General features: G+C 72.1%; 49 protein-coding genes. 30 read left to right on the top strand and 19 right to left on the bottom strand.

The features are described from left to right. Positions 1–2: 2 nt before the first annotated feature. The 4 genes from Msi02_RS29010 (at position 3) to Msi02_RS28995 (ending at position 2,692) form a co-directional block, all read left to right on the top strand. Complete coding sequence (locus Msi02_RS29010; RefSeq protein WP_204051185.1) at positions 3–860, top strand: universal stress protein; 858 nt, start codon at positions 3–5, stop codon at positions 858–860. A gap of 131 nt (positions 861–991) precedes the next feature. After that, a complete protein-coding gene (locus Msi02_RS29005; RefSeq protein WP_204051184.1) occupies positions 992–1,477 on the top strand; it encodes a DUF6194 family protein in 486 nt (161 codons plus the stop codon). Between the two features lie 73 nt (positions 1,478–1,550). Continuing rightward, positions 1,551–1,859: a thiamine-binding protein gene (locus Msi02_RS29000; protein WP_204051183.1), complete on the top strand. Its 309-nt coding sequence runs from the start codon at positions 1,551–1,553 to the stop codon at positions 1,857–1,859. 149 nt (positions 1,860–2,008) lie between these two features. Further along, positions 2,009–2,692, top strand: coding sequence for an endonuclease V (locus Msi02_RS28995; protein WP_204051182.1), 684 nt, complete (start codon positions 2,009–2,011; stop codon positions 2,690–2,692). A gap of 45 nt (positions 2,693–2,737) precedes the next feature. On the opposite strand, the gene Msi02_RS28990 is transcribed toward Msi02_RS28995, so the two are convergent. Beyond that, positions 2,738–3,460: an SDR family NAD(P)-dependent oxidoreductase gene (locus Msi02_RS28990; RefSeq protein WP_204051181.1), complete on the bottom strand. Its 723-nt coding sequence runs from the start codon at positions 3,458–3,460 to the stop codon at positions 2,738–2,740. 516 nt (positions 3,461–3,976) lie between these two features. Between Msi02_RS28990 and Msi02_RS28985 the strand changes: the two genes are divergently transcribed. The 11 genes from Msi02_RS28985 to Msi02_RS28935 all read left to right on the top strand — a co-directional run bounded on the left by Msi02_RS28985 (position 3,977) and on the right by Msi02_RS28935 (position 17,754). Beyond that, positions 3,977–5,353: an amidohydrolase family protein gene (locus Msi02_RS28985; RefSeq protein WP_204051180.1), complete on the top strand. Its 1,377-nt coding sequence runs from the start codon at positions 3,977–3,979 to the stop codon at positions 5,351–5,353. Between the two features lie 64 nt (positions 5,354–5,417). Next, positions 5,418–6,326: an allantoinase PuuE gene (puuE, locus tag Msi02_RS28980; RefSeq protein WP_204051179.1), complete on the top strand. Its 909-nt coding sequence runs from the start codon at positions 5,418–5,420 to the stop codon at positions 6,324–6,326. A 12-nt stretch (positions 6,327–6,338) separates the two neighbouring features. After that, positions 6,339–7,358, top strand: coding sequence for an NAD-dependent epimerase/dehydratase family protein (locus tag Msi02_RS28975; RefSeq protein WP_204051178.1), 1,020 nt, complete (start codon positions 6,339–6,341; stop codon positions 7,356–7,358). Between the two features lie 222 nt (positions 7,359–7,580). Beyond that, positions 7,581–9,191, top strand: coding sequence for a thiamine pyrophosphate-binding protein (locus Msi02_RS28970; protein WP_204051177.1), 1,611 nt, complete (start codon positions 7,581–7,583; stop codon positions 9,189–9,191). Between the two features lie 14 nt (positions 9,192–9,205). Beyond that, on the top strand, positions 9,206–10,615 hold the full coding sequence (locus tag Msi02_RS28965) for an aminobutyraldehyde dehydrogenase (RefSeq protein ID WP_079319566.1): 1,410 nt from the start codon (positions 9,206–9,208) through the stop codon (positions 10,613–10,615). Positions 10,616–10,736: 121 nt separating this feature from the next. After that, positions 10,737–11,807: an extracellular solute-binding protein gene (locus Msi02_RS28960; protein ID WP_204051176.1), complete on the top strand. Its 1,071-nt coding sequence runs from the start codon at positions 10,737–10,739 to the stop codon at positions 11,805–11,807. A 78-nt stretch (positions 11,808–11,885) separates the two neighbouring features. Then, on the top strand, positions 11,886–12,857 hold the full coding sequence (locus Msi02_RS28955; protein WP_204051175.1) for an ABC transporter permease: 972 nt from the start codon (positions 11,886–11,888) through the stop codon (positions 12,855–12,857). After that, positions 12,854–13,645 carry an ABC transporter permease gene (locus Msi02_RS28950; RefSeq protein WP_079321052.1) on the top strand — a complete coding sequence of 264 codons (792 nt, stop codon included), beginning with the start codon at positions 12,854–12,856 and terminating at the stop codon, positions 13,643–13,645. The genes Msi02_RS28955 and Msi02_RS28950 overlap by 4 nt, the downstream gene beginning before the upstream one ends. Beyond that, positions 13,642–14,769 carry an ABC transporter ATP-binding protein gene (locus Msi02_RS28945; RefSeq protein WP_079321051.1) on the top strand — a complete coding sequence of 376 codons (1,128 nt, stop codon included), beginning with the start codon at positions 13,642–13,644 and terminating at the stop codon, positions 14,767–14,769. The genes Msi02_RS28950 and Msi02_RS28945 overlap by 4 nt, the downstream gene beginning before the upstream one ends. Before the next feature lie 126 nt (positions 14,770–14,895). Further along, positions 14,896–16,491: a zinc-binding metallopeptidase family protein gene (locus Msi02_RS28940; protein WP_204051174.1), complete on the top strand. Its 1,596-nt coding sequence runs from the start codon at positions 14,896–14,898 to the stop codon at positions 16,489–16,491. Positions 16,492–16,497: 6 nt separating this feature from the next. Next, positions 16,498–17,754, top strand: coding sequence for a hypothetical protein (locus tag Msi02_RS28935; RefSeq protein WP_204051173.1), 1,257 nt, complete (start codon positions 16,498–16,500; stop codon positions 17,752–17,754). A 35-nt stretch (positions 17,755–17,789) separates the two neighbouring features. Here Msi02_RS28935 and Msi02_RS28930 read toward each other — a convergent pair whose 3' ends face one another. After that, the gene (locus Msi02_RS28930; protein ID WP_204051172.1) at positions 17,790–18,728 is read right to left on the bottom strand and encodes an Lrp/AsnC family transcriptional regulator; all 939 of its coding nucleotides are present in this window, start codon (positions 18,726–18,728) and stop codon (positions 17,790–17,792) included. Positions 18,729–18,872: 144 nt separating this feature from the next. Here Msi02_RS28930 and Msi02_RS28925 point away from each other — a divergent pair, with 144 nt between their 5' ends. Then, positions 18,873–20,081, top strand: coding sequence for an MFS transporter (locus Msi02_RS28925; RefSeq protein ID WP_204051171.1), 1,209 nt, complete (start codon positions 18,873–18,875; stop codon positions 20,079–20,081). Between the two features lie 50 nt (positions 20,082–20,131). On the opposite strand, the gene Msi02_RS28920 is transcribed toward Msi02_RS28925, so the two are convergent. Then, positions 20,132–22,327: an MFS transporter gene (locus Msi02_RS28920; protein ID WP_204051170.1), complete on the bottom strand. Its 2,196-nt coding sequence runs from the start codon at positions 22,325–22,327 to the stop codon at positions 20,132–20,134. Between the two features lie 294 nt (positions 22,328–22,621). On the opposite strand from Msi02_RS28920, the gene Msi02_RS28915 reads away from it, so the two are divergent. The 5 genes from Msi02_RS28915 to Msi02_RS28895 are packed head-to-tail and all read left to right on the top strand — an operon-like array spanning position 22,622 to position 26,917. Beyond that, on the top strand, positions 22,622–23,404 hold the full coding sequence (locus Msi02_RS28915; protein ID WP_079317335.1) for an FCD domain-containing protein: 783 nt from the start codon (positions 22,622–22,624) through the stop codon (positions 23,402–23,404). Positions 23,405–23,455: 51 nt separating this feature from the next. Beyond that, on the top strand, positions 23,456–24,385 hold the full coding sequence (locus Msi02_RS28910; protein WP_204051169.1) for an amino acid ABC transporter permease: 930 nt from the start codon (positions 23,456–23,458) through the stop codon (positions 24,383–24,385). Beyond that, positions 24,382–25,146, top strand: coding sequence for an amino acid ABC transporter ATP-binding protein (locus Msi02_RS28905; RefSeq protein ID WP_079317331.1), 765 nt, complete (start codon positions 24,382–24,384; stop codon positions 25,144–25,146). The genes Msi02_RS28910 and Msi02_RS28905 overlap by 4 nt, the downstream gene beginning before the upstream one ends. A 43-nt stretch (positions 25,147–25,189) precedes the next feature. Continuing rightward, a complete protein-coding gene (locus Msi02_RS28900; protein WP_204051168.1) occupies positions 25,190–26,101 on the top strand; it encodes a transporter substrate-binding domain-containing protein in 912 nt (303 codons plus the stop codon). Between the two features lie 9 nt (positions 26,102–26,110). Beyond that, complete coding sequence (locus tag Msi02_RS28895) at positions 26,111–26,917, top strand: SDR family NAD(P)-dependent oxidoreductase (RefSeq protein WP_079317327.1); 807 nt, start codon at positions 26,111–26,113, stop codon at positions 26,915–26,917. Positions 26,918–26,934: 17 nt separating this feature from the next. Here the strand turns inward: Msi02_RS28895 and Msi02_RS28890 are convergent, their stop codons facing one another. Then, a complete protein-coding gene (locus Msi02_RS28890) occupies positions 26,935–27,840 on the bottom strand; it encodes a D-isomer specific 2-hydroxyacid dehydrogenase family protein (protein ID WP_204051167.1) in 906 nt (301 codons plus the stop codon). A 127-nt stretch (positions 27,841–27,967) separates the two neighbouring features. On the opposite strand from Msi02_RS28890, the gene Msi02_RS28885 reads away from it, so the two are divergent. From Msi02_RS28885 to Msi02_RS28875, 3 genes are read left to right on the top strand one after another with little or no spacing between them, the layout of a single operon-like run. Further along, entirely contained in the window at positions 27,968–28,846 is an 879-nt protein-coding gene (locus Msi02_RS28885; RefSeq protein ID WP_079317325.1) for a polysaccharide deacetylase family protein, read from the top strand. A gap of 12 nt (positions 28,847–28,858) precedes the next feature. Next, positions 28,859–30,289, top strand: coding sequence for an amidohydrolase family protein (locus Msi02_RS28880; RefSeq protein ID WP_204051166.1), 1,431 nt, complete (start codon positions 28,859–28,861; stop codon positions 30,287–30,289). Between the two features lie 30 nt (positions 30,290–30,319). Then, a complete protein-coding gene (locus Msi02_RS28875; RefSeq protein ID WP_204051165.1) occupies positions 30,320–30,787 on the top strand; it encodes a RidA family protein in 468 nt (155 codons plus the stop codon). A gap of 44 nt (positions 30,788–30,831) precedes the next feature. Here the strand turns inward: Msi02_RS28875 and Msi02_RS28870 are convergent, their stop codons facing one another. From Msi02_RS28870 to hydA, 4 genes are all read right to left on the bottom strand, one after another. Continuing rightward, on the bottom strand, positions 30,832–31,983 hold the full coding sequence (locus tag Msi02_RS28870) for a glutathione-independent formaldehyde dehydrogenase (RefSeq protein ID WP_204051164.1): 1,152 nt from the start codon (positions 31,981–31,983) through the stop codon (positions 30,832–30,834). A 187-nt stretch (positions 31,984–32,170) separates the two neighbouring features. Beyond that, on the bottom strand, positions 32,171–32,908 hold the full coding sequence (locus tag Msi02_RS28865) for an SDR family NAD(P)-dependent oxidoreductase (RefSeq protein ID WP_204051163.1): 738 nt from the start codon (positions 32,906–32,908) through the stop codon (positions 32,171–32,173). A gap of 9 nt (positions 32,909–32,917) precedes the next feature. Next, entirely contained in the window at positions 32,918–34,369 is a 1,452-nt protein-coding gene (locus Msi02_RS28860) for an aldehyde dehydrogenase family protein (protein ID WP_204051162.1), read from the bottom strand. Then, on the bottom strand, positions 34,366–35,796 hold the full coding sequence (hydA, locus tag Msi02_RS28855; protein ID WP_204051161.1) for a dihydropyrimidinase: 1,431 nt from the start codon (positions 35,794–35,796) through the stop codon (positions 34,366–34,368). The genes Msi02_RS28860 and hydA overlap by 4 nt, the downstream gene beginning before the upstream one ends. 146 nt (positions 35,797–35,942) lie before the next feature. On the opposite strand from hydA, the gene Msi02_RS28850 reads away from it, so the two are divergent. Next, on the top strand, positions 35,943–36,635 hold the full coding sequence (locus tag Msi02_RS28850; protein WP_204051160.1) for an isochorismatase family protein: 693 nt from the start codon (positions 35,943–35,945) through the stop codon (positions 36,633–36,635). Here the strand turns inward: Msi02_RS28850 and Msi02_RS28845 are convergent. Further along, positions 36,619–37,395 carry an FCD domain-containing protein gene (locus tag Msi02_RS28845; RefSeq protein WP_179155338.1) on the bottom strand — a complete coding sequence of 259 codons (777 nt, stop codon included), beginning with the start codon at positions 37,393–37,395 and terminating at the stop codon, positions 36,619–36,621. The two genes, Msi02_RS28850 and Msi02_RS28845, sit on opposite strands and share 17 nt — an antisense overlap. 148 nt (positions 37,396–37,543) lie before the next feature. Here Msi02_RS28845 and Msi02_RS28840 point away from each other — a divergent pair, with 148 nt between their 5' ends. Beyond that, the gene (locus Msi02_RS28840) at positions 37,544–38,521 is read left to right on the top strand and encodes a sugar kinase (RefSeq protein WP_239108788.1); all 978 of its coding nucleotides are present in this window, start codon (positions 37,544–37,546) and stop codon (positions 38,519–38,521) included. A 107-nt stretch (positions 38,522–38,628) separates the two neighbouring features. On the opposite strand, the gene Msi02_RS28835 is transcribed toward Msi02_RS28840, so the two are convergent. Then, a complete protein-coding gene (locus Msi02_RS28835) occupies positions 38,629–39,765 on the bottom strand; it encodes a sensor histidine kinase (RefSeq protein WP_204051158.1) in 1,137 nt (378 codons plus the stop codon). 108 nt (positions 39,766–39,873) lie between these two features. Between Msi02_RS28835 and Msi02_RS28830 the strand changes: the two genes are divergently transcribed. Genes Msi02_RS28830 through Msi02_RS28820 form a run of 3 tightly spaced genes read left to right on the top strand, consistent with a single transcriptional unit; the run spans position 39,874 to position 41,958 of the window. Further along, on the top strand, positions 39,874–40,491 hold the full coding sequence (locus Msi02_RS28830; protein ID WP_204051157.1) for a TetR family transcriptional regulator: 618 nt from the start codon (positions 39,874–39,876) through the stop codon (positions 40,489–40,491). Further along, complete coding sequence (locus Msi02_RS28825; protein ID WP_079317301.1) at positions 40,488–40,688, top strand: ferredoxin; 201 nt, start codon at positions 40,488–40,490, stop codon at positions 40,686–40,688. The genes Msi02_RS28830 and Msi02_RS28825 overlap by 4 nt, the downstream gene beginning before the upstream one ends. Position 40,689: 1 nt before the next feature. Further along, on the top strand, positions 40,690–41,958 hold the full coding sequence (locus Msi02_RS28820) for a cytochrome P450 (protein WP_079317299.1): 1,269 nt from the start codon (positions 40,690–40,692) through the stop codon (positions 41,956–41,958). Between the two features lie 49 nt (positions 41,959–42,007). Here Msi02_RS28820 and Msi02_RS28815 read toward each other — a convergent pair whose 3' ends face one another. The 8 genes from Msi02_RS28815 to Msi02_RS28780 form a co-directional block, all read right to left on the bottom strand. After that, positions 42,008–43,342 carry a glycosyltransferase family 4 protein gene (locus Msi02_RS28815; RefSeq protein WP_204051156.1) on the bottom strand — a complete coding sequence of 445 codons (1,335 nt, stop codon included), beginning with the start codon at positions 43,340–43,342 and terminating at the stop codon, positions 42,008–42,010. 152 nt (positions 43,343–43,494) lie between these two features. Beyond that, positions 43,495–45,720 (bottom strand): P-loop NTPase fold protein, encoded by a 2,226-nt coding sequence (locus Msi02_RS28810; RefSeq protein ID WP_204051155.1) that lies wholly within the window; start codon positions 45,718–45,720, stop codon positions 43,495–43,497. Between the two features lie 127 nt (positions 45,721–45,847). After that, the gene (locus Msi02_RS28805) at positions 45,848–48,427 is read right to left on the bottom strand and encodes a CBM35 domain-containing protein (protein WP_204051154.1); all 2,580 of its coding nucleotides are present in this window, start codon (positions 48,425–48,427) and stop codon (positions 45,848–45,850) included. A 139-nt stretch (positions 48,428–48,566) separates the two neighbouring features. Beyond that, positions 48,567–49,448 (bottom strand): carbohydrate ABC transporter permease, encoded by an 882-nt coding sequence (locus Msi02_RS28800; protein ID WP_204051153.1) that lies wholly within the window; start codon positions 49,446–49,448, stop codon positions 48,567–48,569. Then, the gene (locus Msi02_RS28795; protein ID WP_179155337.1) at positions 49,445–50,398 is read right to left on the bottom strand and encodes a carbohydrate ABC transporter permease; all 954 of its coding nucleotides are present in this window, start codon (positions 50,396–50,398) and stop codon (positions 49,445–49,447) included. Before Msi02_RS28795 ends, Msi02_RS28800 begins: the two co-directional genes overlap by 4 nt. Before the next feature lie 94 nt (positions 50,399–50,492). Beyond that, positions 50,493–51,827 (bottom strand): ABC transporter substrate-binding protein, encoded by a 1,335-nt coding sequence (locus Msi02_RS28790; protein WP_204051152.1) that lies wholly within the window; start codon positions 51,825–51,827, stop codon positions 50,493–50,495. Between the two features lie 63 nt (positions 51,828–51,890). Continuing rightward, a complete protein-coding gene (locus Msi02_RS28785; RefSeq protein WP_204051151.1) occupies positions 51,891–54,005 on the bottom strand; it encodes a glycoside hydrolase family 36 protein in 2,115 nt (704 codons plus the stop codon). A gap of 312 nt (positions 54,006–54,317) precedes the next feature. Next, positions 54,318–55,364 (bottom strand): LacI family DNA-binding transcriptional regulator, encoded by a 1,047-nt coding sequence (locus Msi02_RS28780; RefSeq protein WP_204051150.1) that lies wholly within the window; start codon positions 55,362–55,364, stop codon positions 54,318–54,320. A 167-nt stretch (positions 55,365–55,531) separates the two neighbouring features. Here Msi02_RS28780 and Msi02_RS28775 point away from each other — a divergent pair, with 167 nt between their 5' ends. Further along, complete coding sequence (locus tag Msi02_RS28775) at positions 55,532–56,416, top strand: AraC family transcriptional regulator (protein WP_239108787.1); 885 nt, start codon at positions 55,532–55,534, stop codon at positions 56,414–56,416. An 89-nt stretch (positions 56,417–56,505) separates the two neighbouring features. On the opposite strand, the gene Msi02_RS28770 is transcribed toward Msi02_RS28775, so the two are convergent. Continuing rightward, a complete protein-coding gene (locus tag Msi02_RS28770; protein ID WP_079317292.1) occupies positions 56,506–57,393 on the bottom strand; it encodes an NAD(P)-dependent oxidoreductase in 888 nt (295 codons plus the stop codon). Positions 57,394–57,671: the final 278 nt, after the last annotated feature.

Genomic DNA, 57,671 nt, shown 5'->3' with positions numbered 1-57,671 from the left:
CCATGACCGAACCCGTCATCGTGGGCACCGACGGCTCGCGCGCGGCGGCCGCCGCCGTGGAGTGGGCCGCGGGCGACGCGGCGCGCAAGGGCCTGCCGCTGCGGATCGTCCACGCGGTGGACCGCCTGCCGTACGAGATCGCGCGCTATCCCATCCCCATCGACGACCAACTCGACCGGGCCGGACGGCGGATCCTGGAGGAGGCCGAGCAGGCCGTGCGGGAGACCCACCCGGCCGTCCGCGTCGCCACCGCCATGATCGAGGGCGACCCGTCCCGGGTGCTGCGTCAGGAGTCCGGGAACGCGGCGGAGATCGTGATCGGCAGCAGGGGACACGGCGGGTTCACGGGCATGCTGCTCGGGTCGGTCGGCATGCACGTCGCCGGTCAGGTGGACGTCCCCGTCGTCGTGGTGCGTGCCGGGGTGTCGGCGCCCCACGGGCTGGTCGTCGTCGGCGTCGACGGCTCCGCCGAGGCCGCCGCCGCACTGACCTACGCGTTCGAGGAGGCGCGGCTGCGCGACTGCCGGCTGCTCGCCCTGTACGCCTGGCAGCTCCCGGTGCACCCCTTCGCACCCGAGATCACCTACGACGTCGACGAGGTGCGCAAGGCCCAGGAGGACTACGTGGCGGGCGCGCTGCGTACCTACCGGGACCGGTATCCCGACGTCGCCGCCGAGATGCGGGCCGTCTGCGCGCACCCGGTCGCCGCGCTGGTCGAGGCCGGGGAGAAGGCCGACCTGCTCGTCGTGGGGTCGCACGGGCGCGGCGCCGTCGGCGCGGCGGTGCTCGGCTCGGTGAGCCGGGCGGTCCTGCACCACGCGCACTGCCCCGTCGCGGTGGTGCGGCCTCCCCGGAGCTGAGACCGGACGCGCGGGTCTCACGCGCGACTTGAGGGTTGGCGAGTGGCTGTCAGCGGATTCCCGGAAAAAGTCCTATATAGGACTTCAATGAGAAACTTGAAGGAGGAAATCCGAAGAGAAAAGGACCTCGTGTGACCGAGAACGACGTCATCGAATTCGTGACCGGCCTGCCGGGTGTCGTCGCCTTCACCGCCGCGGAGGACAACGGCGCCCCGCAAGCGGCATGGGGAGACACCTTCTTCTACTACGACCCCGACGACGAGCCGGCCAACCGGAAGATGCCCTTCGCCACGATCGTCGTGAAGGATTACGAGGGGTTCGACACCGCCTCCGACCTGAACCGCCCCGGCGTCTTCCGGGTCAACATCGGAGTCGGCCGCACCGTGTTCGAGGAAGTGCTCGGCTATCCGCCGGCGGCGCACGCCGACCACCACGAGGCGCTGGACTACCGGGTGCCGGACCGCGTCCTGCCGCACCCCCTGTACGCAGCGCAGTCCTGGATCTGCGTGCTCAACCCCGGCGACGCCACCACCGCGCGGGTGCGCGATCTCCTGACCGGCGCGCACGCCCGTGCGGCCGCCCGCCACAGGACGGGCGAGCGGACCACCCGCGCGTGACCCACCCGCACCCGCTGCCGCCCGGCGGCGGGTGTTAGCGTGGCCCGGGGGATGCGATCTTCGAGGAGGTCTCATGTCGGTTCTCGTCGCCTTCAGCGTCACGCCCATCGGCGCCGGTGAGGATGTCGGCGAGGCGGTGGCGGAGGCGGTGCACGTGGTCCGCGCGTCCGGGCTGCCCAACCGCACCGACGCCATGTTCACCACGGTAGAGGGGGAGACGTGGGACGAGGTGCTCGGTGTCGTCAAGGACGCCGTCGCCGCCGTCGAGGCCCGCTGCTCCCGCGTCAGCCTGGTGCTCAAGGCCGACGCCCGCGCCGGGCAGGGCAGGCTCGACGCCAAGGTCGCCTCCGTGGAACGCCACCTCGCCGAAGGCGCCTCCTGACCACGGCCGGGCTGCCGATCCGGACGGGGACGGACTCCCCACCGGGCCGGGCGGAGCGTCGCGCCGAAGGCGGAGTCGCCCGCCTGCGCACCCCGGGTAACCCGAACCCTGACACCCGTCCGGTCGCCCGTGGCGTCTATCGTCGCCGCATGAAGGTCTGTTCCATCGCCGCGCCGGCCACGGCCGAGGAGGCGGAGGCGATCCAGGACGCCCTGCGACCCCGGCTGGACCTGACCGGCCCCGGTCCCCGTGACCCCGCCCTGGTCGCGGGGGTGGACGTGGCCTATGCCGACGACCTGCTGGCCGCCGCGGTCGTGGTGCTCGACGGGACGACCCTGGACGTGGTCGAGCAGGTGACGGCGCCGGGACGGCCCGCCTTCGGCTACGTGCCCGGCCTGCTCGCCTTTCGCGAACTGCCCAGCCTCGTCGAGGCGCTGGAGCGGCTCACCGTCACGCCCGACCTGATCGTCTGCGACGGGTACGGCCTGGCGCATCCGCGGCGGTTCGGACTCGCCTGCCACCTCGGGGTGCTCACCGGCCTGCCTACGATCGGGGTCGGCAAGACGGCCTTCGTGGGCTCCTTCGAGCCGCCCGGCCGGGACCGCGGCTCGTGGAGCGACCTGCTCCTGGACGGCCAGGTGGTCGGCCGCGTGCTGCGCACCCGGGACGACGTCAAACCGGTCTTCGTCTCCGTCGGCCACCGCGTCGACCTGGAGACGGCCTGCCACGACGTGCTGGCCCTGACCCCGCGTCACCGGCTCCCCGAGACGACGCGCGCCGCCGACCGCCTGTCCCGCTCGGCGCTGAAGGCCGCCCTGGCCGCCTCCGCCTGACGAGCGCCCGGCGAACGCGGCACACACCCCCGGTTCCTCACCCCGTCATCGCGCCGTGTAGCCGCCGTCGGCCACCAGCACGCTGCCCGTCATGAACGAGGAGTCGCGCGACAGCACGAACTCGACGACCGACGCGATCTCGGCGGGCTCCGCCAGCCGGCCGAGCGGGATGTTCGCCGCCGAGTCCGCGAGCGTCCTGCCGAGGCGCGCCTGCTCCCGCTCCAGCATCGGTGTCCTGGTGCCGCCGGGCGCCACGGCGTTGAAGCGGATGCCCCGCGCGGCGTTCTCCAGCGCGAGGACGCGCATGAGGTTGATGACGGCCGCCTTCGACGAGCTGTACGCGCTCAGCCCCGGTGCGCCGACCGTGCCGAGCTCGGACGCGATCGCCGCGAAGGAGGGGGCGGAAGATCGGGCGAGAAGCGGCAGGGCCGCCCGCGCCAGCACGAAAACGGCGCGCAGGTTTACGTTGAGCACCTCGTCGAACGTCCGCGACGGCGTCTCGGGGGCCGGCGCGGTGTGACTGATCCCCGCGCAGGCCGCGACCCCGTCAAGGCATCCCTCGGCCTGTCCGACGTCGTGGAGCAGCGATTCGACGGCGGCCTCGTCGGTCACGTCCACCGCCCGGCTGACGATCTCTGGACTCAGCCTTCCCAGGCCGCGTTCGTCGAGGTCGGCTGCCCACACCCGCCAGCCGTGCTCGTGCAGTCGTCGCGCGGTCGCGGCGCCGATTCCCGAAGCGGCTCCGGTCACCAGGACGGTTCCAGGCATTGTGCTTCCTCTCTCCCCGGGTTCCCGGTACGGCATCTCCGAACATCCGTCAACCGGTGGAAATGTTCGTCAAATTTGAGTGAGCTGTGGGGCCGACAATATGCCTCCGCCTCTGTGGGATGTCCAGGCCTCGATGCGTCAAGGTTCGATAACGCCAGCCGTATACGTGGGCTGGCGTGCGCGGTTGCCCTGCGCAGACCTTGAGGAGGCAGAGAGGGCTCCCGTCGAGGGCCCCCGGAGATGGGGTGGAGGCCTGTGTGAAATCGATGTAACGCCATTCGCCCCTCTAGACAAGCCTGGAAGAGCTCTGTCACATTTGAGGAACTTGATCGACCCCTTGGCGACGGGCGCCGGGGCTCCGGGGAGAGTCCCGTCATCCTGGGCCGCCCGGTCCGGCAGCGGTCATCCGACGGCCGCTCCCGCCCGTGCCTCGCCATCGGCAGGCCGCGGCGAGCGGCCGTGCCCCCCCGGCCTGGGTGGCGCGGCCCCCGAGGCCGCCCGGCAGAAAGGAATCCAGTGAACCTCAGCTCGGACCAGCGCTTTCTCCGGGCGGCGCGGGTGTATCCCGCCCTCGGCGACGACGTCCTGCACGACGCGGTGATCGAGGTGCGGGGAGACCGTGTCGTGCGGGTGTGCGCGGCCGCGGACGCCGCCGAGGACCTCGCCCGGCCCGGCGTGCGCGTGATCGACTACGGGGACGCCACCGTCGTCCCCGGTCTCGTCGACGCGCACTGCCACATCACGCTGACCGGGGACGGCACCCCGTACGAACAGCAGGTTCTCGACTCGGACGAGATGATGGCACTGATCGCCGTCAGCAACCTGCAGCGGCACCTCGCCTCCGGCGTCACCACGATCCGGGACAACGGCGGGCGCAACCGCATCGTGTTCGAGGTGCGGGAGGCGGTCGAGCGGGGCTATGTCAGAGGCCCCCGGATGCTGCTTGCAGGCCGCCCCATCACCCATTCGTACGGGCACTTCTACTGGTGTAACGGGGTCGCGGACGGGGCCGACCAGATCCGCGCGGCCGTACGCCGCCTTGTGGCCGAGGGGGCCGACCACATCAAGATCATGGCCTCCGGCGGGGCGACCGCGGGCAACATCCCCTACTACTCCTCCTACACCGCCGCCGAGATGCGCGTCGCCGTCGAGACGGCGCACGGCCTGGGCCGGTTGACCACCGCTCACTGCCGGGCCACGTCCTCGATGGTCAACGCGGTCGAGGCCGGCCTCGACTGCATCGAGCACGGCGAATTCCTCGTGCCGGGCGAGATGATGGAGTTCGGCGGTGGCGTCGCCTCCAGCGGCCGCATGGTCTACGACCCGGCGGTCGCCCAGACGGTGCACGACGCGGGCACCTTCATCAGCTTCACGGCCCAGACCGGCGGCTGGGAGACGCTTGTGGAGCTGCGCCGGCGGGCCGAGCACGGCCCGCTCGGCGACGTGGAGAAGGGCCGGGTCTCCGCCATCGAGGCGTACTTCGACATGAAGCTCGGCATCCTGTCGTCGATGCTGGCCGACGGCCTGGGGCCGCGCATCGCGATCAGCAGCGACGCCGGTCCGTACGACGTCGCCTTCGGCGGACTGCAGCACGGCATCGAGCTGGCCGTGGCGGCCGGCATGTCGCCGCTCGCGGCCATCCGCGCGGCGACCGCGGTCGCCGCCGAGGCGTGCGGCATCGCCGACCAGGTGGGCACCCTCGCGCCCGGCCGCCTCGCCGACCTGCTCGTGGTCGGCGGCGACGCCACCCGCGACGTCTCCCGGCTGTGGGACGTGCGGGCCGTCTACCAGAGCGGCCGGCTTGTCGCCCCGCTCGTCGCCGACTCGGGCGCGGACACCGGCGTGGTCCCGCTCCTGCCGGCCCGCCGCGCCGCCTCCGTTCCCGACTGCTGAGACGTGACCGTACGTCGCCCTGACGCCCCCCGAACCACCCACGTCGAGAGGTGAGCAGAACCCCATGTACCCACGAGACCTCAAGGGATACGGCCGGCGCCCGCCGCACGCCGGCTGGCCGGGCGGCGCGAAGGTCGCCCTGCAGTTCGTCGTCAACTACGAGGAGGGCGGCGAGCGTTCTGTCCTGCACGGGGACCGGTGCTCGGAGGCGTTCCTGACCGAGGAGCCGACGCGGGAGTTCCCCAACATCCGCAACCTCAACGTCGAGTCGCAGTACGAGTACGGCAGCCGCGCCGGGTTCTGGCGGCTGCACCGGCTGTTCACCGAGCGTGGGCTGCCGGTCACGGTCTTCGGCATCGCCGAGGCCCTGCAGCGCAACCCCGAGGCGGTAGCCGCCATGCGGGAGGCGGAGTGGGAGATAGCCTGCCACGGCCTGCGCTGGATCGACTACGCGGAGATGCCGGCCGAGCTTGAGCGGGAGCACATCCGCCGGGCGATCGACCTGCACACCAGGGTCACCGGCGACAGGCCCGAGGGCTGGTACACCGGCAGGATGAGCCCGCACACCCGGCATCTGGTGGTGGAGGAGGGAGGGTTCCTGTACGACTCGGACTCCTTCGCCGACGACCTGCCCTATTGGGAGCACGTCGGCGACCGGGCGCACCTGGTCGTCCCGTACACCCTGGACAACAACGACGGCCGCTACCTGAACACCTACGGCTTCCAGTCGGAGAGCTTCTCCGCCTATCTGCGCCGGGCCCTCGACCTGCTCCGCGAAGAGGGGGGCGACCGGCCGAAGATGATGAGCGTCGGACTGCACACGCGCATCGCCGGCCGCCCCGGCCGCGCCGCCGACCTGGTGCGTTTCCTCGACTACGCCGCCGAGGCGGACGACGTGTGGGTGACCCGCCGCGTCGACATCGCCCGGCACTGGCACGCGACGCATCCCGCCGGCCCGGCGCGCGCGTCCTGAGGGGGACGGGTGATGCGTGTCCTGGTGACCGGAGCCTGCGGCTTCGTGATGAGCGTGTTCATCCGGTGCTTCCTGCGTGACCACGAGGAGGCGCGGGTGCTGGCCCTCGATGTGGGCGAACCGGACGAGGCTTGGTCGAGCCACCTGGCGGACGTGGCCGGCCGGGTGGACTTCGAGCGCTGCGACGTGCGCGACCGCGCCCGCGTCGCGACACTGTTCGCCCGCCACCGGCCCGAGACGGTGGTGCACGGCGCCACCGTGACCCTGGTGCCCGAGTGGGAGCTGGAGGACCCCGGGCGGTTCCTGGACGTCAACGTCATGGGCACCGCCACCGTCCTGGACGCAGCCCGCCGCGCCGGTTCGGTCGGCCGGGTCGTCCACGTCAGCAGCGCGGCCGTGTACGGCGCGGGCGACCCCGGGCGGACGGAGCCGCAGGACGAGGACACACCCCTGGAGCCCGACGAGATGTATGGCGTCAGCAAGGTGGCCGCCGAGATGGTGGCCAGGAGGTTCGCCGCCCTCTACGGCATCAGCGTGCCGATCGTGCGCTGCACCAAGGTGTTCGGCCCGATGGAGCGGCCCACCTCCTCGCGGACCTTGATGTCCCTGCCGTACCACCTGGCGCGGTCCCTCGTCGCCGGGACGCCGCTGGCGGTGACACCCAGGACGCTCCTGGCGGCCGGTGACTGGATCAGCGCGGTCGACGTCGCCGCCGCGCTCGACCTGCTGTGCAGCGGGCCGGACGTGGGCAGCGTGGCGTTCAACCTGGCCGGCGGGGTCAGCGTCCCGGTGCCGCGGCTGGCCGAGCTGTTCGGCGTCGAACTGGCCGCCGACCGGGAGCGGGCGGTCGCCGACGCCGACCCCGCACTGCGTTCGGGCAAAGACGGGACCTACAGCGTACGGAGGGCGGCGCGGCAGCTGGGATGGCGACCGCGTGACCTGCAGCGGCAGGTGGACGAGTACCGGGAGTGGGCCCTCGCGAACTGGAGTCCCGAGAACCGTGCTCCGGAGTGCCCCGGCACGCCCGATTAGGCGCACTTTCACATTCACGCGCCATATGTGGCCTAGATCGTCAAAAACACGTAGTCAAGATCCCTAAATCGTTAAATTTATCGTTTGGAAACCCGAGATGATGCTCAACCGAAATCCGCGCGGCGTGTCCTGGTCGTGTCGCCCGCCGCACACCACCGGGAGAGACCGATGGCGCCAGACCACGCCCGCCCCGGCCCGCCGCAGCTTCGCGGAGCCGGACGCATGAGCACGCGACGCACGACCGGAACCGCCATTGCAGAGGCGCTCGCCGCCAACGGGGCCGCCCTCGCCTTCGGCATCCCCGGCACGCACAACCTGGAGTTGTACCGTGGCATGGCGGCGAGCGGGATCCGCCACGTCGTGACCCGGCACGAGCAGGGCGCGGGGTACGCCGCGGACGGGTACGCCCGTGTCACCGGCCGCCCGGGGCTCGTCGTCACCACCAGCGGGCCCGGCCTGATGAACGCCATGGCCGCGATGGGCACGGCCTACGCCGACTCCGTCCCGCTCCTGGTGCTGTCGCCCGGTGTGCCGACCGGCAGGGAACGCGCCGACTACGGGTGGCTGCACGAGATGAAGGACCAACGGGCCGCCGCTGACGCCGCGGTGGCGCGCAGCGTCCGGCCCGGCACCCCGGCGCAGGCCGTCGACGCCGTCCACGAGACCTTCGCGCGCTGGGCGGCCGAGCGCCCGCGTCCTGTGCACATCGAGGTGCCGCTGGACGTGCTGGAGGCGCCCTGGGACGGCGACGTGCCGGGTCCGTGGCGCGCGCCGCACCCGCCGGCGCCGTCCCCGGCCGCGGTGGCGGAGGCCCTCGGCCTGCTCACGCGGGCCGGATCCCCCGTGATCGTCGCCGGGGGAGGCTCGCTCGGCGGCGCCGCGCCCCTGCGGGTGGTCGCCGAGGCGCTCGGCGCGCCCGTGGTCACCACCACCGCGGGCAAGGGGGTGCTCGACGAGGACCATCCGCTGGCCGTCGGCCCCTTCCTCGGCTTCGCCGCCGCCCGGAAGCTGATGGAGGACGCCGACGTCCTGCTCGTGGTCGGCAGCGAACTCGGCGACGCCGAACTGCCGGACCGCCTGGCGCCGCGCGGCGCCGTCATCCGGGTCGATCTCGATCCGGCCCAGCTGCACAAGAACCTCCGCGCCACGCTGCCGGTGCACGCCGACGCCCGGGAGGCGCTGGCCGCGCTGGCGGCCGGGCTCGCCGCGTCCGCTGTCCCGGCCGGCCTCGCCGGAACGGAACGCGCCGGGGAACGGCGGGCGGCCGAAGCCCGGGCCGGGTGCCTGGAGCAGGCCGTGGAGCGCGGCGACCGGTGGCGCGAGGCGCAGGACGCGCTGCGGGCCGAGCTGCCCGGCGACGTCGTCGTGGTGGGTGACAGCTCTCAGGTCTCCTACCTGGGCACCGCGCCGTTCTGGCCGCTGTCCGAGCCGCGCCGCTATCTGGTGCCGGTCGGCTACTCCACCCTCGGGTACGGCCTGCCGGCGGCGATCGGGGCGCGGCTCGCGGAGCCGGCGCGGCCGGTGGTGGCCCTACTCGGAGACGGCGCGTTCATGTTCAGCGCCCAGGAACTGGTCACCGGCGCCGAGCTGGGGCTGCCGCTGCCGGTGGTGATCCTCGACAACCACGGCTTCGGCGAGATCCGGCAGAACATGCTCGACCGCGACATCGCACCGTACGCGGTGGATCTGGCCCGCCCCGACTTCGCGGCGCTCGCGCAGGCCATGGGCTGCCACGGCGTCCGCGTGACGAACGCCGCCGAGGCGGCCAAGCAGGCCGCCGCCGCGCTGACGGCCGCACGGCCGACCGTGATCGTCTGGGAGGTGGGACCGTGAGGGCTGTACAGAACATGATCGACGGACGGTGGCGGGACGCCGCCGACGGGCGCACGTCCGACGTGGTGGACCCGAGCACCGAGAAAGTGATCGCGACCGCCCCGCTGTCCGCAGCCGTGGACGTCGACGCCGCCTGCCGGGCGGCCGGGCGGGCCTTCGCCGGATGGCGGCGGACCACACCGCGCGTCCGGCAGGAGCTGCTGCTGCGGCTGGCCGACGCGGTCGCGGCCCGAGCCGGGGAACTGGCGCGGGCCGAGTCGGCGAACACCGGCAAGCCGATGGCCGCGTCGGGGGCCGAGGTGGCCGAGTGCGTGGACGTGCTGCGGTTCTTCGCCGGCGCCGCCCGCCTCCTGGAGGGCAGGTCGGCGGGGGAGTACCTCGACGACCACACCTCGATGATCCGGCGCGAGCCGGTGGGGGTGTGCGCCCAGGTGACGCCGTGGAACTACCCGCTGATGATGGCGGTCTGGAAGATCGCCCCGGCGCTGGCGGCGGGCAACACGGTGGTGCTGAAACCCGGCGACACCACGCCCCTCACCACGGTGCTGCTCGCCGAGATCGCGTCCGGAGTTCTGCCGTCCGGCGTCGTCAACGTGGTGTGCGGCGACCGAGACACCGGGCGCGCCCTGGTCTCCCACGGGATCCCGCAGATGGTGTCCATCACCGGGTCGGTCAGGGCCGGGACTGAGGTGGCCGTCGCGGCGTCGGCGTCGCTCAAGCGCCTCCACCTGGAGCTCGGCGGCAAGGCGCCGGTGCTGGTCTTCCCCGACGCCGAGCTGGACGTCGCCGTCCGCACGGTCGCCGAGGCCGGGTACGCGAACGCGGGCCAGGACTGCACCGCGGCCACCCGGGTGCTGGTGCACGAGAGCGTGCACGACGAGTTCGTGGCGGAGCTGACCGCCGCCGCTGCGGCCGTCCGTGTCGGGCCGCCGGACGACCCGGAGGCGGCGATCGGCCCGCTCAACAACGCGAGCCAGCTCAGGCGGGTGTCCGGATTCGTGGAACGGCTCCCGGCGCACGCCACCGTGACGACCGGCGGGGCACGCGCGGGCGGCACCGGCTACTTCTTCGCCCCCACCGTCGTCGCCGGCGTGCGGCAGGCCGACGAGGTGGTGCGCGAGGAGATCTTCGGGCCGGTGGTGACCGTGCAGCCCTTCGCCGCCGAGGAGGAGGCCGTGGCGCTCGCCAACGACACGGCGTACGGCCTGGCCTCCAGTGTGTGGACGCGGGACAACGCCCGCGCGCTGCGCGTCGCCGCCCGCCTCGACTTCGGGGCCGTGTGGCTCAACACCCACATGACGCTGGTCTCCGAGATGCCGCACGGGGGCTTCAAGCACTCGGGCTACGGCAAGGACATGTCGGCCTACGGGTTCGACGACTACACGCGCATCAAGCACGTCATGAGCTTCACCGGGGAGCGGTGAGCGGCTGCCGCCGCGCACCGGACACGTCCGCCCGGACCGGGCCGGGCCGCGGGAGGGGGCCGGCGATCCGGCGCCCGGCCGGTCGGACGACCAACCCAGAAAAGGAAAGGTAAGTGAGAACGTGAAGGTTTCACGCACTTTGTGGGCCGTCACCTCGCTGGCGCTGGCCCTCACCCTCACCGCCGCCTGCGGCGGAGGGAGCGGGAGCGGCGACGCCGGGGCGTCCGGCGACACCGGTTCCGTCACCTACGCCGGCTTCGGCGGCACGGGCCAGGAGGCCATCGCCAAGGCGTGGCTCGACCCGTTCGGCAAGGAGAGCGGCGTCGGCGTTGTCCAGGACAACCCCGTGACGTACGCCAAGATCCAGCAGATGGTCGACGCCAAGAACGTGACCTGGGACATCGCCCAGGGCGGCGCCGACTTCGGGTTGGAGGGCAACCCGCGCCTGGAGGACATCGACTGCTCGGTCGTCTCCTGCGGTGACTACGCGAACGGGCCGTTCAAGGTCTACAAGCAGGGCGTGCCGCTGTTCGTCTTCTCGATCGTGCTCGCCTACAACACCGATAAGTTCGGGGCCAACCCGCCCAGGAACTACGCCGACTTCTTCAACACCGCGAAGTATCCCGGCAAGCGGGCCATCGACGGCACCGCGGGCTTCCAGGGCATCCTGGAGGCGGCGCTGATGGCGAACGGCGTGCCCCGCGACAAGCTCTACCCGCTCGACGTCGACCGCGCGCTGAAGCTGCTGGAGCCGATCAGGGACGACCTGATCGTCTTCAAGGACGCCGCGGAGTGCATCAACCTGGTCTCCTCCGGCGAGGCCGTGATGGGCAACTGCTACAACGGGCGCGTCAAGCTGGCCAAGGACGAGGGCCAGCCGATCGACAACACCTGGGGCCAGCAGATCTACCTGTGCGACTACCTCTTCGTGCCGAAGGGCGCCCCCGACAAGGCGAACGCGATGAAGCTCATCGCCTACATCGCCTCGGCGGCCAACAACGGGAAGATCACCCAGTACATCCCGTACGGCCCGGCCAACCCCAAGGCCACGGCTTCCGGCACGTACGCCGCCGATGCCCCGACCGCCCACGTGCTGGAGGGCGAGGACGCTCCGATCGTCATGGACTCCGCCTGGTGGAACGCCAACATGGAGAAGGCGATCGAGAAGACCACCGCTTGGCTGGCGGGCTGACCACCGTGACGGCGGCCTGACCGTGCCCGAGAGCGAAACGTGCTCGCACGCGGAACGCGGAGCGAAACGAGGAGCACAGTGAGCGCACTTTCCCAGATTCAATCCCGCACGTCGTCCCCCGGCCCGCAGGCGAGTCCCGCGGCCGGCTCGGACGGCCGGGCCGGCCGCGGCGGCGGGCCAGGCGGGGGCCCGGCCCGCGCCTGGCGCCTCCCCCGGCCCGACTTCTGGAGCGGCGCCGGCCTGCCCGGCCTGGTCTTCGTGGTCGCCGCGTTCGTCGTACCGATGGCCGTGGTGGTGGTCAAGAGCCTGACCGACCCCTCGCCGCAGAACTACGCCGCGATCTTCACCAGCTCCGTCTACCAGCGCTCCGTGGTGGACACCCTGGAGATGGCGCTGGTGGTCACCGCGCTGTGCCTGCTGATCGGATACCCGTACGCCTATGCGATGGCCAGGTCCGGGACGGCGCTGCGCACCTTCCTGATGGTCGCGCTGATGCTGGCCTTCTGGACCAGCCTGCTGGTGCGCACCTACGCCTGGCAGATCGTGCTGAACGACACCGGCATCGTGAACACCGCGCTGCGCGACTGGCTCGGCCTCATATCCGCGCCGATCCACATGATCAGGACACCCTTCGCGGTCTACGTCGGCATGGTCCATGTCCTCCTGCCGTACGCCGTGCTCGCGTTGTTCGCCCAGCTCCGCTCGATCGACCCCGACGTCGAGCGGGCCGCGCGGGTGATGGGGGCGCGGCCGTGGCGGGTGTTCGCGCGGATCACCCTGCCGCTGTCGCTGCCCGGCGCGGTGGCCGGAGGCGTCCTGGTGTTCGTCCTCGCCCTGGGCTTCTACATCACGCCGCAGCTTCTCGGCGGCGCCCGCCAGGTGTACGTGGGGCAGGCGATCATGCAGCAGATCGAGCAGTTCCTCAAGCCGGGCGTCGGCGCGGCGATGGCGGTCCTGCTGTTCGTGGCGGTGCTGGCCGTTCTCGCGGTCGCCGCCCGGTTCGTCGGCCTGGGCAGGATCCTCGGCGTCGGCATGGGGAGGCGGCGATGAGGGCCGGGCTCGGCGTCCGGCTGTTCGCCTGCCTGGTCGCGCTGCTGTTCGTCGCGCCCACCCTGGTCGTCGCGGCGACCTCGGTGACCTCGGGCTCGATGGTGACCTTCCCGCCGAAGGGCTTCTCCCTGCGCTGGTTCGAGGAGGTCCTGACCGATCCCGAGTGGCTCACCGCGCTCGGCAACAGCGTGCAGGTGGGGCTGCTGGCCGCGGTGCTGGCGATGACGGCGGGCACCTCGCTCGCCTTCGCCGCGGCGCGCAGCCGCTTCCTGCCGCCCGCCCTCGTCACCGGCCTGGCCGTGCTGCCGATGACCGTGCCGCTCGTCGTCGCCGGCATCGGCTTCTACCTGGTCTACATCCGGGTCGGCCTGTCGGGGAACGCGCTCAGCCTGGGCATCGCCCACGCGGTGCTCGGCCTGCCGTTCGTGTTCGTCAACGTCCTGGCCGCGCTCACCGGCGTGGACCGCCGCGTAGAGGAGGCCGCTCGCGTGTCCGGCGCGACCGAGGCGGTCACGCTCCTGCGGATCACGCTGCCCCTGGTGGCCCCGGCCGCGCTGGTCGGCGGCGTGCTGGCGTTCGTCTCCTCCTGGGACGAGGTGGTCGTCGCCCTGTTCCTGAACACGCCGCGGTTCCGCACCCTGCCCGTCGTGATGTGGAGCCAGGTGCGCTCCGGCGTCGAGCCGTCCATCTCGGCGGTGGCGACGCTGATCACTCTCGTCTCGCTGCTGATGGCCGCCCTGGTCCTGGTGGGGCCGGCCGTGGTGAAGAAGGTTAGGAGAAGGACGTGACCGAGACGGCAACCCAGGCAGGGCCGACCGGCCGGGAGGGCTCGCCGGGAGCGAGGGTCGAACTGGCCGGCATCGTCAAGAGGTACGGCGACGTGCGGGCCGTCGACGACGTGTCGCTGACCGTGGAGCCCGGTCAGTTCCTCACGCTGCTGGGTGCCTCCGGATCGGGCAAGACCACGCTCCTGCGGATCGTCGCCGGCTTCGTGGACGCCGACGAGGGCCGGGTCGTGGTGGACGGCCGCGACATCTCCCAGGTCCCCGTGCACCGCCGCGAGATCGGCATGGTGTTCCAGAACTACGCCTTGTTCCCGCACCTGTCGGTCGCCGCCAACGTCGCCTTCCCGTTGGAGATGCGGCGGGTGCGCCGCCGCGACCGGGCGGACCTGGTCGAGCGGGCACTCGAGGCGGTGCAGCTCGGCGGGTACGGCGGGCGCTCCCCGAAGGAACTGTCCGGCGGGCAGCAGCAGCGGGTGGCGCTGGCCCGGGCCATCGTGGCCCGGCCGCCGCTGCTGCTGATGGACGAGCCGCTCGGCGCCCTCGACCGCCGCCTGCGCGAGGCCATGCAGATCGAGATTCGCAGGCTCAGTCGCGAACTCGGGCTCACCGTCATCAACGTCACCCACGATCAGGAGGAGGCTCTGACGATGAGCGACCGCATCGCGCTGCTCGCGGGCGGGCGGCTGGTCCAGCACGGTACGCCCGAGGAGCTGTACGGGCTGCCCAACAGCGAGGTCGCCGCCCGCTTCCTGGGCGAGTCCAACCTGTTCCGCGGCCGGGTCGAACGAGACGGGACGGAGTCCGTGCTGGCCCTGCCGTACGGGCGGGTCCTCGTCCCCGGCGACACGCCGGGGGAGCGGGAGGCGGTCGTCGTGGTCCGGCCGTCGGCCATCCGCATCCGGCCGGCCGGGGCCGAGCAGTCCGCGGCGGCCGTCTCCCGCATGCCCGGAGTGGTGAGCGCCGACATCTACGCAGGCGACTCGCGCAAGGTCCTGGTCGAGGGCGCCGACGGCGCCGAACTGGTGGTCAGGTGCGAGTCGGGGGCCCCGCTGCCGTGCTCAGTGGGCGACGAGGTCGTCCTGGAGTGGGATCCCGGCTCCTGCCACATCATCTCCGGCGCGGCCTGACCACGCTTCTCAGCACGACGAGGGCGTCGCCCTGCGGCGCCCACGTCTCCGGCATGCCCGTAAACCTCCCCTGACCTCACGAACCCCCGAGAACAAACCCCCCGATAAGAAGAAACGAGGAGCGACATGGGACTGACCGAGCGCCAGCGCGCCGGAGTCGCCGCGGTGGAGGAACTCGGCAAGGAGCTCTCGGAGTTCCACCGCCTCATCTGGTCGTACGCCGAGCCCGCCTGGCGTGAGTACCGGTCGGCGCAGGCGTACGTCGACCTGCTGAAGGCGGAGGGCTTCGAGGTGGAGGAGGGGTCGGGCGGCATGCCGACCGCCTTCCACGCCCGGTGGGGCGACGACGGCCCCGCCATCGGGATGTACGCCGAGTACGACGCCTCGCCCGGCTACTCCCAGGACACCGTGACCTACCGGCAGCCGCGCCCCGGCCTCCACCCATGGGCGCCCGGCTTCACCGACGCGCACTCGGCCCTGGGCGTCGGCGCCCTCGCCGGGGCGATCGCGACCAAGCGGGCGATCGAGCGCACCGGAGGCCGGGGGGTCGTCCACCTGTTCGGCGAGCCGGCCGAGAAGGTGTGCGGATCCAAGGCCGTACACGCCGCCAAGGGCTACTACGACGGGCTCGACGCGGTGATCAGCTACCACCCGCTGTTCGAGAACACCGCGGTGTGGGACATCCACAACTGCCTGTACTGGTCGGCGGTCTTCACCTTCCAATGCTTCGAGGCGCAGCGCGACGACGCCCCGCCGTGGATCAGCGGAGACCCGCTGGAGGGGTCGGGGATGGGCGCGCACAACAGCGTCCGCTCTCCAGGGGCTCTCGACGCGCTGGGCCTGATGCTCACGGCGACCAAGTACGCCAAGGAGAACATGTTCCCCCGGACCGGCCTGTGGTCGCTCAACGAGGCGATCCTGGGCGCGGCCAACGCGACGGCCGACAACCTGCCGCCGCGGATCACCCAGATCCAGTTCAGCTGGCGCTCGCCGCTGATCGGCGTCCAGGAGCAGATCCTGGAGGTGCTCACACGCAACGCCAGGCACGTCGCCGGGCTGGCCAACTGCGAGGTCTCGATGCGCTGGGTGACCCGCACCCGGCCGGGCCTGAAGAACCACGTCATGGCGCAGGCGACGTACGAGAACCTGCTGGAGCTGGGACCGCGCAGGTTCGCGCCCGAGGCGTACGAGTTCGCCCGTGAACTGGAGCGCACCCTCGGGCACGAGCCCTCCGACGACCCCTTCCGGCCGATGCTGTACCAGGTCACCGACCCGCGCGACCATGACGCGGCCACCCGCGCCACCCTCCCGCCGTGGCAGGACTGCACCGGGGCCGACGACTGCACCGAGTACACCTGGCACGCGCCCACCGTGCGCTTCTACACCGCCAAGCCGCTGCTGCGGGTGGTGGGGGAGGACCTCAACCACTGGGCCAACAACGCCATGAACGGCCTGGCACCGGCGATCGACCCGGTGTGGGGTTACGCCGGCGAGGTCATCGCCGCGACCGCGCTGCGGCTCATCGACGACCCCGGGCTGCTGGCCGCAGCCACGGAGGAGTTCGAGCGCAACCGCGAGGCCGCGCCCGCGGCGTTGCGCGACCCGCTGCTGCCGCGCGACTTCGCGCCGCCCGTCGAGCTGCCCTGGCCCGAGTACGTGACCACCGCCCGCGGTTTCGAGTGGCAACTGCCGACCACGACGGACTTCGGCGAGAAGCTCTAGCCGTCCATGGGCACGCTCTCCCGCCCCCGTCGCGGCCGGTACGGGGGTGAGACGGCGGGGGCGAGCGGGACCGCGCTCGCGGTGGCGATGGTCGTCGCGCTGTTCCTCACCGAGTCGCTGGTGCAGATCCTGCTGCCGGTCGGTCTCCAGGCGAGCGGCGCCGGGTCCGGGCTGCTGATCGGCGTGCTGCTCGCGCTCGCACAGGGCGCCGGAGTGGTCATGGCTCCGCCTGCGGCGCTGCGCGGCGACCGCCGCGGGCGCGGCCGGGTGCTGTTCGCCGGCGGCCTGGCCCTCGCCGGGTGCGCGGCCGGGCTCGCCGCCGCCACGTCGGTGTCCTCGGCGTGGACCTGGGCCGTGCCCCTGCTCGGGTACGCCCTCGCCAGGGGGTCCGTCGTGACCACCACGCTGGCGGTGGTCGCGCGGTCCGGCGACCGGTATCGGACCCAGGGTCTCAACGGCGCGGCGCAGCGCCTGTCCGCCGCGCTGGCGGCGGCGCTGTCGGTCGCCCTGCTGGCGCGGCTCGGCACCGGGGACGCCGCAGGGCCGGGGCTCTGGCTGGTCGTCCTGCCGGCCCTGACCTTCGCGCTGCTCGCGCGGCGGGTGCGGGGCCGGGCCGACCGGGACGACCCCGCCGTCCTGACCGGCACGGCCGGCGCCGTCGGCGGCTACGCGTGCTCGCTGCGCATGCTGCGCCGCGAGCCCGCTCTGCAGGCGTCGTCGCTGATCAACCTCAACCTGAACACCGTGGTCCTGCTCGGCAACTCCTTCTATCCGATCGCGCTCGACGTACCCGCCGAGCGCCTGCCGGGCCTGGTGCTGACGCTGCTGCTGTGCCGCGACCTGACCTCGGTCGCCGCGGGACCCTTTTTCGGCCGGGTGGTCGCCCGCGTGGGGCTGCGCGGCGCGGTGGCGGTGTCCGGTGCGTGCGCCGTGGCCGGGCTGGCCGCGGTGGGGCTGGCAGGGAACGCGTTCGCCGGGGTCGCGGCGGGCGCGGTGCTGCACGGGCTGGCCGGGGCCACCGGCATCGGGGCGACCAACCTGCTGGCGACCGCGGAGGACACCGCCGGCGGCACCGGCCTGCGGCTGGCCGCGACGAACTACCTCAACGGCGCCGGCATGCTGGTCCTGCCGGTGGTGTTCGGAGTGCTGCTCGACGTGTCCGGGCCCGCCGGCGTGTTCCTGGCCGGCGCCTGCGTCTCCGCCGCGATGCTCGCCGGCGTCCTGGCGCTCACTCCGGCCGCACCCGCGGCGCGGGCACGGTGAGCGGGACTGCCATCGAGCCCTGCCGGGTGGGCGGGTCAGCCGGTGGCCGTCTCGAACCGCCACGGGCGGGGCAGCACCAGGACGCGCGCGTAGGTCAGCACGGTCAGGTCGCGCACGCCGTCCGTGGCCAGGATGCGGCGCATCAGCGCGGCGAGGTCCCTCGCGGAGCCGCAGGCCGCCTCGGCCACGACGTGGAAGCGGCCCGCCGTCAGCGTGACGATGGGCAGTTCGGGCAGCGCGACCAGGGCGTCCAGGGCGGCGTCGGGGGAGCCGCCCAGGGTGATCCCGACGGAGGCCATGGTGACGGGATCGGTGGACACCCGGTCCACCATCGCCGTCGCCTGGATCGTGCCGTCGCGGAACAGCGCCTGGGCCCGCTTCCGCACCGCCCAGTAGGGGACGCCGAGTTCGGCCTCCAGCTCGCGGTAACTGGCCCTCGGGTTGTCGACGAGCAGGCGCAGCAGCGCCACGTCGAGGTCGTCGAGGTCCGGCCGCCGCGGCGCCGGCGGGCCGGACCGTCGCGGCCTGCCCTGGCTCTCCCACTTGGCCACGTCGAGTTGGCGCCAGACCTCGTAGTCCCGCACCCCCTCGATCGTGCCGGCGATGCGCTGCACGACGTCGGCGAGATCGGCGTCGTCGCGGGCGCCGACCTCGCACATCACGTCATACACGCCGACCGTCTGCGCGGCGAAGGTGACCTGGGGGTGGGCGTTGAGCGCGGCGCGCAGCCGCTCGACGGGGCCGCGATAGCGCAGGCCGACGGTGCCGAGCACGTCGTAGCCGAGGATGGCCGGGTCCACCAGGCCGATCACCCGCAGGACGCCGTCGCCGGCCAGCCGTGCCATGCGGGCCCGGACCGCGTCGGCGGACAGGCCGACCTGCTCTCCGATGCGCGCCAGCGGAGCCCGGCCGTCCTCCCGGAGCAGGTCGATGATCGCCTGGTCCTGCCCGTCAAGTTCGTATCGCTGCGTCAAGGATCCGCTTCCCGTTCCCGCCACCCGCCCGCGACAAGCCTCCCGCCCCGGACAGTCTGGCACAGCCCCTTTACAGGCATGAACGCGTGCGCACGGGAGCGAAGCGGCAAATTTCCACGATCAACTTCGCAAGAAACGATGAAAATGCGAACAGACAATCCTCCGTCGGCGCCGGATGTCCACCCGGGCCCCGTCGGGCTGCTGACACACCGTCCCTGGCGGCACTGGCTCCTCGGTTCCCTGTTGGCCCGGCTGCCCACCTCCATGGCGGGGCTGGTGCTGATGCTCGTGGGCGAGCGGGTCAACGGCTCGCTGGCGGAGGGCGCGCTGCTGGCCGGGGTGCTCAGCCTGTGCTCGGGGCCGCCCGGCCCGCTCTTCGGCCGACTACTCGACCGCCTGGAACTGCGCCGCGCCATGAGGGTGACCGTGGCCCTGTCCGGCCTGGTCACCATGGGCCTGGTCGTGGCCGCCGAGGTGGGGGCGCCGGTCTGGGTGTTGTATGTCCTGTCCGCCGGCCTCGGGCTGGCGACGGCGGGAATGTGGGGCGGCATGCGGGCACTGCTCGTGGTGACGGTTCCCGCCGTCCAGCTCCGCCGCGCCCACTTCGCCGAGTCCCTGCTCGTCGAGCTGTGCTCGGTGGTGGGCCCGATCCTGGTGAGCGTGCTCGTGGTGGCGGGCGGGGCGGTCGCCGCGCTCGCCGGGATGGCGGCCCTGTCGCTGCTGGGCGCCTGGCTCATGCGGGCCGTCCCGCCGCTGCCGCCGGCGCCCCGGCGCCCGGACGGCCTGCTCCCGCCGCGCGACACACAGCTCGTCTCGGCCCTGGTGCTGTGGGTCGGTCTGGCGTACGGGCTGCTGATGGCCAACGTCCCGCAGCGCATGGCGCAGTACGGCCTCGGCTCGGGCGCCTCCGGCTGGTTCACTGCGGCCCTGCCCGCCGGGGCCTGCCTGGGCGGGATCGTGGTGAGCGCCTGGCCGCCGGCCCGCCACCGCGCCCTTCCGGTCACCCTGGCCATGCTGCTCGCCTCCGCCGCGCTGGCCGTGCCGCCCGGGCTCGCCGGCGGCCCCCTCGGGTATGCCGCGGGGCTGTTCGCCGCCGGGCTGTTCATGGTGCCGCTCAACGGCCTGATGGCGACCGAGATCGAGGGACGCATGGGCCTGCGCCGCAGGGCCGAGGCGTTCTCCTACTTCGGGTCCGCCTCCGTCGCCGGCGGCTCCGGCGGCTACTTCCTCGCCGGTGCGCTGGACGGCAGACTGGACCCGGCCGCCGTCGGCCTGCTCTCGTCCGCCGCCTTCCTCCTGCTGGCGCTGGTCCTCGCCGCCGTGCTCCTGCACCGCGCCCGCGGCAGCCGCTGACTCTCGCGGGGTGCGAAACCGCTGAAGGCCCGAATCGCCCAGCCTGCCGTTCAGGCGCCGCCCGCGGACGCGCCGGTGGTGCGCCGCGGGCGGCGGTGCTCCACCACGCGGTCGCCCTCGCCGGGGAAGACCATGATCAGCAGGTGCTGGGGCGTCATCGCCTCCCAGTCCGGCTGCCGGTAGTGGACGCGGATCCGATAGTGGCCCTTGCCACGGAACGCCAGATTCGGCAGGCCCTCTCCGGCCATCGGGTCCATCAGCTCGATGTGCCCGGTGATGCTCCGGTAGCCGACCTCGACTACCTGATGCCACCCCTTCACCTCTACCGGCGGCCTCGTGCGGTAGGTCTCGGCGGTCACACAGATGTCGTAGTCGGAGTGGCTGAGGATGATCAGGTGCCCGGGGGCGGCGGCGACCAGGTCGTCGTCCTGGGCCCTGTCCAGCAGGCCGTCGTCGAAAGGGTCCTCCGGCAGGCTCTCGTCGTACTCGAAGGACTCCATGACGCCGTAGTCGGTCCACATCCGATCACGGACGACGCGTACGGGCTTGATCAAGGGGTGGTGCCGGGAGTGGTCGCACACCTTCTGGTTGGCGGCCTCCCGCGCCCGATACTCGGCCTCCTCGGCGTTGATCTCCGCCTGGGCCTTCGCCGCGGCCGGGGGACAGATGGGGGTGATCAACCTCTCGTCGGCGTGAGGGCCCGGGTAGACCTCGCACATCGCCCGCCCGTACGCCAGCAGGTCCCGGTCGGATATGGCCGCGAAACGCCCGCTCGAGCGCGCTCCGCAGATGAAGGCCCGTTCGCCGGTGGGCACTCTCGCCGCCTCGTCGTACCGGGGCGCGCACTCGCCGAGGGTGGTGATGCGACCGTGCGCGAGGTCGGCGGCCGGCAGCGCGGCCAGCAGCGCGAGCGCCGCCAGCGGTGGCCCGGCCCGCCGGGCGGCGCGGGCGGCCGCGGAGGAGGGCCAGTCCGCGGCGTCGTTCAGGCTCGTCCCGTCGCCGTGGTCCGGCAGGTCACTCTGACTGGGTCCGGCATCGTGGTCGGCCGCGGACCGCCGGGCCCGCACCAGCGGGACTGCGGCCGCGAGCGCGGCGACGGTGGCGAGCGTCGCGGGCGCGACGCCGCCCAGTTCGGCCAGCCGATCCGCGGGCTCCTCCAGGAGGCTCCCCACGCCGTCGGCCAGAGTGGTGAGGACGACCAGCAGGGCGCCAGTCCGGCCGAGCAGCCGGTGGGGCGTGACGACCTGCCGGTGGCTGAGCAGGGAGACGGCGGCGATCGCCGTCCCGGTGGCCGGGACGGCGGCCCCGAGGACGTACCAGATCCACCCCGGCCCGGTGCCGGACAGGGCGAGCAGCAGGGTGAACGGCCCGCTCGCGAGCAGCGCCCACCAGGCCAGGCGGAAGGCGCCGAGCCTCCGATGCAGCAGCACGGCCAGCAGCGCCCCGAGGACGGACGGGATGTACGCCGGCGCGCTCATCATCCACCGGGCGAACCCGCTGTCCGCCCCGCTCAGGGCGTGGAACGCCGTCTCCCACGCCCCGCCCGCCGCCGCGTCGGCGATCTCGGCGAACAGGGCCGACAGCACCAGGTAGAGGGCGATTGCCCGCACCACCGGATGCCGGATCGTGAAGCGGATTCCCTCCGCGGCCTCCCGGCACAGCCCCGCCCTGGGCGGCGGCTGCCTCTCGACGGCGGAGACGCCCCGAAACAGCGCCGCAGCCACGGCCAGCGCCAGGCCGACGGCGAACAGGAACGCGGAATCCTGCCAGATGGTCCCCGTCAGCATCATCGGCACGACGACGATCTGCGGCAGAAGGGTCAGCAGGGCATTCGCCGGAAGCAGGCGCGCACGCCGTACCACGGACGGCAGATACGCGTCCTGGGCGAGCCCCGTCACCATAGCCAGGACGCCGCTCGCCGGCATCACCGCGAGGAGAAGTGGCCAGGTGGGCGCTCCGAGAGCCCTGGCCGCCGCGACGGACGTGAGGGCCGCCGCTCCCAGCAGCGCCGACCTCACCAGGACGGACCGGCGTCGCGACCGGTCGATCAGCACTCCCAGCGGCAGCGCCAGCACGAGGATCGCGACCGGCTCCACCGCCCGGTCGACCATGACGAGGAGCTTCGTCAAGACACTTCCGTCAGCGGTCCACAGAACCGGTTCGGCCAGCGGGAAGGAGACGCAGACGACGGCGGCGGCGAGCGCGAAGAGCGCGAACCGCCGTCGTGCCGGGCTGGGGGAGGCCATCCGGTGATCTTCGCGGCGACCCTCTGATCAACGCAAACCGCCTCCGGCCTTCCGGCGTTCGATCGATGTCCCTCAAATTTGATGGACGTTACCAATTCTTAACAGGATGTATCTAGACAGGTCATCTCACACCGGTGGACTCTTCCTCATGTAACCGCATAGCTCCGCGAATGGCGAGGGTTATCAGTCATATTTGACGTACATGCCAGCTTGGCGATTAACGTTTTGCATGTCGCGAGTCCCCGGCGATCGCGCCCCCGGCCCGCCGAGCCCGTTCGAATGGATCCCTGACCAGTGAGCGACGTCCCCAATCCGATCTCCTCTCATCTGTCCCACCAGGAGCTGCTGCTGCTCGACATCGTCGCCGAGTCGGCCGACCCCGTCGGGGCGCGCATCGCGACGCGCCGCCTGGGCGACAGCGGCATCGCGCTCAGCGAGGCCAGCACGTCCCGGCTGCTGGCCCGGCTGGACGAACTGGGGCTGACCGTCTCCTCGGGACGCAAGGGCCGCACGGTCACGGACGCGGGCCGTCGCCTGGCGCAGTTCACCCGGCGCACCCGGCGCCAGGCGAAGGGACTGCACCAGGCGCTGGACATCCAGAACGCGCGTCAGCTGCTCGACCTGCTGTACGCGCGGCGCGGCGTGGAGCGCGAGGCCGCCCGATGGGCCGCGACGCGGGCCACCCCCGACGACATCGAACGGCTCGAAGAGCTGGTGAACGGCCACCGCGAGGCGCTCGACGTCGGCGGCGACGCCCGTCTGTGCGGTATGCGCTTCCACCGGGAGATCTTCCACATCTCCCGCAACCGCCTGCTCCAGGCGATCGGGGACGTCGTGCTCGACGAGTCGCTGGAGCCCCTGGAGCTGGTGCTGGACGTCATCACCGGCGGTCACGGGACCTTCGCCCAGTCCGCCCCCGAGCACACCGACGTCCTGGCGGCCATCCGCGCCGGCGACCCCGACGAGGCCGAGCGGACGATGCTCGCGCACGTCAACCGGCTTATCGAGGAGGCCGAGCGCGCTGCGACCGACCGCGGCGCCGAGGTCGTCAAACGCCTGATCGAGCTCACGCTCTGAGGCGCCACGGGCTCCCGCCCACCGATCGCACGAAGAAGAAGGTGATAGGAGATGGGATCGTCAACGTCCTCCGCTCCGGTCGTCCATCTCGATTCTCCGGCCGAGATCCCCCCGGAGGACCGGCTGCACGCGCGCTCCCATCCGATGCGATGGGTGACCGGCGCGCTCGTCCTGGTCGTCCTGGGCTTCCTCGTCCTGTCGTTCGCCCGGGGTCAGATCGACTGGGGCGTGGTCCGGGGGTTCCTCACCGCGCAGAAGATCCTGTCGGGCTTCGCGCAGACGATCCTGATCTCGGTGCTCGCCATGCTGATCGGCATCGCGCTCGGCACCTGCTTCGCGGTGATGCGCCTGTCGGCGAACCCCGTGGTGTCCACCATCGCCTGGCTGTACGTGTGGCTGTTCCGGGGCACGCCGGTTCTGCTGCAGCTGATGATGTGGTTCAACCTCAGCCTGATCTTCCCGACCCTGGGCGTCCCCGGCCTGTTCCAGGCCCAGACGATCAACGTCGTCACGCCGTTCGTCGCGGCACTGCTCGGCCTGGGGATCAACGAGGGCGCCTACCTGACCGAGGTGATCAGGGGCGGCATCCTCTCGGTGGACGCCGGTCAGACGGAGGCGGCGTCGGCCCTGGGCCTGTCCCGGAGGACGGCACTGGCCAAGGTGGTGCTCCCGCAGGCGATGCCGGCGATCATCCCGCCCATCGGGAACGAGGCGATCGGCATGCTGAAGACCTCCTCGCTGGCCGCCACCATCTCCTACACCGAAATCCTGACCAACGCCCAGCAGATCTACTACGTCAACGGCAAGGTCATGGAACTGCTGATCGTGGCCGCCTTCTGGTACCTGGTCGCCACGTCCGTCACCAGCGTCGGCCAGTACTACCTGGAACGCCGCTTCCACCGTTCGGCCGTACGGCGCCGCAGCGCGGCCGACCAGATCGTCACCGCGGCGCTGGCCAGGCTGAGGAGGGCTGCGCGATGAGCGCGATGGTGCGGATCGAGAACGTCCACAAGTCGTTCGGCGGCCTGCGGGTCCTGCGCGGCGTCAGCGCCTCCTGCGAGCGGTCCGAGGTGGTGTGCCTGATCGGGCGCAGCGGATCGGGCAAGAGCACCCTGCTCCGCTGCGTGAACCACCTGGAGAAGCCCGACGCCGGGCGGATCACGGTCGACGGCGAGCTGATCGGCTACGAGGACCGGGGCGGGCGGCTCGTCGAACGCCGCGAGCGTGACATCGAACGGCAGCGCCGCGACGTCGGCATGGTGTTCCAGCGGTTCAACCTGTTCCCCCACCTCACGGCGGCCGAGAACATCGCCCTCGCGCCCAGGAGGCTACGCGGTCTCGGCAAGGCGGAGGCCCGCGAGCTGGCGGTCGGCGCGCTGGAGCGGGTCGGCCTGGCCGACAAGCGAGACTCCTACGCCCGCCATCTGTCGGGCGGCCAGCAGCAGCGGGTGGCGATCGCCAGGGCCCTGGCGATGGAGCCGAAGGTGCTGCTGTTCGACGAGCCCACCTCGGCCCTGGACCCCGAGCTCGTGGGCGAGGTTCTCGGCGTCATGCGCGCCGTGGCCGAGCAGGGGATGACCATGCTGGTCGTCACCCACGAGCTGCGCTTCGCCCGCGAGGTCGCCAGCCAGGTGCTCTTCATGGAGGACGGCGTGATCGTCGAGGCGGGGCCGCCCGGCGAGGTGCTCGCCCGGCCCAGGCACGAGCGGACCCGCGCCTTCGTCTCCAGCGTCTTCCGATGACTTCGGCTCCTCACAACCCCCAGCCAGAGATGGAGTTCCCGACATGAGCAACAAGACGATCGCCGGCCTGCTCGCGGGGGCGGTGCTCGCCCTCACCGCGGGCTGCGGGAGCCCGGAGGCCACCGGAACGACCACGGCGGCCGCGCCCACCCAGAGCGTGCCCGCGGGCACGGCGAACCCCGAGATCCACGCGATGCTGCCCCAGGAGATCAGGGATCGCGGATACCTCACCAACACCGTGCAGTCGCCGAACGCCCCGATGGAGTACACCGAGGCCTCGGGCGGCCCGCTGATGGGCGTGGACATCGACCTCGTCCAGGCCCTGGGCGAGGTGCTGGGCGTGCAGGTCAAGACCTCCGTCGTCAACGACTTCACCCAGCTCATCCCCTCCGTGCAGACCAAGCGCACCGACATCGTGATGTCGGCGGTGAAGGACCTGAAGGAGCGCCAGGGGTCGGTGAGTTTCGTCGACTACTTCGTCACCGGCGACCAGTTCATCACGACGGCCGCGCAGGCGTCCTCCTTCAGGAGCGTCGCCGACCTGTGCGGCAAGACGGTGGTCGCGGCGAACGGCACCAGCTACTTCAGCGTCATCGAGAGGCTGTCGGCCGAGCACTGCGCCGGCAAGCAGCCCATCAAGCCTCTCGGCGCGGTGTCCGCCGCCGAGCAGCTCATCCAGGTCAAGCAGGGCAGGGCCGTCGCCAACCTGACCGGCCTGGAACCGCAGGCGTACCAGATGAAGGTGGAACCCGGCGTGTGGGCACCCACGGCGGGCGAGCCGTTCGACCGCGCGCCGTACGGCGTGGTCTTCGGCAAGGACGACGAACAGCTCGGCAAGGCCGTCCAGGCGGGGCTGAACGAGCTGATCAAGACCGGGACCTACCAGAAGATCCTGGCGAAGTGGAACCTGTCCGCCGCCGCGGTGGACGAGGCGACGATCAACGGCGGGAAGTAGGAGCGTTCCATGACCATCACCCACGACTTCACCGGGCAGACCGTAGTGATCACGGGTGCCGCCAGCGGCATCGGCGCCGCGAGCGCGACGGCCTTCGCCGCCGCGGGCGCCTCCGTCTGGGTGCTCGACGTCGACGCCGGCCGGGGCGAGGCGGTGGCGGCGGACATCGTGTCCGGGGGCGGGCGGGCCCGCTTCCTGCGCTGCGACGTGACCGGCGACGCGGACGTGGAGCACGCCCTCGGCGTGGTCCTGGCCGAGGACGGCGGGATCGACGTGGCCTACTGCAACGCGGGCATCGGCTGGATCAAGCCCGTCTCCACCACTGAGCCCGACGAGTGGCGCAGGGTGCTCGACATCGACCTGACCGGCGCGTTCCTGGTCGCCCGCAGGGCCTTCCTCGCCATGCGCCCCCGGCGGTCCGGGGTCATCCTGTTCACCGGGTCGCCGCACGGCTACCGGACGATGGCGGAGACCAGCGCGTACGCCGCGGCCAAGGCCGGCATCGGCGGTCTGATGCGGGCGCTCGCCCTGGAGGCCGCGCCCCACGGGATCCGGGTCAACTCGCTGCTTCCCGGGGCGATCGACACGCCCGCGCTGCGGGCCGAGGCCGAGCTGTCCGGCGACGCGGAGGACGCCGTCCGGCGCTGGGGCGCCGTACGGCCGCTCGGCCGGATCGGCAGGGCCGAGGAGGTGGCCGACCTCGCGTTGTTCCTCGCCTCGCCGGCGGCGTCCTTCATCACCGGGGCCGAACTGCTCGTCGACGGCGGCGCGATGGCCGCGCAGCCCGCCGGCCTGGCCACCGTCGCGCCCAAGTGACCCGTCCGGCAGTCGGCTCAGTAGCCCCTGACCGGGTCGATCCGGCCCAGCAGCGGCTCCCCACGCAGGTATCGGGCGACGTTCTCGCGCACCCGTTCGGCGAGGCTCTCGGTGAGGCGGGTCTGCGGGTTGGCGCTGTGCGAGGTGATCAGCACGTTCGGCTCGGCCCACAGGCCGTGCCCGTCCGGCAGCGGCTCGGGGTCGGTGACGTCGAGGGCGGCGCCGCCGATCTCGCCGGCGCGCAGCGCGGCGAGCAGGGCGTCGGTGTCGACGAGCTCGCCCCGGGCCACGTTGACCAGCCACGCGTGCGGGCCCAGCGCGCGCAGTTCCTCCCGCCCGACCATCCGGTACGTCTCCGGCGTGGCGGGCGCGGCCAGGATGGCGTGGTCGGCCCGTGGCCAGACGGCGGCCAGACGCTCGAACGGCACGGTCTCCGCCGCACCCTCGACGGGCTCGCCGGAGCGGTTGACCGCGAGAACGCCCGCGCCGAGCGCGCGCAGCACGGGGATGACCGCCCGGCCGATCCCGCCCGCGCCGACGACGGCCACCGTGCTCCCGCGCAGCGTGCCGATCTGCTCCCGCCGCCACGTACGGCGCCGGGCGGCGGCGGGCAGCCGGTGCACCCCGGCCAGCAGCAGGGCGAGGGCGTGCTCGGCGACCTGCGGGGCGTAGGCGCCCGCCGCCGAGCACCACACGCGCGTCGCGTCGACGAGCCCCTCTCGCGTCCAGCGCTCGACTCCGGCGGAGGGGAGCTGCACCCAGCGCACGCTCGGCGTCAGGTACTCCCGCACGCCCTCGGGCCGCGAGTCGGTCCAGACCAGCGCCTCCGCCCTGCGGGGATCGGCGACGACCTCGCCGCCGGCGGCGAGAACCGAGTCGACGATCAACGGCGGGTCCGCCGGAGCTACGCAGACGGTGAGCACGCGCCTGTCCTTTCCTGCTCGCGCCGGGCGCCTCCGCGGGCCGCGGCTTTCCTCCCCAACAGTACGGTCCGCCCCCCTCCGCCGATCACCGGCCCATCTCAACCCCACTCGCAAAAGGGAGACAACGATGCCCCTTCCGCATGACAAGCACTTCGCCCTCGCCGTCACCGTCGACTTCGACGCGCAGGCGGCGTGGCTGGCCAAGGGCAAGAACGACCCCGCCATCCTGGCCCGGGGCGAGTTCGGGGCCGAGGTGGGCGTGCCGCGGCTGCTCGACATTTTCGACCGCTACCAGATCCCGACCACCTGGGGCATCCCCGGGCACTCGATCATGACCTGGCCCGAGCGCTGCAAGGCCGTCCTCGCCGGCGGGCACGAGATCTGCGCCCACGGCGTCTACCACGAGAACCTCACCGACATGCCCGAGCCCGTCGAGCGCAAGCTCATGGAGCACCAGATCCAGCAGCACCTCGACGTGCTCGGCACGCGGCCCAGGGGCTACCGGGCGCCCTCGGGGACGATGACTCACAACACGTTCACCATCCTCGAGGACTTCGGGTTCGACTGGCACAGCAGCCTGTCGGGCCGCGACTTCGAGCCGTACCACCCGAGGGAGATCAAGGAGATCAACCTGCACGGGGCAACCGTCTTCGGCCGGCCGTATCGCGTGCTGGAGTTCCCGACCTCCTGGTTCCTGGAGGACTGGGTGGCCTTCGAGTACGTCGGCGGATACTCGATGGGCCTGTCCGACACCGACGTGGTCCTGCGGCGGTGGACCGACTCGCTCGACTACGGGCTGAAGTACGTGCGGCCGGGCGTGATGACCCTCGTGCTGCACCCGCAGTCGATCGGGCGGCCGCACCACATGATGATGCTCGACCGCTTCCTGGAGTACGCGACCTCGTTGCCGGGGCTGTGGATCGCCACGCTTAGCGACATCTTCGACGCCTGGACCGCTCCGGCAGCTCCGGAGGCCCCGGCCGCTCCGGCCGCTTCGGCCGAGTGAGGGGACGGGCACATGCCGATCCTGCGTATTGACGCCCGCTACGTGGTGGCCTTCCAGGACGGGGAGCACCGCCTGCTGGAGAACGGCACCGTCGTCGTGGACGGCGACCGCGTCGTCTTCGCCGGCCGCGACTACGGGGGACCGGCCGACGAGTGGGTGGACGCCGGCGACACGCTGGTCACGCCGGGCTTCATCAACACCCACGCCCACCTGGAGACCGCCCCGCTGGACAAGTCCTTCCAGGAGGACATCGGGCAGCGGCAGTTCTTCTCCACCGGCCTGGTCGAGACCCTGCTGCTGCAGGAGGCGTCCATCGACGAGGAGGGCGTCGACACCTGCGTCGAGTTCTCGATGTCCGAGCTCATCCGTACGGGCACCACGACGGTGATGCACCAGGGGCTGCGAGGCCGGCGGGTGGCCGAGGCCTGCGACCGGGCGGGCCTGCGCGCCTACATCGCCGACGGGTACAAGTCAGGCCGGTGGTACACCCCCGACGGGAACCGCGTCGCGTACGAGTGGGACGAGGACGGTGGGTTCGCCGGCCTGGAACGGGCCGTGCAGCTGATCGAGGACCTGCGCGGCCGCGGTTCTGACCGCGTTCGGGGCTTCCTGTCCCCGTGGCAGGCCAACACCTGCACGCCGGACCTGCTCAAGGAGTCGCGGCGGCTGTCCGACGAACTGGACGTGCCGCTGACGATCCACGCCGCCCAGGCCGTCTTCGAGGTGATGGACGTCATGGCGGCGCACGGCATGACGCCCATCGAATATCTGGAGTCGGCCGGGTTCCTCGGCCCCAGGGTCGTGCTCGGTCACGCCATCTTCACCACCGGCACCTCGTGGCTGAACCTGCCCGGGGACGACCTGCGGCGCATCGCGGACTCCGGGGCCTCGATCTCCTACAACGCCTGGACGTTCGCCCGGCGCGGCATCATGGTCGAATCCCTCCCCGCTTACCACAGGGCCGGCGTCAACATCACGCTCGGCACGGACACCACACCGCAGTCCATGATCGAGTCGATCCGGTGGTCGGCGATCCTGGGCAAGGTGGCCGACCGGCGTGCCGACTCCTGGCTCGCCGCCCACCTGCTCGACGCCGCGACGGTCAACGCGGCCCGGCTGCTGGGCCGCGACGACCTGGGCAGGATCGCGCCGGGAGCCAAGGCCGACCTGCTCCTGTGGCGGCTCGACACCCCCGCCATGTCACCGGTCCGTGACCCCATCAGGAACCTCGTCTACTACGCGACCCGGGAGGACCTGGCGTCGGTGATCATCGACGGCGCGTGGGTCATGCGGGACGGCGCCGTGCTCACCGTGGACGAGGCGGGGCTCAGCGAGCGCCTCCAGCGGGCCGGCGAGCGCTCCTGGGGCCGGGTGCCGGACCACGACCGGCTCGGCCGGACCCTCGAAGAGGTCGCGCCGTCATCTCTCCGCCCGTTCCGCTGACCGTTCTGTCTTCTATAAAAGGAGTTTCCCGTGAGTGTCGTCGAGAGCAAGCTCGCGTCGATGGGCATCGAGCTGCCCCGGAAGATCCGGCCCGGTGCCGGCCTCGTGCCGGTCGTGCGGCACGGCGACCTGCTGTTCGTCTCCGGTCACGGCCCCGAGGACAACGAGGGCAACCTGCTCTACCGCGGGCAGGTGGGCGCGGAGGTCACCGTGGAGGACGCGATCAGGGCGGCCCGGGCCACCGGGGTCCAACTGCTGCGGACATTGCGCGACCACCTGGGCGACCTCGACCGGATCGAGCGGATCGTCAAGGCCCTGGGGTTCGTGAACAGCGCGCCGGGGTTCCACGACCAGCCGACGGTCATGCACGGCTTCTCGGATCTGATGGTCGAGCTGTTCGGGGCCAGGGGGCAGCACGCCCGTTCGGCCATCGGCACCTCCAGCCTGCCGTTCAACCAGCCCGTGGAGATCGAACTCGTCGTGGCCGTACGTCCCTGACCGCGCGGGCACGCGGGCCCCGTCACGTGGCGGGCCGCGCGTGCTCAGCCGGCCTTGTTCGGGTGCAGGACCACCTTGGTCCAGCCCTCCTCCCGCGCGTCGAAGTGCGCGTACCCCTCGGGCGCGTCGTCGAGGTCCAGCTCGTGCGACACGATCCAGGACGGCCGGGCGCCGCCCTCGTGGATGAGGGCGCACAGCTGGCGGTTGTAGTTCTTGACGTTGCACTGGCCGGTGCTCATCGTCTGGCCCTTGTACCAGAAGGTCCCGTAGTCGATGGCCACCTCTCCCCGCTTGTAGAGGTCGTTCCCGCCGCTGGGGTCGCGAGGGAGGAAGAGGCCGACGACGGCGATGTTCCCGGTGAACTTCACCGACTTGACCAGGTTGTTCAGCGTCATGTTGGGACGTTCCAGGCCCTCCGGGTCGTGCGCCTGGAAGCCCACGCACTCGCAGCCCCGATCGGCGCCGACCCCCTGGGTGAGCTCCAGGACCTGCTCGACCGGGGAGGACCGGGAGTCGTCGATCGGGATCGCACCGATCTCCTCCGCCTTGGCCAGCCGGTCCGGATGGTGGTCGATGACCATCACGCCGCTCGCGTTCCTGAGCAGGGCGGAGTAGGCGGCCATCAGGCCGACCGGGCCCGCGCCGTAGATCACGACGGTGTCGCCCGGCTGCACGCAGGCGAGCATGGTCGCGTGCCAGCCGGTGGGCCAGACGTCGGCCAGCATGACGTAGTCGGTTTGCTTCTCCCGTGCGTCCTCGGGCAGGACCAGGCAGTTGAAATCCCCGTACGGCACGCGCAGCAACTCGGCCTGGCCACCGTTGTACGGGCCCATGTCGGCGTAGCCGTACGCGGCGCCGGCCAGGCCCGGTTCCGGGTTGGTGGTCAGGCAGAAGGCCGTCAGACCCTTCTCGCAGTTGGCGCAGAAGCCGCATGAGATGTTGAACGGCAGGCACACCATGTCGCCGACCTTGACCTGGTCGACGGCGTCCCCGACCTCGACGACCTCGCCGAGGTTCTCGTGCCCGAACACCCGGCCCGGCGCGAAGCTGGTGCGGCCCTCATACATGTGCAGGTCGGACCCGCAGATGTTGGAGGTGGTGACCCGGACGAGCACGTCGGTGTGCCGTTCGATCCTGGCGTCCGGAACGGTGGTGACTTTGACCTGTCGAGGGCCTTCGTAGACCACGGCTTTCATGGCTACTCTCAAACGCGATCGTGACGGCAGACGCGTACGAAATGGCGCACGGCGCTGGCTTTCCACGACGGCGGCCCGGCGCCGATGCGTTCCGGGCCCACGTGGCCCGCGCTGTATCGATGTGAGAGCCGTACCCCCGCAGGGCAGGGCGAAAACCGCCGCCCGGCCTGGTCGGATGCCCCGGCGGTCAGATGCCCCGGTGCTCTCCTCCGCTGACGTTCATGACCGTGCCGCTCACCCAGTCGCCGGACGGGTGAACGAGATAGCGTACGGCGGCCGCGATCGGGCCGGACCCGCCGTATCCCAGCGGGAAACGGCGCAGGTACTCGGCGCGCTCCTCGTCCGTGGGCGGCGTTCCGGTGCTGCCCGTCGGCCCCGAGGAGATCGCGTTGACCCGGATGCCGAACTGCTCCAGCTGCGAGGACAGCGCGACGATCAGGCCGGACAGCGCGGCCTTCGCCGCGGAGTAGGCGGGGGAGTGGCCGATGCCGAAACCGCCGAGCCTGGCGGCGTTGGAGCCGATGAAGACGACCCGGCCGTTCCCCCGCGGGATCATGTACGGCAGGGCCGCGGACGTGCACCACCAGGCCCCGTTGAGATTGACGTCGATGACCCGGCTCCATTCCTCGGGCGACTGGTTCCAGGTGTCCTGCCGGGCGATGTCCATGCCGGCGTTGTTCACGAGGATGTCGATCCCGCCGAACTCCTCGGCCGTGGCCCGGACGGTCGCGGTGACGTGCTCGCGGACCGCGACGTCCACCTCGTGGACGCGGGCGATCCCGTCGTCGCCCGCCGCCACGCCCTCGATCCGCCGGTCCGCCACCACCACGGTCGCGCCGTCGGCCGCGAGCGTCGCGGCGATGTGCCTGCCGATGCCGCGGGCGCCTCCGGTGACGAGGGCGACCCGTCCCTCCAACACAGACATGCTGCTCCTTCAGGTGAGATTGATGTAGATCTGCTTGGGCTCCAGGTACGCCTCCAGGCCCTGACGGCCCAGTTCGCGGCCGATCCCGCTCGCCTTGAACCCGCCCCAGATCCCCTCGGTGGGGGCGGCCTGCGTGTCGTTCAGCCATACGACTCCCGCCCGCACGGCCTTGGCGACGCGAAGGCCCTGGCGCACGTCGTTGGTCCAAACGGCTGCGCCCAGGCCGAACGCCGTGTCGTTGGCGAGGCGGATCGCCTCCTCGGCGTCGTCGAAGGGCAGCACGGTCATGACCGGCCCGAAGATTTCCTCCTGCGCAATCCGCAGGCGCTGGGACGGCGCGTGGAAGACGACCGGGGGGACGAAGTAGCCGCCGGCGAGCCGGTCTCCGATGGGCGGCGTGCCGGCGTACACGACCCGCGCACCCTCCCGTTCGCCGATCTCGATGTAGCGGTTCACCCGGTCGCGCTGGCGGGCCGAGACCAGCGGGCCCATTGTGGTCAGCGGGTCCAGCCCGTCGCCGAGGCGGATCGCGCTCGCCCGCTCCGTTATGGCCGCCAGCGCGGCGTCGAAGACGTCCCGCTGGATCAGCACCCGGGTGCCCGCCGAGCACACCTCGCCCTGGTTGTCGAAGACGCCCCTGCACGTGCCCGCGACGGCCTCGTCGAAGGACGCGTCGGCGAACAGCACGTTGGGCGACTTGCCGCCGAGTTCGAGGGTGACCCGCTTCAGCGCGGCCCCCGCGCCGGCGGCGACCATCGCCCCGACCTCCCGGGAGCCGGTGAAGCTGATCTTGTCGATGCCGGGGTGCTCCACCAGCGGTGCGCCCGCGCCCGGCCCGGTTCCGGTGACGACGTTCAGCGCCCCGGCGGGCAGCCCGGCCGCGGCCGCGACGGCGGCCAGTTCCAGAGCGGACAGCGGGGTGTCCTCGGCCGGCTTCAGCACCGCCGTGCACCCGGCGGCCAGCGCGGGGGCGACCTTCTGCGCGGCCATCAGCAGCGGAAAGTTCCAGGGGACGATGAGCCCGCACACCCCGACCGGCTCATGCACGATCATGTTGATGGCCTCGGGGCCCACGGGGGTCACCTCGCCGGCGAGTTTGGTCACCCACCCCGCGTAGTACTCGAAGATGAAGGCCGCCTCCTCCACCTCGGCGAGGGCGTTCGACAGGGGCTTGCCCGAGTCGCGCACCTCCAGCCGGGCCAGTTCGCCGGCACGAGCGCGGATGCCCTCGGCCATGCGGTTCAGCACGGCGGCGCGGCGCCGGGGCGGCACCTCGCCGCTCCAGCGGTTCTCGTCGAAGCAGTGCCTCGCCGCCGTGACCGCCCGGTCCACGTCCGCCGCCCCGCCCGCCGGCACCGAGGTCAGCGTCGTGCCGGTGGCCGGCTCGAAGACCGGCATCCTGGCTCCGTCGCGGGCCTCGGTCCACTCGCCGCCGACGAACATCAGCCGTTCGCCGCTCATTTCCGTGCCTCCTCCGCGCCTCCTCGGGCCGCCGGAGCCATCCCGGGCCACTGACGGGTGTCGATCCGCTGGGGGACGAAGCGTCCGGCTCCGCCCGAGCCCGTGAAGCGGCCGTCGCGGGCCACCACCCGGCCGCGGGAGATCGTGAGCTCGGGCAGGCCGACGCCGGTCATGCCCTCGTACGGCTCGTAGTCGCTGCCCCAGCCGGCCTCGAAGGCCGGCCAGGTCCACTGCCGTTCGGGGTTCCACAGCACGAGGTCGGCGTCCGCCCCCACACGGATGACGCCCTTGCGGGGATACATGCCGAACGTGCGGGCCGGGCCTGTGGCCGACACCTCGGCGAATCCCCGCAGGCCGAGCCGGCCACGGGTGACCGCGTGGTGCCACAGCAGGGGGACGCGCGCGTCCAGGCCGGGGGCTCCCGGCGGCAGCGCGGTGAAGTCGGCGGCGCCGGGGAGCTTGTGCTCGAGGCCGTACGCGCAGTGGTCGGAGGCCACACTGCCCAGCACTCCGGCGCGCAGCGCGTCCCAGAGGCGGTCCTGCGCGGCGGCGTCCCTGACCGGCGGCGTGATGACGTACTTCCAGCCGTCGGGGCGTCCGTACACGGAGTCGTCGAGAACCAGGTAGTGGGTGCAGGTCTCCGCCTGCACCAGGACGCCCGTCTCGCGGGCGGTCTCGATGGCGGACAGCGCCTCGCCGCCGGATACGTGGTAGACGTACACCGGCGCGCCGAGTTCCCGCGCGAAGTGCGTCACCAGGCCGATCGCGGCGCTCTCCGCGCTGCCGGGACGACTGCCGGGGAACCGGTCGATGACCGCGCCGGACTCGGCCAGCACCGCGGACTTGGCGTGTTCGAGGATGTCGTGGTTCTCCGCGTGGAATCCGGCGAGCCCGCCCGCCTCGGCCACCGCGGTCATCACCGCCCTGATCTCACCGTCGTCGAGCCGGTCGTCGTACGTGGTGTAGATCTTGAAGGAGGCAAGGCCCTCGTCCACCAGGGCGGGGATCTCACGCAGCCGGTCCGGAGTGATGCGGGCGATCACCGGGTGGAAGGTGTAGTCGATCACCGATGACGCCGCCTCGGCCATGCGCTCCCGCGCCGCGGCCACGAGCGACCCGCCGGAGGCGGGCACGAAGTCGATCACCGTGGTAGTGCCGCTGACGGCCGCCGCGCGGGTCGCGGAGGCGAAGTCGTCGAGGCTGCGGACGCCTTCCGCGATCGGCCAGGCGATGTGGGTGTGGGTGTCGATCCCCCCGGGAACCAGGACCGAGCCGGGACGGGCCTCGACGATTCGCGTCCCCCTCAGGGTGCCGGGTGCGGCGAGCGCCGCGATCTTCTCGCCCGCGACGCCGAGGTCGGCGACTTCGATGTCGTGCTCCGCCACGACGAGCGCGCCGCTCACTACGAGGTCAAAGTCATCACGCACCAGATATCTCCCGGCGATTATCCATCAATGTAGAACGATGTCTATCGCAAACCCCTTGTTAGTGTCCAGGTCTATCAAAAATGAGGAAGATGGCTGTATGGTGACGATCGTAAATCGTCGCCTCAGTCAGTGAAAGGTGAGCCAACATGACCGCTGTGCAGACCCATGGCCTCGGCAACCGGGACCTGCTCGACCAGTACCTGGCGGCGGGGTTCGCCGGGCGAGTCGGATGGGGGGAGCGCGTCGCCGTCCTCGTCATCGACATGGCCGGCGCCTGGACGCGTCCGGACGAGATGATCGGAGCGAACCTCGACGGCGTGCTGGACAACATCCGGAGGCTTCTGGAGGTCGTGCGTGAGCGGGACGACATCCCGGTGGTGTTCACCACCATGGCGTATGACGAGACGTACTCCGACCTGCCCCTTGTGACCCGGCTCAAGACCCCGCACTCGGAGCGCATGATCCGCGGGTCCGAGCGGGTCCGGCTGGTGCCCGAACTCGACCGCCGCCCGCACGAGGCGCTGATCGAGAAGCCGCGGGCCAGTGCGTTCTTCAACACCAACCTGCTGAGCATCCTCGTCGCCCAGCGGATCGACACGGTGATCGTCGTCGGGTGCAGCACCAGCGGGTGCATCCGCTCGACCTGCGAGAGTGCCCTCGACTACGGCTTCCGCGCCATCGTCCCCGCCGAGGCCGTCGGCGACCGCTCGGCCTCGGCGCACGAGGCCAACCTGTTCGACATCAACGCCCGCTACGCCGACGTGCTGCCCATCGATGAGGTCATCGACCACCTCGGGCGACGCCCGCGGACGGGCACCGCCGTCACGACTGGCGGGTGAACATCAGCAACCGGTCGAAGATGCGCACCTGGTCGCTACGGGAGAACTCGGTGACCTCGTCGATCAGCCGGGTGAGGTGACGGGCCATCGCCTCCTCCGCCGCCGCCGGATCGCGGCGGCGGATCGCGGAGACGATCTCCACGTGCTCGGGCACGGACTGGCCCACGGTGCCGTGACCGCCAGTGATCACGTCGAGGACCTTCTCCAGCGGGATGAGCGACTCGTTGAGCACGGCGCCCGCCAGCGCGCCCAGCAGGTCGCTGCCCGCGATGCGGGCGATCGCGCGGTGGAAGTCCATGCCGACCTGGCGGGCGTCCTCGTCGTCGGCCAGGCGCCTCTCGTGACTGCGCAGGATCTCCTCGAGACTCGCGACGTCGTCGTCGGTCGCCTTGCTCGCCGCCCGGCCGGCGATCTCCCGTTCGACGCCGCGCCTGGCGTGCAGCAGGTCCAGAAGTTGCTCCACGGTGCGGATGTCGAAGGCCCGGGCGAACTCCTCCTCGTGACGCTGCCGTGCGGACAACGCCTCGGCACAGCGCCGCCCGTGTTCGGTCAGCGTACGGCCCTTGCGCCCTGACGGCATGGTGAGGCCGAAGTCGTCCAGGCGCTTGAAGATCCGTGAGACGGTCGCCTCGCTGACCTCCAGCCCGCTCTCGCGCAGCTGACGGCCCGCGAGCCGGGCGCCTACGGGACCGTCGGCCCGCAACACGATGCCGAGCAGCCGCTCCTCTTCGAGGTTCAGTTCCGGAGTGGTGCCGTTCACCGCGGAGACGTCGGAAGCCGATGGTCGCGCTCGCCTAGCCACTTTGCGAGCCTCCCCATCCTCAAGGACCCCACTGAAGCGCCCATAATATCGTTCCGTCCAGCGCCCGGAACGCCGTTCGAGTCCCCGTATGGAGGAGCAGCAGCGCGTGAAGACAGAGCACGGGACGCACCCCGCGGCCGGGCCGCGCGTCGTCACGCTCGGCGAGACCATGGCACTGCTCACCGCCGAGCGCGTGGGGCCGCTGGCGCACGCGCCGAGCATGGCCGTCGGGATCGGCGGAGCCGAGAGCAACGTGGCGATCGCGCTGCGGCGGCTTGGCGTGCCGGTGACCTGGATCGGCCGGGTGGGGGCAGACGGGTTCGGCGAACTGGTGGAGCGGGAGCTTCGGGCGGAGGGCCTGGACGTACGTGCCGTCGTGGACGGCGCGGCCCCGACCGGCCTGATGGTGAAGGAGAGGCGGACGAGCCGCTCGCTGAACGTCTGGTACTACCGGACGGGCAGCGCGGGGTCGCGCCTCGCCCCCGCCGACGTGCCCGAGGACGTCGTGGCCGGGGCCTCGCTGCTGCACGTCACCGGCATCACCCCTGCGCTGTCCGCTTCCGCCGCCGAGGCGGTGGCCCACGCCGTACGGCTGGCCCGCGCCCACGGTGTGACGGTCTCCTTCGACGTCAACTACCGCGGCAGGCTCTGGAGGCGCGAGCGCGCGGGGGAGGCGCTCAGGGACGTCCTGGCCGCCAGTGACGTGGTCTTCGCCGGGGTCGAGGAGGCGGAGCTGTTCGTGTCCCCGAGGGAGGACCCGCTGGATCTGGCGGCCGCGCTGACCGACCTGGGCCCCGCGCAGGCGGTGATCAAACGGGGCGCCGAGGGCTGCGCGGCGCTGGTGGACGGGCTGCGACTGACCCGCGAGGCCGTGCCGGTGGAGGTCCTGGACCCGGTAGGGGCGGGGGACGCGTTCGTCGGGGGATACCTGGCGGAGTTGCTGGCCGGGGCGCCGCCGGAGACCCGGCTGGACACGGCCGTCGCAGCGGGCGCCTTCGCATGCGTGGTCCCCGGTGACTGGGAGGGCATGCCCACCCGCGCCGAGCTTGGCCTGCTCACCCGGCGGGAGGACGTCGCCCGCTGATCTGCGTCGCCCGCTGATCCGTGTCGCCCGCGATCAGTATCGCTCATGATCCGAGTCGCCCGCGATCAGCATCGCTCATGATCCGGGCCGCTGTGCTCCCCGCCGTCTCAGCCGTGCGACGACCGGAGGGGGAGCCGGGCCGCGAGGATGAAGCCTCCCTCGGGGGTCGGCCCGGAGAAGAACCGCCCCTGCGCGAGGGAGACGCGCTCCCGGATGCCGGCCAGGCCGTACCCGCCGCCGAGGGAGGGCGCGGCCCTGACCGGCTTCCCGCCGGGGTCGCCGCGGTCCGGCGTGTCGACCACGGAGACGGCCACCTGATCGCCGGTGACCTCGCAGGTGACGTGCACCTGGGAGCCCGGCGCGTGCTTGCGCACGTTGCTGAGCCCCTCCTGCACCAGGCGATAGCACGCGTGCGAGACCTGTCTCGGCAGCGCCCCCGGGGGAGCGTCGAGGTGGAGATCGACCTTGAGCCCGCTCGCCTGCGCCTCGCCGACCAGCCGGGCGATCGCCTCGGTGCCCTCGGCGAGGTCGCCGTCCTCTCGGCGGAGCACGGTGAGCAACTGCCGCAGTTCGCCGAGCGCCTGCACGCCCTTGTCCTCGATGGTCGCCGTCAGCTCCCGGATCTCGCCCGACTCGGTGGCGTCACGGGCCATGCCCGCGTTGAGCACCATGGCGGTGACCGCGTGGGTGACGGTGTCGTGCATCTCCCTGGCGATCTTTCGGCGCTCCTCGGAGGCGGCGATCTCCTCGCGTTCGCGTACGCCGACACGAAGCTCCCGGATGAGCCGCCGGTAGGCGTACACCCAGGTGCCGACCGCCGCGGGCAGGTAGATGAGGGTCAGCGCGCGGACGACGTTCAGGTAGACCGAATGGTCGGTGTGCGGGTTGCGGTAGTCGACGACGGCGTAGACCACCGAGAGGGCCAGGGCGACGTACTGCCACCGGCGCACCCGGTGTTCCGCCGTCATCGAGAAGACGGCGAGGATCATCGGCACGACCTGCCCGGTGACGCAGGCGCACGCCGCCGAGGCGACGACCGCGGGCCAGGGGGTGCGGCGCCGCACCAGCATGGCCGCCGCGGTGATCACCCCTGTCGCGATCTCGAGCGCGTCCGGCGCACCGCCCCAGAGGGAGAAGCTGTAGCCGATGAGCGTGGTGGGGACGGTGAACGCGATGACGGCCGCGGCGAGGGCCGCGTCCACGAACCAGTCGCGATGCCGAAGCATGCCCCACTTGTCCCACATAATGCTAGTTTGCGACTTTTGCCCGGTGTTCGTCACGCCGGCCTGCCCATGGCGCCGTCATTGATGGCGGTCTTGACGCAATCAAATGAACAACCATTTAATTCCGTCGTGGGCCGGATCGCGGGTGTCACCGCCGCCGAGACGCAGGAACGGCTGCTGCGCGCGGCCGTCGACGTGTTCGCCCGGCGCGGGTACGACGGCACGCGCGTGGCCGACATCGCCGCGGCGGCCGGGGTGAGCAACGGAGCCCTGTACGCGCACTTCGGCTCGAAGGCCGAGCTGATCGTGGCCGCGCTGCGCGCTCACGGGCCGCGGCTGCTGGCCGACCTGCTGGCCGCCGAACCCGACCGGCCGGTCGCGGACCTGCTGGTCGCCGTGGGCCGCCGCCTCCCGCGCCGTCCCGACGCGCGCGGCTCCCTGATCGTCGAGGCGCTGGTCGCGGCCCGCCGAGACGAGGATGTCGCCCGCCCGATGCACGACTACGTCGGCGAGCGGGCCGGCTGGCTCGCCGGGCTCGTCCGCACCGCACAGGACGACGGCGAGATCGACCCGGCGCTGTCGCCCGGCGCCGTCGCCCATCTCTGCCTCCTGCTCGCGATGGGCAGCGCGCTCCTCACGCCGGACCTGCACGCGGTCGGCGACGAGGAGTGGAGCGCCCTGCTCACCCGTCTCGTCACCGCCATCGCCCCGACCGACCCCACCCACCACAAGGGGGAGCACCAGTGAAAGTGCAGATCGATCCCGCGCGCTGCCAGGGACACGGCCGCTGCTACGACCTGTCGCCCGACCTGTTCACCGAGGACGACGAGGGTTACGGCCAGGTCGCCGGCGACGGCCTCGTGCCGCCGGGCGGCGAGCGCGCGGCGCGGGTCGCGGCCTCCAACTGCCCGGAGAAGGCGATCGTCCTCGTCGAGGAGGCCTGACATGACCGTCGACGATCGCTTCGTCCGCGACTTCCGCGACTCACGGGAAGAGCCCCTCGGCATTCGCAACGAGATCATCACCGGCCCGGTCTCCGACTGGGCGACCGACTTCTCCCACCTGGAGCCCGAGTGGGCCGCCGATCCGTACCCGATCCAGGACGACCTGCGGGAGCGCTGCCCCATCGCGCACACCGAAAGGTTCGGCGGCGGGTGGCTGCCGACGCGGTACGAGGACGTCGCGGCCATCGCCTACGACACCGAGCACTTCTCCTCCCGGGCCATCATCATGAGCAACTACCGGCCGCCCAGGGACATCGCGCCGGTGGGAGCCGTGCCGCCGATCTCCTCCGACCCGCCGTTCCACCACGACGCGCGCAAGCTGCTGCTCCCGGCGTTCACCAAGAAGGAGGTGGCGAAGCGGGAGGAGGCGGCGCGGGCGTTCTGCCACTCGCTGATCGACGGGTTCGAGGGCGCGGAGATCGTCGACGCCGCCCGTGACTACGCGCAGCACATCCCGATGCGGGTCATCGCCGACATGCTGGGCTTCCCGCCGGAGGACGGGCCGCGGTTCCGGGAGTTCGTCGAGCACGCGCTCGAAGGCGTCAACCTCCCGCCGGAGGAGCGGATGGCGCACATGGGGGAGCTGTTCGACTACCTCCTGGAGCAGATCCGCGACCACGTCGCCAACCCCCGCGACGACCTCACCACCTACCTGATCGAGGCGGAGCTGTACGGCCGCAAGCTCGACCCCTCGCACGTGGCCGGCACGATGGCCCTGCTGCTCATCGCCGGGATCGACACCACGTGGAGCGCGATCGGGGCCTCGCTGTGGCACCTGGCGAAGACCCCGGCCGACCGCGAGCGCCTGGTCGCCGAGCCGGCGCTGCTGCCGACCGCGATGGAGGAGTTCCTCCGGGCGTACGCGCCGGTCACGATGGCGCGGCTGGTCAAGGAGGACATGCACTGGCGCGGCGTCGACATGAGGGCCGACGACTGGGTCCTGCTGTCGTTCCCGGCCGCCAACCGCGACCCCGCGCAGTTCGACCGGGCCGACGAGGTGATCATCGACCGCGAGATCAACCGGCACGCGGCGTTCGGGCTCGGCATCCACCGCTGCGTCGGATCCCACCTCGCCCGCATGGAACTCCGGGTCGCCCTGGAGGTCTGGCTGGAGCGCGTCCCCGTGTTCGGCCTCGCCGACCCCTCTGAGGTGACCTGGGCCCCCGGCCAGGTGCGGGGACCGCGCACGCTCCCGCTCCGCATCGGCTGACCACCGTGAGGCGGCGAAGGCCAAGCGGCGGGGTCCTGACCGCCGTCGATCACTTCACCGGCGCGGACCCGCCCCGGCGCACCCGCGACGCCCTCCGGCCGTACGCCGCCGCGTCGGCGTACGCCGCCAGGGTGCGCCGGGCGGTGCGCGCCCAGCTGTAGCGCTCCCGCACGTACGCGGCCCCCCGCTGGGCGAGCCGGTCCGCCTCCTCTGCATCGTCGAGGAGGTGCAGCACGGCCGCGGCCAGCTCGCCCGGGTCGTCGCGTACGCAGCGGACGGCGCCGTCGCCGACCACCTCCGGCGAGTAGCCCGGCCCGACGACCACCGGGCGGGCGAGCGCCATCGCCTCGACGGCGACCAGGCCGAACGGCTCGTACATCGACGGGAACACGCAGACGTCGGCGGCCAGGAAGTGCGCGAACACCTCGGCGGGAGCGAGGAAGCGGTTGCCGGCGACCACGTGCCCGGAGGTCCGCGTCCGCTCGATCAGGCGGGCCACCGCCGCCGCGTCGCCGGTCTGCGGCGCCTGGGCGCCGACCAGCACGAAGCGCGTGTCACCGTGCTCGGCGACGACCCGCGGCACCGCCCGGATCAGCGTGTGGACCCCCTTGTGCGGCGACGGCCGCCCGGCGAACACGACGAGCCGGCCCTGCCCGCCGGGCAGGTAGCGCCGCCGCACCTCCGCCCGGACCCGGTCGCGCTCGTCGTCCGGCAGTCCGGCGAGCCGCAGCAGGCCGGGCTCCTCGAAGCCGTGCGGCACGACGAGCATCCGGTCCGCCGGCCAGCCGCGCGCGGCGAGGTCGTCGCGCATGCGGGCGCTCGGCACGAGGATCAGGCGCGCCGTCCGCGCCTGGGCCGTCTCCAGAAGGTCGAGGAGGACGGCGTACGCCGACCGGCGCGGCGCGTTCTGATCACCCGCGTGGGCGTTCAGCTCGCGGGTGTGCACGTGGAACGCCACCGGCAGCCGTCCCAGCACGTGGCACAGGATCCCGGCCACGCAGCCCATCCAGTCGTGCACGGCGACGACCGCCCCGGTCCGTCCCGCCTCGGCCCCCAGGATCCGGGCGGCCGCCCGCACGTTGAACGTGAGTAGCCCGGCGACCCTGACGAGCCGCCGTACGCCCGGCGGGAGGACCGAGCCTTCGCGCGGGCCGTAGCCGGGGGTGGGCAGGCGGTGCAGAGTGACGTCACCCCGGCGTTCCGTCCGGGGCGCCCGGCCGCGGCGGGCCGTGGCGCCGAAGAGCACGACCGGCACCCCGGCGTCACCCAGGGCGTCCGTGATTCGCTCGGCGTACCGGCCCAGCCCGCCGACGACGTCGGGCGGGACCTCCGAGCAGACGGCGTAGACGCGGAGGCCGGGGGAGAGATGATCAGCGGTGGGCACGGCGCGAACCTAGTCCCTCGCGCCGCGCGCGGCCAAGACCGTCCCGGGCTCCCGGCCTGCGGCGGCAGTGGGATGCAAGTCACCTCGTCGCCCGCGCACGCGGGCAGCACCGCGCGACGAAGACGATCGGAGCGTGAGCCGCCCGCCGGTGGCTACGTACGGAGCGGCGCCAGGTCGTCGCCCGCTCCGGAGCAGGTGCGGATCACGTCCGGCGTGAGCGTCACCCCCGGCACGCCACACAGCACCTCATGAAGGTCCTGCGAGGCGGCCAGCTCCCGGAGCGACTCGGGGAGGTCATGCGCGCCGGAGCCCTCCATGATCTGATCGATGGCCCCGGGATACGACTCCAGGTAGTCCGCCAGCTCCGGCCATCGGATGCGAAGGAGAGTCCACAGCGCGAGGGTGTCGGTCGGCACCAGGCTGCCCTCCAGGACGCGTACGGCACGCAGGACGGTGTAGGTGTTGACGAACCGCTTCATCGCGCGCGGGTTGCTGTGCAGCAACCGGGAGAACTTCGCGAGGGCGTGGTGGGATAGGCCCTGTACGTCGGCGTCGAGGATCCGTTCGACCGCCTGTGAGGCCACCATCTCGCGGACCCGGGGCTCGGCCTTCGCCAGCGTCTCCAGCACCTCGATCTCGTCACTGCTCGCGGTGAGTGCCGCCCGGACCTGGTCCGCGGTGGGCGGCGAAGGCGCCGCGACGCTCACGCCGAGCAGCCCGCCGAAATACAGGTCCCGGCCGGCCCCGCCGAGTTTGGGCATGGGGACGCTGAGCTGGAAGAGCTTGTCCAGGAACAGGTAGCCGATGGGGCGCCCCGGCTCGGCGACGGCCGATTTGAACGTCTCGTAGGCGTTCTCGTAGGCGCAGCGCAGCCAGGCGCCGTCCATCGCGACGACGAAGCTCGGGGCATGGAAGTCGGGAGTGCGGCGTACGGGCCGACGCCAGTGCTCGGGCACGTCGCGGACGAGCGTCTGGACGGAATCAAGAAAGTTCACGACGTAGTCGGCGTTGCAGCGGTCGAGGTCCTCCACGAAGACCACGATGGGCCGGCCGGCGTGACGCACGAGCCACGCGATGTGCTCGGCGACGTCGTTCATGGGGTCGGTGTGGGACTGCTCGAAGGTGCGGGCCCTGCGCGCGGATCCCCACATCGCGTACCTGCTGACGAGGATCCCGGCCGTCCACAGCGCGCCGGCCGCTCCGGCGACGGTGGTGACGGTCGTCAACGTCGGTCCGACACTGGGGACCGTGATGACGCCTGCCCTGAACAGGAACGCGGTGAGGAGGGCCGCGCCGACCAGCAGCAGACCCGACAGCACCTGAGGGGCGCCGTCACGGCGGACACGCGCGAGCAGCTCTCGCAGGAGGAAGAAGGGACGCCGCCAGCGAGGCCTGTGCTGGACGACCGCCTTGCGGATGGTGATCAGCAGCGCCCACCAGGGTGGTTCGATCCGCACGTGCCGCCAGGTGTCGAAGAAGGCCACGATCGAATCGCTGTGCAGTTCGCGGGCGAGCAGCTTGAGCAGGGTGCTCTTGCCCGTCCCCCATGAACCGTCGACGTGCACCAGGAACGACACGTCGGGGGTCTCCGTCCGGGCGTGCCGCAGTTGCCTGGCGAGCACGTTCGCCAGCGCGGTCCGCCTGAGCACGTCGTGGTCGGCCGGCGCGTCGCTGACCCACTGCGTGCGCTCCCGCCCGCCGGGCGCGAACTCTCCGGGCCTTCTGCGCCGGTCCTCGGGAACCGAGGCGGCTCGCTCCCGAGCAGAGCGGATGACGGCGTCGAACTCCGGCCACGTCTCGGCGAGAGCGGAAGCCGGGCTCATGTACGCGGCTCTGCCGTCTGGACCGTCCACCGCGTAGAGGATGCCGAGCACCGCACCGAGTTCGGGGCTCCAGACGGGCGCTCCGGAGTAGCCGGCCGTGAACCCCGTGCTGTCGGTGGCCTCCAGTTGGACGGCGCCGTTCGGCAGGCTTCCCACCGTGCGCCCGGACGCCCAGCGCCCATCAGGGTAGCCGCCCGGAAAACCGTAGGCGCTGACCTGAAGGCCGGGCGGCGCGACAGCGGCGAACTCGACCGGCCGGACGTCCGGCGGCAACGACCTTTCCAGCCGGAGGACGGCGAGGTCCCCGGTTCCGGGCTCCGAACCGGGCACGTGCGGCGCCCAGAAGTGGACACTCGCCCGCAAGGGCCCGGTGCGGAGGAACGGGAAGCCCACCAGTACGGTCTCCGGCTGCTTCTCCCCTCCACGGGCGATCACGTGCGCGCACGTCAGCACGAGATCCGCGGCGACGAGCACGCCGGCGCCCCTGACCGCCCCTGTTTCGTCGCTGATGTCGGCGACGGCCTGCTCGATTGTGGAAGCCGGGGGAGTGCTCATGGTCACATCGTCCTACGCCCCGGCAGGACATGCGGCACTCTCACCCACCATGCCCCGGTCGTCCGTACGGCCGGTGGGGCGCGGCGAAGGAGGGCCCGCCGTGGACGGGCACGGCGGGCCCTTCCGGTCACTTGGCGGTGTTGTCGACCTCCAGAACGAGCCGCGCGAGCTCGAAGCGGTCGAGGTTGGGCGCGTACGCCGTGGCGTTGCCGAGGACGAGCGCCCCGGAGGCGGTCGTGAGGGTGAGCGGCGTCGCCTGGGACCAGAAGTTGTCCCACGCGTAGTTGTGCCGGAACACGCCGCGCGTCGTCGCCCCGCCCTTCTCGGTGATGTCGAGGAACCGGCTGATGACGTCGGTGTTGTAGGGGTGCCCGGTGTTCCTGTCGGCGTTGGCGTAGTGCGCCACGAGCACGTACTCGCCGGGGCCGAAACCGCCGGGCCGGGTGAGGGTGAGCGTGTTGCCCGCGCCGTTGCCGATGTCGCCCACATAGGTGCCCGCGGAGGCGTTCGAGCCGCTCGTGGCCGGGACGGTGACCACGCGGGCCGTTCCGGCGCGCTGCGCCTGCTCGGCCTCGACGCGGTGGACCGCCGCGTCCGCCTCCGCGGCCCTGACCGTGGTCAGGCCGCGCAGCCGCAGGCCGGCCGGGCCGCCCACCTCGACCACCGAGACGCCGGCCGGGAGATACACCCGGGCCCGGGAGGCCGCCTCACCGGGGCGCGTCGCCCGCACACCGTCGATCCGTCGTCCGTCGACGCGGACATCGAGGTCGCCGGCTCCGGCCGCCTTGTAGGAGAAGGTCAGGTCGTAGTAGCCGTCCTCGCTCACCGCGGCGAAGAACGTGGCGCGGGCGCCGCCGCCGAGGGTGACGGCGGCGCCCTTGCCCTCGCGGGTGATGCCCGCGCCGCCGGACAGCCGGGCCTCGTCGGCCGGGTACGCCGCCCGCTCGGGACCGGTGACCTCGGTGAGGTCGAACCTGTCCAGCGTGATGTCGCTGCCCGGCAGCAGGGTCGTGCCGTCGGCGCTGGTGCGCAGGGACAGCTCGTGGGTGCCGGCGGTCAGCTCGACCTCCACGTCGGTGCGGCCGCGGTAGGTCCAGCCGAGGTCGGCCGAGTACTGCACGACCTGGTCGAGCTTCCCGTCCACGAACAGCGCGTGCCTGCCGGGGGCCTTGTTCGCGCCCTGGAAGACGCCCAGGCGGTAGCGGCCGTCACGCGGCACGGTGACCGGGAACGTGACGGCGGAGCCTGCCTTGTTCATGGAGCCGACGTCCCGCTTGCCGGAGGTCGCGTAGAGCTGCGGGTCCGCGGTGGTGTCCTGGTTGTACGCCTGGGCCGAGGTGAGCGTGGCCGACTCCGCCTCGACCGAGACGCTCCACGGCGCGTCGGTCGCGGGCGCGCCGCCGCTCGACGGGACGATCGTGACCCGGTAGGCGGCCATCACGTCGCCGCCCGGGAGGTCCACCCGCAGCGTGCCGCCGCGCAGGGTGGTCCGGGTGGCCGCGACGACCGGCGGCTGCACGGCGTCGCCCTCGTAGCCGGACCAGGTCGTCTTGGACACGACGACGTCGACCTGCGTGCCGAAGACCGCGGAGTCGAGCCCGGAGAGGTCGAGCCGGACCGGCGCGGCGCCGCCGCCGACCAGGATCGTGCCCCGGCGTACGGAGGGGTCGACGGCCGCGACGGCCTGGACCGTGTCGGGGACGTCCGGCTGCGGCGGGGTGACCTTCACCGTCTGCCCGGTCAGGTCCGCGTACCACTTGAGCAGCCACCACGCGCCGTTGGCCTGGCGGGTGCGCACGGCGTGGTCGGAGAGGTTGCCGGCGTAGGTCCAGAACGCCATGTCGGCGTCGACCTTGGTGTCCTCGAACATGGTGATCCACTGGACCATCTGGCCGGGGACGGACATGTCGCGCCGGTTGCCGTACTCGTCGATGTTGATCGGCAGCGGGCCGATGCCGAGGTCGCGCTCCATCTGCCGGTAGTTCGCATAGTGGTCCCGATAGGCGGCGAGGCTGCCGCGCGACAGTTCGTGCCAGGCCATGATGTCCGGCAGGCAGCTCTTCCCGCCGCAGGTGTCGTCCCTGGCCCAGGTGAGGAAGTCGCGCAGGCGGCCGGGGTTGTAGGCGGCCTCGTTCGGCCCGACGATGCGGGCGCCGGGGTCGATCGAGCGGATGCGCTCGACGACGGCCTTCCAGTCGCTGAAGAACTTCTGCTTCATCGTGGACCAGTTCTGGTACCAGATGCCGTCGGGCTCGTTGAACGGCACCCAGACGAACCTGCCCTTGTCCCGTGGGCGCTCCGTGACGACCTTGCGCACCATCGCGTCGACCTTCGCGAGGTAGTCGTCGATGCCGAGGTTCTCGTAGGGCCACTTGCTGTAGACGTCCTGCATGTAGACGACGATCTCCTCGCCGCCCGCGGCGAAGAAGCCATCCGCGATCTTGAGCGCGTCGCCGTTGGGGTGCTGGTCGCCGTCCGGGGCCTTCTGGGCGACCGTACGCGGCCGGGCGCCGGCGACGAGGGGATCTCCCGGGACGCCCGGGTCGGACAGGCCGTACAGCATGCCGGTCGCGCCGCCGTGGACCGGACCGGTGCGCTGCCCGAAGTCCACCTGGACGACGTCGGCGGCGGTGTCCGCGCCGGCCGGGCCGGCGAGCGGCCCGGCGGTCAGGGTGGCCGCGGCGAGGGCCGCGGTCACGGCCGTCACACGGGCACGCCGGGATGACCTTTGTCGGTGCATGGGTGTCCTCTCCTGTCACCGGGACGCGCGAGCGCCCCGGAGGGGGGTGGTACGGCGGGCTCGACGGGCACCGCCGGGATCGGAGGTGAAAAGGGCGCCGCGGTCGTTACTTCACGGCGCCGCTGGTGATGCCGGAGATGATCTTTCGCTGGGCGACGGCGAAGACCACGACGAGCGGCAGGCTCATGAGGATGACGTAGGCGAAGATGAGGTGCCAGTTGTTGAGGTAGAGCCCGGCGCCGGCGACGCGGAAGAGGTTGAGCGGCAGGGTGTCGAGGCGGCCGCCGACCACGAAGAAGGCGTAGAAGACGTCGTTCCAGACGTAGAGGCAGACGAGGATCGTGGCGGTGGCCAGGACCGGCCGCAGCAGGGGCAGGACGACGTGGAAGAAGACGCGCACGGGCCCCGCGCCGTCGATCTGGGCGGCCTCCTCCAACGAGGTGGGGATGGTGCGGACGAAGCCGGTGACGAAGAAGATGACGGTGGACATGTAGATGCCCATGTAGACGCCGATCATCCCGACGGCGCTGCCCGCCAGGCCGAGCTGGCGCAGCAGCAGCACGACCGTGACCACCGCGGGGGGCAGGATGATGCCGCTGATGGCGAGCGCGTACAGCACGGCGTTGAGCCGGGTGGCGCGCCGGGCGAGGATCCAGGACGCCATCGACCCGAAGATCAGGACGCCGATGACGGCGGGCACGACGACGAGGAGGCTGCCGAAGAACGCGGCGGGCACCTCGCCCTCGCTCCACACCTCGCCCAGGTTCTCCAGCAGGTGCCAGTGGGTGGGCGGGGTGAGGTCCGGGATGAGGGCCTCGCCCCGCGACTTGCCGGCGGTCGCCACGACGAGCCACAGCGGGATGCCGATGGTGACCAGTGCCAGCGCCGTGGCGGCGAACGGCTGCAGGCGGGTCGGGAACGAGGTGCCCCTGGCCACGGAGCCGGTCATGGAGGAGGCGTGCCGGCGGGCGGGGGAGTGCGGCGTCACAGGATCTCCTCGCGCTTGCGCAGGATGCGGATGACGGGGAAGGCCATGAGCGACACGAGCAGGAACAGCACCAGGCTCATGGTCGTGGCCTGGGCGAACAGGCCCTGCCCGAAGGTCCGGTAGATGAAGATGTTGAGGATCTCGGTCGTCCGCGCGGGACCGCCGCCGGTGGTGGCCTGCACGATGTCGAAGCCGTTCATGGAGCCGAGCAGGGCGGTGGCGACGTTGAACGTGATCGCGGGGGCGAGCAGCGGGAAGCGCAGGCGCCGGAACGCGTGCCACCGCGAGGCGCCGTCGATGCGGGACGCCTCCATGATCTCCTCGGGAATCGTCTTGAGCCCGGCCAGGTAGATGAGCATGGACAGGCCCATCCACTTCCACGCGTGGACCAGGGCCACCACGACGATCGTCCAGCGGGTGTCGCCCAGCCAGGCGTAGTCGATGTGCTGCCGGAAGATCTGGGACAGCAACTGGTCGAGGCTGCCCTCGGGCTTGAGCAGGGCCTGGAAGATGTAGCCGACGGCCAGGGCGGACATCAGCACCGGGATGAGGAAGAAGACCCGCAGCGTGCGGTTGACCCAGGTGTCGCGCTCCAGCAGGAGGGCCAGGCCCAGCCCGAAGAGGTTCTGGAAGACCGCCACGAGCACGGCGTAGACCACGGTGATGCGCAGCGCCGAGAACAGCGTGCCGCTGGAGGCGAGGTCGGCGAAGTTGTCGAACCCGACCGGCCTGATGGCGCTCTTGAAGCCCGACCAGTCGGTGAACGCGTACACGAAGTTGAACGCGGTCGGCAGGAAGAAGAACACCAGCAGGATCGCGAACGCCGGGGCCATGAACCACATCGGGTGGGTCCGGTCCGGCCTGCGGCGGGTGCGGCCGGCGGGACCGCGCGGGGCGGGCGGCGGCGCGAGCGGCCGGTCCGGGACGGGGGTGTCCGTGGCAGTCAGCATGGCATGTCCTCAGGTGCCGGGCGCGGAGACGGGGGCGAGCCGCGGCCTCCGCGCCCTGTCGATGGGCCTGTCGATGGGCGCGAGTCGCCGGGCGTCAGAAACCGGCCGCGCCGGCGGCCTTGGCGAGCTGGGCGAACTGCTCCTGGGTGGTGGAGGCCACCTGCTCGGGCGTCATGGTGCCGGTGATCATGTCGGCGAGGTTGATGTACAGGTCGGGGTTGGCCACGGCCAGGGCCTGCATGGAGCCGACGGCCTCGCCGAGGGAGTCGTGTACCTGCTGCAGCGCCTTGGGCACCGAGGCCGGGCTCGGCACGTCGGTCTCCAGCGAGACCGTGTTGCGGTCGGCGATGAAGTCCTTGTAGCCGGGGCCCATCCAGAACGACAGGAGCTGGCGCGCGGCGGCCTCGCGCTTGGCGTCGCCGGTCTTGAAGGCCACCAGGGCGTTGGACTGGTCGGGGATGAAGGTGCCGACGTTGCCGCTGGGGGAGATCGGGAAGAAGCCGATCCTCTTGTCGAGGGTGGCGGTGTCGGCGGTCGCCTGGAGCTGGCCGAAGAAGGAGTTGACCTGCACCACCATGGCGGCCTTGCCGTCGAGCAGGGCCTTGCCCTGGTCCTCGAACCTGGCGGTCTTGATGTCCTTGTTGAACAGTCCCTCGTCGATCAGCGACTTGTACTTCTTGATCGCGTCGAGCACGACCGGGCTGGAGAAGGTCTCCTGACCTTTGTTGATCTTGTCCCAGAGCCCGTCCTTGGCGGCGTCGGCGAGCTGGACCTGGACCCACCACTGGGTGGCCCACCGGTCGCCGGCCATCTCGTAGAAAGGGGTGACGCCCTTGGCCTTGAGCTTGCGGGCCAGCTCGACCATCTCGTCGAAGTTCTTCGGGGTCTCGGTGATCCCGTTGGCCTCGAAGACCTCCTTGTTGTAGTAGACGCCCTCGACGGCCGGGCTGGTGACCAGGGCGGCGTACCGCGTGCCGTTCAGGATGCCGGTGATGTCCTTGAGCTGGGGGGCGAGCTTGGACAGCCAGGGGGCCTGGTCCAGCGGCTGCAGGTTCGTCCTGGCGTTGATGGCCGTGAGCATGGACGCGGTCGGCTGCCAGAACGCCAGGTCGGGCTTGTCCCCGGTGGCGACCTTGGTCTGCACGCCCTGCTCGTACGGGTCGGGAATGGTGACGATCTCGACCTTCGCGCCCGTGGCCTTGCCGAACGCGTCGACGACCTGCTTGGGGACGGCGTTGCTGTTCTGCGCGGCCCAGATCGTCAGGGTGACGCCGTCGAGCCTGGCCGTCGGCTCGGCCCAGGTGGCGGCGGCCGCGTCGCCCGCGGCGCCGCCGGCGGTGTCCGCGGGGGAGTCCACAGAGGGGTCGCTGCAGGCCGCGGCGCCCGCGGCGAGCACGGCGACGACCGCGAGGGTCTGCCATTTCTTCATGGTTTCGATCTCTCTTCTGGGGGGTGCCCGGACCGCTGGCCCGGGATTTTAGAGCAGGAGGGATTAATAGGACGCGGATGATGAGACGGGTGAAACGCGAAGGATGCGGGCAGAATGGCCGGAAACCGGCTTGGTGAGGACGAGCCGGCCCGCCTCCCGGTCCCACTCCCCGTCCCAGGCGGGCAGGTGGCGGGGGTAGACGACCTCGACGCCGACCTGGCGCCCGGCGAGGTGCGGGAGGGACAGCGAGGCCGTCGCCCGCTCGTCCGCGCGGCACCAGACCCCCACGTACGTGTGGTCCGATGTGGTCAGGGCGAGGCTGAGCCAGGGGTCGTCCCAGCCCGGAAGCCCCAGCGGCCAGACGGGGACGGCCTCGGCCAGGTCGGAGCGGATGTCGCGGTAGGCGGCGACGGCCGCCCCGACCGCGTCGCGCTGCGCGCCGGTCATGGTGGGCAGGTGCCCCGACAGGTAGAGGCGGCCCAGCATGCCGGTGCACAGGCTGTAGGCGATCCGCTCGTCGTCCATGTCCGGCTGGGGGTAGGCCCAGCTCGCGGACTGCTCCGGCAGGACGGACAGGGGAGCGGCCACCGCGATCGGGGGATACCGCAGGGGGTCCTGCTGGTCGCTGGTGGACTGGAGCTGCATCCGCGACAGCAGGGCGTAGTCCATGCGCATCGCGCCGGAGGCGCAGTTCTCCAGGATCAGGTCAGGATGGCGGTCCAGCACCGCCTCCAGCCATGCCAGGTGGGCCCGGTTGCAGGCGAGCAGCCCCGCGCCCGGGCTCGCGGCGTCCACGTCGGTGCCCGCGCCGGGGTCGATGTTGTAGTCGAGCTTGAAGTAGCCCACACCGAGCTGCTCCACCAGCCGGTCGACGACCTCGTCGAGATGGGCCACGGCGGCCGGGTGGCGCAGGTCGAGGTGGTAGCGGCCGTGCTCCACGATCCTCGTGCCGCCCCGCTGCAGGAACGCCTCGGCGGGCAGCTTGTCGGCCATCGGGCTGCGTACGCCGATCACCTCGGGCTCCAGCCACAGGCCCGGGACCATGCCGCGCCCCCTGATGTGGGAGAGGACCTCCTCCATGCCCCGCGGGAACCGCGTCTGGGACGGCTGCCACTCGCCCACGCTGTCCCACCAGTCGCCGTCGTCGTCGTACCAGCCGGCGTCGATGCAGAACACCTCGGCGCCCGCGTCGGCGGCGGCGTCGATCAGCGGGATCAGCTTCGCGGTCGTCGGATCGCCCATGAGGGTGTTCATGTAGTCGTTGAAGACCACGGGCAGGCGGGCCCGGTCCGGATGAGGGCGCACCAGGGCGCGGCGGTGCGCGGTGAGCGCGGCCGCCGCGCCGTGAAGCCCATCGGAGGAGACGGCCAGCGACGCCGGAACCGTCGTGAACGACTCGCCGGGGGCGAGGACGGCGTGCCACTGGTGGTCGATGTCGGTGGGGCCGAGCAGCGCGACGTAGGCGCCGTCCCTGCGCTCGCCGATCTCCCACCGCCACGGGCCGTTGTGCTCGACCTGCCACAGCCACGCCCGGCCGGAGTCCGGGTCGAGCAGGCCCGCCGTGGGCAGGTGCTGCCCCGTCGACCAGGTGCCGGTGCTGGTGACCGCCAGTCGGCCCCGGCCGTCCTGGCCGTGCAGCGGCAGGTTGAGGTCCGCCATCTCCTCGCGCAGCGGCCGTACGCGCCAGCGGCTCTCGCCCAGCCACTCGCTGTCGGCGCGCACGACCTGGATGCCGCCGGCCGAGCCGGCCGGGAACCCGGCGGCGAACGAGGTCACGCCCAGCACGACCGCCTCCCCGGTGCCGCGGTTGGCGACCGTCGTCCAGGACCGTACGGCCGGCACGCCCTCGGCCGAGCGCAGGTGCGTGTGCGCCTCCAGGCCGGTCTGCTCGTCCCGCACGGTGACCCGCAGCTCGTGCCACTGCCCGTCGCGGACCTGCTCGGCCCCCACGTAGGTGAAACGGCGGCCGACGGCGGTGTCGGAGAAGCGGTGGGACGCCCGCGCCCGTCCCTGGCCGGCCAGCAGCACCTCCACGAGGGGCTGCGCGGGCGGCCTCGGTCCCGGGTCGCCCGTGCCCAGCTCGCGGATGCTCACCACACCGTCGGGTGATATGGCGATCACCACCCGCAGTGCCGAGTGCCCCCACACCAGGCTGGTCTCGGTGTGCCGTGAGTTCAACTGCGTCTCCTGACGATCGAGCCGGGTTCTCCGGAGGTCCTTGCGCGTGCGGGCCGTGACGGTGACCCTCGCGAGGAGACAGGCCGCGGGCGGCGGGCGAGCCCGGGGGCCGTCCCCTGCATGCGTGTGACCGGTCACATCCGCACGAATGCGAGTGTGACCGGTCACACGACCAAGGGGAAGAGCCCGTTACGTTGTTGTTAATAACATCCGGCAGCCGTCTCGGATCGCCCGTTGGGCGCCGCGGCCGCACGGCCTTTCACGGGCGGTCCGGGCGGATTTCACGGGCGGGCCGGGTGGCGCGGATGCGGCTCACCGGCGCGGGGGCGCCGTGGACTCGCGCACCACCAGCCGCGGCGGCGTCAGCGACACCGCGGGCTGGGGCTCCCCGGCGAGCTCGGCCAGCACCGCCGCCACCGTGGCGCGGCCCAGCCCGGCGAAGTCCATCTCCACCGTCGTGAGCGCCGGCGTCCAGTACTCCGAGCCGGGCACCCCGTCGAAGCCCACGATGCTCACGTCACCGGGCACGTCCTTGCCCGCCTCGAACAGCGCGCGGCGCACCGCGAGGGCGATGTCGTCGTTGCCGCACAGGATCGCGGTCACACCGGGGTCGGCCGCCAGGACCCTTCCCGCCTGGTACGCCGACCGCACGTCCCAGCCCGCCCGCACCACCGGCGGGACGGCGGCTCCGGCTTCGGCCAGCGCACGGCGCCAGCCCGCCTGACGTCCGCTGTGCTCCGACTCCGACGGAATCGCCACGTGGTGGACGGTCCGGTGTCCCAGGGCCAGCAGGTGCCGCGTCGCCTCGGCCGACGCCTGCTGCTCGTCCAGGCAGATCGCGGGCCGCGCCACCCCGAGTACACCCGGCTCCACGGCGGCCGCCGCGGGCAGGGACTCGGGGAGCGCACGCAGCACCGCGACGCCGGCCGCGTCGAACGCGATCACGATCACGCCCCCGGCGCTCGGATCGCTGACGTAGTCGGCGGCGTTGCGCACGTCGCCCTCGCGGTCCGACTCGACCACCCGCACCCCGACGGCCAGGCCCTCGACCCTGGCCGCCTCCTCGATGCCCTGCAGCGTGGAGGCGTACCCGTACAGCATGGTGTCGGAGGTGACCACCGTCACGCCCCGCGCCCGCCCCGTCCCCAGTGCCCGGGCCACCCGGTTGGGCCGGTACTGCAGCCGTTCGATGACCTCCATGACGGTCCGCCGCGTCTCGGCGCTCACCTTGGGCGAGGCGTTGAGCACCCGGGACACCGTCTGCCTGGACACGCCCGCCGCCGCCGCGACGTCCCGGATGCTCGGCACCGTCTCCCGGCCGGGACGCGGCGAGGGCACCTCAACAGGGGTTTCGTTCACGTCCCCATCGTGATCGGTCTGCCGAGCCGGGGTCAAAACGCCCTCCGGGCGGAGCGGTCGGGAGCCCCGGCCTCCCGCCGCCATGCGGGCCCGCGAGGCGGGGCTCGCCGTGGTAAGGGCGGGCGGCGGTCCTGACGACGGCCGCGAACGCCCTGTAGTCTCGGCGCGTGCGGCACGAGTCACCGGACGGCGGTGGGGGCCTGCGCCGGCATCTGCCGGACGGCGGGACCCGGCCCGGCCACCGGCTGCGGTTCGGCTCCGGAGCGGCGGGCATCGAGCGGCTGGAGGCGTCGCTCGTCGGCGAGGGGTTCGCCACGCACCGCCACGACACGTACGCGATCGGGATGACGCTGCGCGGCGTGCAGACGTTCCGCTACCGCGGTGAGCTGCGGCACTGCCTGCCGGGGGAATGGCACGTCCTGCACCCCGACGAGCCGCACGACGGCGTGGCGGGCACCGACGAGGGGTTCGGCTACCGGATCATCTACCTCGACCCCTCCCTCGTCCAGGAGGCGCTGGGCGGAGCGCCGCTGCCGTTCGTCGCCGACCCGGTGATCGGGCGGCGACAGGCCGACCCCGCGCTCGCCGCGTGCCTGCGGGACATCGACGAGCCGCTGGACGAGGTCGAACGGCTGACGCTCACGCTCCGGGTGGTCCGCACGCTCGTGCGGCACTCCTCCGTACGAAGCTCCTCTGAGGTCGGCTCCGCGCGGCCGGGTGGGCGGGCTCCGCTGGCGCTGGAGGCGCTGGCCCGCGTGCGCGACCTGATCGCCGATGACCCCACGGTGCGGCACACGCTCGCGGAGTTCGAGCAGGTCTCGGGCCTGGACCGGTGGACGGTCGCCCGGCAGTTCCGCGTCGCGTTCGGCACCAGCCCGACCCGCTTCCGCACGATGCGGCAACTCGACCTGGCCCGCCGGATGCTGCGCGAGGGCGTGCCCCTGGCCGGGGCGGCCCAGCTCGCCGGCTTCGCCGACCAGGCCCACATGTCGCGCATGTTCAAACGGGCGTACGGCCTCACCCCCGCCCGGTGGACCGCCGCGCTCGCGTGAAGACGACGCCGGACCGTCCGCGCACAGACGTCGCACCGTGCTCCGGCCGATCCCGCGCGTCCCTCCGGCGACGACGACCGGGCGAGAGGTCATCCGCGGGCGCCTTCCCCGGCTGTCCTGGCCTCGATCGCGTGGACGACGGCGGCCATGTCCAGATCGGCATGGCCCAGCGCGAGGGTCTCGCCGAACAGGGCGTGGCAGACGTCCAGCAGCGGCGAGGCGATGCCTGCCCGCCGCGCCGCCTCGGCGATGAGCCGGTTGTTCTTCAGCACGTCGGCGATGGCGGCCTGGGCGGCGAAGTCGCGCCCGGCCAGCTTGACCGCCTTCACCCGCGACACGTCGCTCGCCATCTGGCCCGAGTTGAGCACGTCGACGAGCAGCCCGATATCGAGGCCCTGGCGCTCGCCGAAGTGCAGCGACTCCGCGAGGCCGGTGACCGTGGTGATCAGGAAGATGTTGACCGCGAGCTTCATCAGCAGAGCCTTGGGCGCGGGCCCGCACACCACCGTCTTGGCGCACATCGGCTTCAGCAGCGGGCGCACCTCCTCCACGGCGTCCGCCCGGCCGGCCAGCATCGCCACCAGCCGCCCCTGCTCGGCGGGCACGCGGGAGCCGGAGATCGGCGCCTCGACGTAGCGGCCTCCGGCCGCGAGCACCTCGGCCTCGAGCCCGGCCGAGTAGACGGGGGAGGTCGTGCCCATGTGGACGACGACCCGGTCCGCGACGGTGCGGGCGAAGGCGGGCGTGCCGCGCTCCAGCACCGCGTCGATCGCGGCCTCGTCGGCCAGCATGAGGATCACCACCCGCGCCCGCCGGAACACCTCGGCCGCGCTGCCCGCCACCCGCGCGCCCGCGGCGCGCAGCGGTTCGCTCCTGGCGGCCGTGCGGTTCCACACCACGAGGGGGGTTCCCGCACGGGCCAGGTTGAGCGCCATGGGCTGCCCCATGATCCCGAGACCGACGAAACCCACGTCCATCCGCTCGCCTCCCCGCGCACGTCGCCGCGCCGCCGTCTCCGGGGCGACGCCGGGGACCGTTTTAGCCCATGGCGCGGTGGCGGTCTTGAACGATTGTGTACGCCCGGCGACGGCCGCGTGACGCGCGGGCGGGACCGCGCTACTCCTTGATTCGGTTGACGTGGCGCTTGGCGTCCGAAACTCCTTGCGCAGCTGTCGATCGTGGCTGACCCAACCACCGCCGCAGGCCCGGGGCCTGGCGCTTCGGCTCCCGGCGGAGCCGAAGCGCCAGGTCCTAG

Origin of the sequence: Microbispora siamensis (genome assembly GCF_016863095.1) — a bacterium.
Taxonomy (GTDB): Bacteria; Actinomycetota; Actinomycetes; order Streptosporangiales; family Streptosporangiaceae; genus Microbispora; species Microbispora siamensis.
Note: the sequence above shows the minus strand (reverse complement) of the source record. Positions and strands in the feature narration are given on the sequence as shown.

Excerpts from the sequence above, each read along its gene's own strand:
- Msi02_RS29010 (WP_204051185.1), top strand. The coding sequence starts at position 3 with ATGACCGAACCCGTCATCGTGGGCACCGACGGCTCGCGCGCGGCGGCC.
- Msi02_RS29000 (WP_204051183.1), top strand. The coding sequence starts at position 1,551 with ATGTCGGTTCTCGTCGCCTTCAGCGTCACGCCCATCGGCGCCGGTGAG.
- Msi02_RS28995 (WP_204051182.1), top strand. The coding sequence starts at position 2,009 with ATGAAGGTCTGTTCCATCGCCGCGCCGGCCACGGCCGAGGAGGCGGAG.
- Msi02_RS28990 (WP_204051181.1), bottom strand. The coding sequence starts at position 3,460 with ATGCCTGGAACCGTCCTGGTGACCGGAGCCGCTTCGGGAATCGGCGCC.
- puuE (WP_204051179.1), top strand. The coding sequence starts at position 5,418 with ATGTACCCACGAGACCTCAAGGGATACGGCCGGCGCCCGCCGCACGCC.
- Msi02_RS28975 (WP_204051178.1), top strand. The coding sequence starts at position 6,339 with ATGCGTGTCCTGGTGACCGGAGCCTGCGGCTTCGTGATGAGCGTGTTC.
- Msi02_RS28970 (WP_204051177.1), top strand. The coding sequence starts at position 7,581 with ATGAGCACGCGACGCACGACCGGAACCGCCATTGCAGAGGCGCTCGCC.
- Msi02_RS28965 (WP_079319566.1), top strand. The coding sequence starts at position 9,206 with ATGATCGACGGACGGTGGCGGGACGCCGCCGACGGGCGCACGTCCGAC.
- Msi02_RS28950 (WP_079321052.1), top strand. The coding sequence starts at position 12,854 with ATGAGGGCCGGGCTCGGCGTCCGGCTGTTCGCCTGCCTGGTCGCGCTG.
- Msi02_RS28940 (WP_204051174.1), top strand. The coding sequence starts at position 14,896 with ATGGGACTGACCGAGCGCCAGCGCGCCGGAGTCGCCGCGGTGGAGGAA.
- Msi02_RS28935 (WP_204051173.1), top strand. The coding sequence starts at position 16,498 with ATGGGCACGCTCTCCCGCCCCCGTCGCGGCCGGTACGGGGGTGAGACG.
- Msi02_RS28925 (WP_204051171.1), top strand. The coding sequence starts at position 18,873 with ATGCGAACAGACAATCCTCCGTCGGCGCCGGATGTCCACCCGGGCCCC.
- Msi02_RS28920 (WP_204051170.1), bottom strand. The coding sequence starts at position 22,327 with ATGGCCTCCCCCAGCCCGGCACGACGGCGGTTCGCGCTCTTCGCGCTC.
- Msi02_RS28910 (WP_204051169.1), top strand. The coding sequence starts at position 23,456 with ATGGGATCGTCAACGTCCTCCGCTCCGGTCGTCCATCTCGATTCTCCG.
- Msi02_RS28905 (WP_079317331.1), top strand. The coding sequence starts at position 24,382 with ATGAGCGCGATGGTGCGGATCGAGAACGTCCACAAGTCGTTCGGCGGC.
- Msi02_RS28900 (WP_204051168.1), top strand. The coding sequence starts at position 25,190 with ATGAGCAACAAGACGATCGCCGGCCTGCTCGCGGGGGCGGTGCTCGCC.
- Msi02_RS28895 (WP_079317327.1), top strand. The coding sequence starts at position 26,111 with ATGACCATCACCCACGACTTCACCGGGCAGACCGTAGTGATCACGGGT.
- Msi02_RS28885 (WP_079317325.1), top strand. The coding sequence starts at position 27,968 with ATGCCCCTTCCGCATGACAAGCACTTCGCCCTCGCCGTCACCGTCGAC.
- Msi02_RS28880 (WP_204051166.1), top strand. The coding sequence starts at position 28,859 with ATGCCGATCCTGCGTATTGACGCCCGCTACGTGGTGGCCTTCCAGGAC.
- Msi02_RS28870 (WP_204051164.1), bottom strand. The coding sequence starts at position 31,983 with ATGAAAGCCGTGGTCTACGAAGGCCCTCGACAGGTCAAAGTCACCACC.
- Msi02_RS28865 (WP_204051163.1), bottom strand. The coding sequence starts at position 32,908 with ATGTCTGTGTTGGAGGGACGGGTCGCCCTCGTCACCGGAGGCGCCCGC.
- Msi02_RS28860 (WP_204051162.1), bottom strand. The coding sequence starts at position 34,369 with ATGAGCGGCGAACGGCTGATGTTCGTCGGCGGCGAGTGGACCGAGGCC.
- Msi02_RS28850 (WP_204051160.1), top strand. The coding sequence starts at position 35,943 with ATGACCGCTGTGCAGACCCATGGCCTCGGCAACCGGGACCTGCTCGAC.
- Msi02_RS28835 (WP_204051158.1), bottom strand. The coding sequence starts at position 39,765 with ATGTGGGACAAGTGGGGCATGCTTCGGCATCGCGACTGGTTCGTGGAC.
- Msi02_RS28820 (WP_079317299.1), top strand. The coding sequence starts at position 40,690 with ATGACCGTCGACGATCGCTTCGTCCGCGACTTCCGCGACTCACGGGAA.
- Msi02_RS28810 (WP_204051155.1), bottom strand. The coding sequence starts at position 45,720 with ATGAGCACTCCCCCGGCTTCCACAATCGAGCAGGCCGTCGCCGACATC.
- Msi02_RS28795 (WP_179155337.1), bottom strand. The coding sequence starts at position 50,398 with ATGCTGACTGCCACGGACACCCCCGTCCCGGACCGGCCGCTCGCGCCG.
- Msi02_RS28790 (WP_204051152.1), bottom strand. The coding sequence starts at position 51,827 with ATGAAGAAATGGCAGACCCTCGCGGTCGTCGCCGTGCTCGCCGCGGGC.
- Msi02_RS28770 (WP_079317292.1), bottom strand. The coding sequence starts at position 57,393 with ATGGACGTGGGTTTCGTCGGTCTCGGGATCATGGGGCAGCCCATGGCG.